This window comes from Streptomyces sp. SID14515 (assembly GCF_010548505.1).
Lineage (GTDB): Bacteria > Actinomycetota > Actinomycetes > Streptomycetales > Streptomycetaceae > Streptomyces > Streptomyces caviscabies.
On sequence record NZ_JAAGMH010000027.1, the window covers coordinates 115,344 to 173,014 of the forward strand.

The 57,671-nt window shown below is 71.5% G+C and carries 33 protein-coding genes (2 of these 33 cut by a window edge); 21 read left to right on the forward strand and 12 right to left on the reverse strand.

The window, feature by feature from the left end; all coding sequences use genetic code 11:
• The 4 genes in view from G3I54_RS04730 to G3I54_RS04745 are tightly spaced (at most 12 nt apart) and all read left to right on the forward strand, a layout consistent with a single transcriptional unit that may run on beyond the window.
• A protein-coding gene (locus G3I54_RS04730; RefSeq protein WP_343240269.1) for a hypothetical protein crosses the window boundary here: on the forward strand, nt 1-654 show its final stretch. 1,023 nt of this gene lie to the left of the window's left edge; the window shows 654 of its 1,677 coding nt (coding positions 1,024-1,677); the start codon falls outside the window, past its left edge; the stop codon is at nt 652-654.
• Nucleotides 655-666: 12 nt separating this feature from the next.
• Entirely contained in the window at nt 667-3,672 is a 3,006-nt protein-coding gene (locus G3I54_RS04735) for an AAA domain-containing protein (RefSeq protein WP_164611400.1), read from the forward strand.
• Entirely contained in the window at nt 3,669-4,886 is a 1,218-nt protein-coding gene (locus tag G3I54_RS04740) for a hypothetical protein (RefSeq protein ID WP_164611403.1), read from the forward strand. The genes G3I54_RS04735 and G3I54_RS04740 overlap by 4 nt, the downstream gene beginning before the upstream one ends.
• Nucleotides 4,883-5,410, forward strand: a complete 528-nt coding sequence (locus tag G3I54_RS04745) for a hypothetical protein (RefSeq protein WP_164611405.1) — start codon at nt 4,883-4,885, stop codon at nt 5,408-5,410. Before G3I54_RS04740 ends, G3I54_RS04745 begins: the two co-directional genes overlap by 4 nt.
• Nucleotides 5,411-5,443: 33 nt before the next feature.
• Here G3I54_RS04745 and G3I54_RS04750 read toward each other — a convergent pair whose 3' ends face one another.
• Both G3I54_RS04750 and G3I54_RS04755 read right to left on the reverse strand, forming a co-directional pair.
• Nucleotides 5,444-6,721 carry a hypothetical protein gene (locus G3I54_RS04750; protein ID WP_164611407.1) on the reverse strand — a complete coding sequence of 426 codons (1,278 nt, stop codon included), beginning with the start codon at nt 6,719-6,721 and terminating at the stop codon, nt 5,444-5,446.
• A gap of 52 nt (nt 6,722-6,773) precedes the next feature.
• The gene (locus G3I54_RS04755; RefSeq protein WP_164611409.1) at nt 6,774-7,184 is read right to left on the reverse strand and encodes a transcriptional repressor; all 411 of its coding nucleotides are present in this window, start codon (nt 7,182-7,184) and stop codon (nt 6,774-6,776) included.
• 393 nt (nt 7,185-7,577) lie between these two features.
• On the opposite strand from G3I54_RS04755, the gene katG reads away from it, so the two are divergent.
• Nucleotides 7,578-9,833 carry a catalase/peroxidase HPI gene (katG, locus tag G3I54_RS04760; protein WP_164611410.1) on the forward strand — a complete coding sequence of 752 codons (2,256 nt, stop codon included), beginning with the start codon at nt 7,578-7,580 and terminating at the stop codon, nt 9,831-9,833.
• A gap of 96 nt (nt 9,834-9,929) precedes the next feature.
• Here katG and G3I54_RS04765 read toward each other — a convergent pair whose 3' ends face one another.
• Nucleotides 9,930-10,925, reverse strand: a complete 996-nt coding sequence (locus G3I54_RS04765; protein ID WP_343240270.1) for an NAD-dependent epimerase/dehydratase family protein — start codon at nt 10,923-10,925, stop codon at nt 9,930-9,932.
• Nucleotides 10,926-12,080: 1,155 nt separating this feature from the next.
• Entirely contained in the window at nt 12,081-13,169 is a 1,089-nt protein-coding gene (locus G3I54_RS04775) for a helix-turn-helix transcriptional regulator (protein WP_164611412.1), read from the reverse strand.
• A gap of 684 nt (nt 13,170-13,853) precedes the next feature.
• Between G3I54_RS04775 and G3I54_RS04780 the strand changes: the two genes are divergently transcribed.
• The 5 genes from G3I54_RS04780 to G3I54_RS40110 are packed head-to-tail and all read left to right on the forward strand — an operon-like array spanning nt 13,854 to nt 18,329.
• Entirely contained in the window at nt 13,854-14,828 is a 975-nt protein-coding gene (locus tag G3I54_RS04780; RefSeq protein WP_203685506.1) for an ATP-binding cassette domain-containing protein, read from the forward strand.
• Nucleotides 14,825-15,637 (forward strand): ABC-2 family transporter protein, encoded by an 813-nt coding sequence (locus tag G3I54_RS04785; protein ID WP_164611417.1) that lies wholly within the window; start codon nt 14,825-14,827, stop codon nt 15,635-15,637. The genes G3I54_RS04780 and G3I54_RS04785 overlap by 4 nt, the downstream gene beginning before the upstream one ends.
• A 5-nt stretch (nt 15,638-15,642) precedes the next feature.
• Nucleotides 15,643-16,431, forward strand: a complete 789-nt coding sequence (locus G3I54_RS04790) for an ABC-2 family transporter protein (protein WP_164611419.1) — start codon at nt 15,643-15,645, stop codon at nt 16,429-16,431.
• A gap of 42 nt (nt 16,432-16,473) precedes the next feature.
• A complete protein-coding gene (gene vioD, locus G3I54_RS04795; RefSeq protein WP_164611422.1) occupies nt 16,474-17,589 on the forward strand; it encodes a capreomycidine synthase in 1,116 nt (371 codons plus the stop codon).
• A gap of 11 nt (nt 17,590-17,600) precedes the next feature.
• The gene (locus tag G3I54_RS40110) at nt 17,601-18,329 is read left to right on the forward strand and encodes a response regulator transcription factor (RefSeq protein WP_164611424.1); all 729 of its coding nucleotides are present in this window, start codon (nt 17,601-17,603) and stop codon (nt 18,327-18,329) included.
• A gap of 25 nt (nt 18,330-18,354) precedes the next feature.
• On the opposite strand, the gene G3I54_RS04805 is transcribed toward G3I54_RS40110, so the two are convergent.
• The 5 genes from G3I54_RS04805 to G3I54_RS40115 form a co-directional block, all read right to left on the reverse strand.
• Complete coding sequence (locus G3I54_RS04805; protein ID WP_164611426.1) at nt 18,355-19,356, reverse strand: hypothetical protein; 1,002 nt, start codon at nt 19,354-19,356, stop codon at nt 18,355-18,357.
• Between the two features lie 4 nt (nt 19,357-19,360).
• On the reverse strand, nt 19,361-20,392 hold the full coding sequence (locus G3I54_RS04810) for a TauD/TfdA family dioxygenase (protein WP_164611428.1): 1,032 nt from the start codon (nt 20,390-20,392) through the stop codon (nt 19,361-19,363).
• 27 nt (nt 20,393-20,419) lie between these two features.
• Nucleotides 20,420-21,367, reverse strand: a complete 948-nt coding sequence (locus G3I54_RS04815) for a D-2-hydroxyacid dehydrogenase (RefSeq protein ID WP_164611430.1) — start codon at nt 21,365-21,367, stop codon at nt 20,420-20,422.
• A complete protein-coding gene (locus G3I54_RS04820; protein WP_164611432.1) occupies nt 21,364-21,570 on the reverse strand; it encodes an MbtH family NRPS accessory protein in 207 nt (68 codons plus the stop codon). The genes G3I54_RS04815 and G3I54_RS04820 overlap by 4 nt, the downstream gene beginning before the upstream one ends.
• An 83-nt stretch (nt 21,571-21,653) precedes the next feature.
• The gene (locus G3I54_RS40115; protein ID WP_164611434.1) at nt 21,654-23,654 is read right to left on the reverse strand and encodes a carbamoyltransferase C-terminal domain-containing protein; all 2,001 of its coding nucleotides are present in this window, start codon (nt 23,652-23,654) and stop codon (nt 21,654-21,656) included.
• Between the two features lie 275 nt (nt 23,655-23,929).
• On the opposite strand from G3I54_RS40115, the gene G3I54_RS04830 reads away from it, so the two are divergent.
• The 9 genes from G3I54_RS04830 (at nt 23,930) to G3I54_RS04870 (ending at nt 37,460) form a co-directional block, all read left to right on the forward strand.
• Nucleotides 23,930-27,430 carry a non-ribosomal peptide synthetase gene (locus G3I54_RS04830; RefSeq protein WP_164611436.1) on the forward strand — a complete coding sequence of 1,167 codons (3,501 nt, stop codon included), beginning with the start codon at nt 23,930-23,932 and terminating at the stop codon, nt 27,428-27,430.
• A gap of 34 nt (nt 27,431-27,464) precedes the next feature.
• Nucleotides 27,465-28,490, forward strand: a complete 1,026-nt coding sequence (gene gntD / locus G3I54_RS04835; RefSeq protein ID WP_164611438.1) for a guanitoxin biosynthesis L-enduracididine beta-hydroxylase GntD — start codon at nt 27,465-27,467, stop codon at nt 28,488-28,490.
• A gap of 14 nt (nt 28,491-28,504) precedes the next feature.
• Entirely contained in the window at nt 28,505-29,668 is a 1,164-nt protein-coding gene (locus G3I54_RS04840) for an alanine--glyoxylate aminotransferase family protein (RefSeq protein ID WP_164611440.1), read from the forward strand.
• Nucleotides 29,665-32,022: a non-ribosomal peptide synthetase gene (locus G3I54_RS04845; RefSeq protein ID WP_239144223.1), complete on the forward strand. Its 2,358-nt coding sequence runs from the start codon at nt 29,665-29,667 to the stop codon at nt 32,020-32,022. The genes G3I54_RS04840 and G3I54_RS04845 overlap by 4 nt, the downstream gene beginning before the upstream one ends.
• A gap of 112 nt (nt 32,023-32,134) precedes the next feature.
• Nucleotides 32,135-33,388 carry a cytochrome P450 gene (locus tag G3I54_RS04850; RefSeq protein WP_164611442.1) on the forward strand — a complete coding sequence of 418 codons (1,254 nt, stop codon included), beginning with the start codon at nt 32,135-32,137 and terminating at the stop codon, nt 33,386-33,388.
• A gap of 27 nt (nt 33,389-33,415) precedes the next feature.
• Nucleotides 33,416-34,165: a thioesterase gene (locus G3I54_RS04855; RefSeq protein WP_164611444.1), complete on the forward strand. Its 750-nt coding sequence runs from the start codon at nt 33,416-33,418 to the stop codon at nt 34,163-34,165.
• Nucleotides 34,162-35,433: a cytochrome P450 gene (locus G3I54_RS04860; protein ID WP_164611446.1), complete on the forward strand. Its 1,272-nt coding sequence runs from the start codon at nt 34,162-34,164 to the stop codon at nt 35,431-35,433. The genes G3I54_RS04855 and G3I54_RS04860 overlap by 4 nt, the downstream gene beginning before the upstream one ends.
• Nucleotides 35,421-36,197: a thioesterase gene (locus G3I54_RS04865; RefSeq protein ID WP_164611448.1), complete on the forward strand. Its 777-nt coding sequence runs from the start codon at nt 35,421-35,423 to the stop codon at nt 36,195-36,197. Before G3I54_RS04860 ends, G3I54_RS04865 begins: the two co-directional genes overlap by 13 nt.
• A gap of 3 nt (nt 36,198-36,200) precedes the next feature.
• Nucleotides 36,201-37,460: a crosslink repair DNA glycosylase YcaQ family protein gene (locus G3I54_RS04870; protein WP_164611450.1), complete on the forward strand. Its 1,260-nt coding sequence runs from the start codon at nt 36,201-36,203 to the stop codon at nt 37,458-37,460.
• A 32-nt stretch (nt 37,461-37,492) separates the two neighbouring features.
• Here the strand turns inward: G3I54_RS04870 and G3I54_RS04875 are convergent, their stop codons facing one another.
• Entirely contained in the window at nt 37,493-39,160 is a 1,668-nt protein-coding gene (locus G3I54_RS04875; protein ID WP_164611452.1) for a DHA2 family efflux MFS transporter permease subunit, read from the reverse strand.
• A gap of 98 nt (nt 39,161-39,258) precedes the next feature.
• Between G3I54_RS04875 and G3I54_RS04880 the strand changes: the two genes are divergently transcribed.
• Complete coding sequence (locus G3I54_RS04880) at nt 39,259-39,750, forward strand: MarR family transcriptional regulator (RefSeq protein WP_343240271.1); 492 nt, start codon at nt 39,259-39,261, stop codon at nt 39,748-39,750.
• A gap of 54 nt (nt 39,751-39,804) precedes the next feature.
• Here the strand turns inward: G3I54_RS04880 and G3I54_RS04885 are convergent, their stop codons facing one another.
• The gene (locus G3I54_RS04885; RefSeq protein ID WP_343240272.1) at nt 39,805-40,233 is read right to left on the reverse strand and encodes a glycosyltransferase; all 429 of its coding nucleotides are present in this window, start codon (nt 40,231-40,233) and stop codon (nt 39,805-39,807) included.
• A gap of 290 nt (nt 40,234-40,523) precedes the next feature.
• On the opposite strand from G3I54_RS04885, the gene G3I54_RS04890 reads away from it, so the two are divergent.
• The gene (locus G3I54_RS04890) at nt 40,524-42,404 is read left to right on the forward strand and encodes an alkyl sulfatase dimerization domain-containing protein (protein ID WP_203685509.1); all 1,881 of its coding nucleotides are present in this window, start codon (nt 40,524-40,526) and stop codon (nt 42,402-42,404) included.
• A gap of 22 nt (nt 42,405-42,426) precedes the next feature.
• On the opposite strand, the gene G3I54_RS04895 is transcribed toward G3I54_RS04890, so the two are convergent.
• On the reverse strand, nt 42,427-57,671 hold the 3' portion of the coding sequence (locus tag G3I54_RS04895; RefSeq protein WP_164611497.1) for a hypothetical protein. It continues 2,272 nt past the right edge of the window; the window shows 15,245 of its 17,517 coding nt (coding positions 2,273-17,517); its start codon lies off the right edge, out of view — the gene reads right to left on this strand; its stop codon occupies nt 42,427-42,429.

Here is a 57,671-nt window from a genome sequence, read left to right on the forward strand (position 1 = left end):
CCCCTGGCCGCACTCGAACGGGAAGCCGAGCTGTGCCGCAGGCTCCATGGCCCCGGTGTCGTACAGCTGACGCGCAGCGGGAAGACCTCCACACTCGCTCTGGCCTGGCCGGACGACCCCAAGCTCGGCAGACCTCCGGGGACCGTCCATGAGCTGCTGCCCGAGTCGCCGACGCCGACGGATCCGCACCACCTGTGGTCCCTCGTGAAGGGGCTCGCCGACATCGCCCAGAGTCTCGAACGGTTGAGCGACGCCGGCTACTCGCACCGTGCGCTCCGACCGACCGCGGTCGTCATGCACCGGCCCCGGATGGTGCTTCGCGACTTCGGCCTGGCCACCGTGCCGCCGCGCCGGGGCGAGAACGCCGGGCCCTACCAGGCGCCCGAGCAGCGACACGGCTCCCGCGTCCGCCCGGGGCCCGCCACCGACGTCTACCAGCTGGGCGCGCTGCTCCACCGCGCGCTGACCGGCCGCATCCCCGACCCCGGGCTGCCCGCCTACCGCGGCTCGGAATCCGTACCGGACCGTCTCGTCCACGCGGTCGCCGGCGCGCTGCGGGAGGATCCGGCGGCCCGCCCCGGGGCGCGTACGTTCCGCCTCGCACTGATCTCCGCCGCACGCGAGCTGGCGTCCGTCCCGCCGCCCCAGCGCTGAGGAGCGCCGCCGATGTCCGTCACCCCCGTCGCCCTGCGCGCTCCGCTGGTCCTCGTCCCGGGTTTCCGTCTCGACGAGCAGCTTCGCGGGAAGGCCGAGACCAGCGCCGGCCTGCCACCGGACGTCTCGCAGATCGTTCACGACCTGAACCGGCTGAAGGCCGGCGTGGCCGTGACCGTCAACCCGGCCGGCGGCAAGTACAAACCGTCCTTGCTGGTTCACACCCGTACGTACCGGATACGCCTCGAAGCCACGAACCGAGGGACCGGCTACCTCGTCAAGCACATCGATCCGCTGCGCCTCGCCGACCATGCGCGCCTCGCCAGGTCCTGCCTCGTGGTGCGCCCGCCGGCCTGGCACATGGTGTTCGAGTTGAAGGCTGTGCCCACGGGCTCGGACGCCCAGTGGCAGGTCCTCGAACAGGCCTGGCAGCGTCTCGGCCAGACACAGCCGGATCGGTCGGACGCCCCTTCCGGCGACGACGCCCAGGCGCGGTTCCTCGACTCCGTGGACCGGCTCATCGACGCCACCGAGGAGATCACCACCCGGGAGGAACGCCAAGCCGCCCCCTTCCTGTATCAGAGCTTCACGGCCACCGGTGGCAAGCGCGGCAAAACCGCTCAGTCCGTCTACGAGTTCCAGCTCGTCGGTTCGGAACCGCCGCCGTCCGGCGCCTTCGTCCGTATTCAGGGCGACACGGACACCCGTGGCAAAGTAAGCCGGGCATCGGACCGGTACGTCACCGTCCGCTTCGATCAGCCCGTGTCATGGGACCGGCTGCCGACGCGCGGCGCTCTGGAGCTCATCCCCAGCAGCGTGATCTTCAACAAGCAGCGGCAGGCCGTGGCGAGCCTCCGCGCGCACGACTCGAAGAACCCCGGGCTCCTGCCCGCGGTGGTCGAGCACCACGTGCGCCCGATTCCGGCGACCGACGCGCAACCGCACCAGCCACTCGATCCCGAACAACTTCGCGCATTCCGCGCGGCGTTGACCACTCAGGACCTGCTGGTGGTGCTCGGTCCGCCCGGCACGGGCAAGACCCGGACGATCACGGAGATCGCCCACACCGCCGCGACGACGTCCGCCGTGGACAGCGGGCGGGTGCTCGTCACCTCCCACACCAACCGTGCCGTGGACAACGTGCTGGCCCGGCTCCCGCAAGATCTCGTCGTGATCCGGGTCGGCGACGAGAGCAAGGTGCACGCCGACGTCAAACCGCTGCTCCTGGAAGAACAGTCGGAGGGCCTCTCCGAAGAGATCCGGCACGCCATGGCCCAGCGTACGCAGGCCTACAAGGAGGCGGCGGACGTAGAGCCCCGGACCGCCGAGCTCGCCGCGCGCGTTCAGCAGGTCGACAGCCATGCCGAGGAGGCACGGACCGCGGACCTGCGCCTGCACGCGGCGGCCCGGGCCGCGGCCGCGCCGGCCCACGAGCGGTTGACGGCGCTCGGGTCGGAGGAACAGATGCTGCGGACGCTCCTGGAGGATCGGACCGAGCGTGCCGATCGGCTCCGGGCGAAGGCCCACTCCGCCCGGCAGCGTTCCGACGCCCTGTTCACCGGTCGCCTGCACCGCTTCCGGGCTCGCCGCCGGGAAGCGGAGCTCACCACCGAGAGCGCCGAGATCGAGAAGCTGAACGCGTCCCTCCACGACGTCCTGCGGCAGACCGAGGCGGCGGGCGCCGAGGCGGAGCGCGCGGCCCGCGAGGACACAGCCGTCATCGCGGCCCGAGCCATGCGACAGACGGCGGGTGACCACCTCGCCAAGAGCGTTCAGTCCGCCTACGAGGAGGCCGACAGGGCCGTACACGCGCTGCGCGCGGTCGTGCCGACGGCGGCACTACCTGCGCGCCTGTCGGATCCGGCCGACGCGGCGACCGCGCTGCGCGAGCTGCACCGGCAGCTGACCGACTGGATCCCGGTGCTTGCACGACGCCAGGAACTGACCGGCCAGTGGCGAGCCGCCATCGCCCAGGACCCGGGGCAGCTGGTGCCCGAGCTCGTCCGCTACGCCCATGTGGTCGGCGCCACCTGCATCGGCGCCGCGTCACGCCCCGAACTGTCGGGCGTGGAATTCGACCTGGGAATCATCGACGAGGCCGGCCAGATCGGCATCGCTGACACGCTGGTGCCGCTGACCCGGGTTCGCCGTGGTGTCCTGGTCGGCGACGACCGGCAGCTGCCACCCTTCCGCGATGCCGACGTGGACGAGTGGGCGCAGAGCATCGGCGATCCCGAACTGGTCCGGCTGATGTCGCAGAGCGCCTTGGAGCGCCTACGTGCCGGACTGCCCTCTTCGCATGTCGTGCAACTGGCCCGCCAGCGCCGTATGCCCGCCGAGATCGCCGACTTCATCTCGGCCGCCTTCTACCGGGGACAGCTGCTCACGGAGAAGGAGCACCGTCACCGCGATCCGCTGTTCACCAGCCCGATGGCCTTCGTCGACACGGCCGCGCTGCCCGACCGCGTACGTCATGAGTCAGGGCGCGGCCGCAAAGAAGGCCGCGGACACAAGGGGCCCTTCAACCCGTGCGAAGCGCGCCTCCTCGCCAGGCTCGCCGCCTTCTACCACCGCCGCGGAGCCGAGTGGACGGTCATCGTCCCCTACCTCGCCCAGCGGCTGGAGGTCGTCCGTCAACTGACCCCGCTGATCGGCGATTCCCAGCTCGCGGACGCCTCGGTCGGCAGCGTCGACTCCTACCAGGGTGGCGAGTGCGACATCGTCCTGTACGGCTTCACCCGCAGCAACCCGGAGGGTCGGATCGGCTTCCTCAAGGAGCTGCGCCGTGCCAACGTCGCCTTCACCCGGGCCAAGAGCCAGCTCGTCATGACCGGCGATCTGAGCACGCTGATGCGTGCGGACGACCCGGGGTTCCGCACGCTCATCGGTGACCTGCATCAGCATCTGCTCGACCGCGGCGATCTGCGGGGCCACCGGGAGGTCATGGCGGCTCTCGACGAAACCGTCCCGGACCTGGGGGATGCCACCGGTCCGGCCCGGGAAGGATTCCGGCCATGACGACCGCACCTCGTCTGATGAAGTTCCCCGAGGAGCGGGTTCTGGAGGACGCCGCCTTCGGGCAGGGCATCGTGCCGTCCCGGCTCCACGCACTGCTGCTGCCGGTGTGGAAGGTGGAGATCCGCGCCGATATCACCGAGGGCGAGGCCTTCTCCCTGATCGACCGCTTCCTGGAGCGCGGGCTGCGCCACGGCGCCCTGGACACCGTGGACGAACTCGCGGCCTTCTTCGCACTGGACCGCGCCCTGGTCGCGCAGGCCGTGCGTTTCCTGACCGCGATCGGCCACACGCAGGAGGGGCCCGGCGGCCTGCTGCGCTTGACGCCGCTGGGACAGCGCTCCGTGGACGACGACATCCGTTACGTGGTCACCCGCCAGGACCGCCGCCATCTGTACTTCGAGGCACTGAGCTGCGGGCCTCTGTCCCGGGCCCACTACGACGACGAGGTCGTGACGCTGCTCTCCGCCGAGGAGATGGACCGGGCGCAACGCAGCAGGCACTACCCGCGCTTCACACCGTTCGCCGTGGCGTCCGGCTTCGACCGCTCGGCTCTCGACCGCCTCAAGAGCCGCACCGACCGCGCCCGGTTCAACCTCCCCGTCGCCCTGGACGCCGTGGAGTGCCTCGGCGAGACACTCGTCTTCCTGCCCGTCTACCTGGTACGCGGCCGGGAGGGGCTTCTGGTCTACGGCCAGGCCGAGGCGGGAACGGCACACGACCCGGAGCTCAGTGCGCTCTGTGCCGGTACGCCGGAACTGATCAGCGTGCTCGACAACGAGGAACTGGACACGGAGGCGGACGAGCGCCTGCTGCGGTCCGCCCGGAAGTGGCTCGACGAGCAGGGCCTCGACGCGGTCGCCCCGGAACAGGACGAGGACGGCACCTGGTCGGTCTCGCTGCCCTCCGCAGCCTTCGGCGAGCAGGGCATCCCGTACACCCGCGTCGGAAGCTATCGCATGGCGGGCAGCCGCTTCTTCCGCGTCTGGTGCCCGGAGGAGACACCACGGAAGCTCAGCCTTCTCCACCGCCTGGACCAGAGGATGGGCTCGCGCCGGCAGGTCACCCGACCGGAAGCGGAAGAGATCATCACTCGCCTGGCCCGCCAACTACGCTTGGACGTACCCGATGTGTCCCGCCTCCGCAGCGGCGCGGAGAAGATCGGACTCAGCGGTCTGGAAGCCCAACTGGCTCGTCTGGAGAAGGAACGCCTGTGATCGGTATCGACCAACTCCTGCTTGCCGAGTACGAGCAGCTCAAGCAGGAGCAGCGAGCGAGGATCGGCTTCCGCGACAACCTCATCTACGCCACCCTCGGCGTCATGGCGGCGGTCGTCGGCTCCACTCTCGCCCGGGGCGGACACCTCGAAATGCTTCTGCTGCTTCCCCCGCTGTCCGTGGTCCTGGGGTGGACCTATCTGGCCAACGACGAGAAGATCTCCGCCGCCGGCCGGTACATACGCGACCATCTGTCCCCTCGCCTCAAGGAGTTGGCATCGCCCCAGGCCGACATCTTCGGCTGGGAGTCCGCGCACCGTCGCGATGTGCACCGCCGCTCCCGGAAGCGGTTCCAGCTCGCCGTGGACCTCATGACGTTCTGCGGAGCACCGATCGCCGCATTGACCGTCTACTGGCTGCTCGGCCCGACGCCCTGGCCGCTGCTGGTGATTTCGCTGGCCGAGGCGGCCATGGTCATCGGCCTGGCCGTCCAGGTCGTCCGCTACGCCGAACTCGGGCACTGATCCCACCCGGCGGCGGACAGGGGCGAGCGCCCGTCAGAAGTCCTCGGCGTACAGCCTCCTCGTCCCGTCCAGGCGGTCGCGGAGGTGGGCGATCGCCTGCTCCGGCTCCCCCGCGCGCACCAGGCGCTCCGCCTCCGCGATCGCGCGACCCACGGTGCCGTACGGGATCAGCTCCGCGGCGGGCGCGCTCCAGGAGGAGGGTCCGGCTTCCGGCTGTCCGGAGCGGTCGCGCGGTTCGAGGATCCGGGCGCGGGCGAGGGCCAGTTCGTCCGGGTGGCCGTCGTGCCGGGTGTAGTAGTCGTCCACGTACGCTAGGGCGTCCGCTGCTCGGCCGGCCTCGACGAAGAGACGGCAGAGCAGATGGATGATCCAGTCGGCGTGCCCGCCGGGTGTCTCCGCGACACGGCGCAGTATCTCCGTCGCCTCGTCGTGGCGGCCGTGCCGTGCGAGGAGTTCGGCCAGTTCGCAGGCCGCGTGGGGGTCTCCCTCGTCGGTGTACCCCCTCAGCAGAGCGACCGCTTCCTCGGTTCGGTCCTGTTCCTCCAGGAGGCGGGCGAGCGCGCCGCGGGCGTATTCGTCCACGTCCTCGGCGAGACACGCGCGCAGCTCCGCTTCGCGTCCGTGCCGGGCCAGGAGAGCGGCGAGTTGCTCGGCGTGGTCGGCGAACACGATGCCGTCGACACTGACGTGGTTCCTGAGCAGTGCGGCGGCCTCGTCGACACGGCCCTGTCGTTCCAGGAGTGTGGCGTGCAGGGGGACGGTGTCCCAGTCGTCGGTCGTCCTCGGCTCGAACGGGGTCGTCGCACCCACGCCGACGGGTGGGAGCAGGGCTGCGATCTCCGCGTCCCTGCCGTGGTCCGCGGTGAGTTCCACCAGCACCTCGGCGAGGGAACTGTCGGCGGTCCGGGGGCCGAGCAGTGCGACGACCTGGTCGATGTGGCCCTGCCGGGCGAGCAGGGGCGCGAACTCGCGCACGGCCTCCCGATGACCGGATGCGGCGTGCGGGCGCAGCAGATCGGCGGCTTCGTCGACCCGGCCCCGGGCTGCGAGCAGTCGGCATACGGCGCGGACGGCCGTCCACCACCCGGTGGAGGCGAACGGCTCCAGGAGCGCCAGCGCCTCGGCCAGCCCGTCGGGGTCGCTGCCGGCGACGGCGGCTTCGGCGAGTACTTGGGCGCAGAACCAGTCTCCGCGTGCCGCGGCTTCGCGGAGCACGCCGTCATGGCCGTGCTCGTGGAGGGCCGTGGCCACGGCGGGCGGTATCCAACCGTCGTACGTGCGGTGGCGGTGGTCCAGGTCGGCTGCGTCCATGATCATGGATTCTAGGCGGCCGGGAACGAACCCGCCCGAGGCGCCGTCGCGCTCAGGCGCAGGCCGGGCACAAGCCGCGGTAGGTGATGTCCACCGAGCCGACGGCGAAGCCGAACCGCTCGGCCTCGGGAAGGTCGCCGATGGCGTTGCCGGAGGGGTGGACGTCGCGGACCGTGCCGCAGCCGGAGCACACCAGGTGCTGGTGGGGGCGGCGCGCGTTCGGGTCGTAGCGCTTGGCGCGGCCCACGGTGGAGACCTCCAGCACCTCGCCGAGCGCGACGAGCTCGCCCAGCGTGTTGTAGACGGTCGCGCGGGAGATCTCGGGCAGTCGCGCGGCGGCCCGCAGATGCACCTCGTCCGCTGTCAGGTGCACATGGTCGCCGTCGAGGACCTCCGCGACGACACGCCGCTGCGAGGTCAATCGCCAGCCACGGGTCCGCAGCCGCTGAAGGAGGTCACTCATCTCGTCTCACCTGCTCCGGTTCGCGGGGGCGTGCGGCCCTCGGAAGATCCGACAGATCCGACGACACGCGCCCTGGCCATTATAGTTTTAGCGCACTTCTTGACTTGGACGAAGTCCATCGTAGGATCGATCCCGGCGACATCCAAGAGACAGGAAGACTCCGGTACGGCAGCAGAGACACGCGGCGGGACTCCGCCGGTCGACCGCGCAGCGCCGCCAGCCGGCCAGGCGCCGTCCTCGCCACACCGCCCGGGACCGTCCGGTCCGGTGGTCCGTGAGGCGTTCGGGCGACCTGCGGCGAGACCCCGGCACACAGCGTGCCCCTTCTGCACGGCCCGAATCCTCCTCCCCCGTTCAGCGCCCCACGACCCGCCGGGTCCGGAAGGATTGCTCATGACCGAGAACCACGAGTCGCACGTCTTCGACCCCGTCACCCCGGATTCGCCCGAGACGGCCGTCCCCGAGGTGCCCGAGGCGCAGGCGGCCGGCTGCCCCGTGGCCCACGGCCGCGCGCCGCACCCCACGCAGGGCGGCGGGAACCGCCAGTGGTGGCCGGACCGCCTCAACCTGAAGATCCTCGCCAAGAACCCCGCCGTGGCGAACCCGCTCGGTGCGGACTTCGACTACGCGGCCGCGTTCGAGGCGCTCGACCTGCCCGCGGTGAAGCGGGACATCGCCGAGGTGCTCACCACCTCGCAGGACTGGTGGCCGGCCGACTTCGGCAACTACGGACCGCTGATGATCCGGATGGCCTGGCACAGCGCCGGCACGTACCGCATCAGCGACGGCCGCGGTGGCGCGGGCGCCGGTCAGCAGCGCTTCGCCCCGCTGAACAGCTGGCCGGACAACGGCAACCTGGACAAGGCCCGCCGACTGCTGTGGCCGGTCAAGAAGAAGTACGGCCAGGCGCTGTCCTGGGCCGACCTGCTGATCCTCACCGGCAACGTCGCCCTGGAGACCATGGGCTTCAAGACCTTCGGCTTCGCCGGTGGCCGCGAGGACGTCTGGGAGTCGGAGGAGGACGTCTACTGGGGCCCGGAGACCACCTGGCTCGACGACGAGCGCTACACGGGCGACCGTGAGCTGGAGAACCCGCTCGGCGCGGTCCAGATGGGCCTGATCTACGTCAACCCCGAGGGCCCCAACGGCAACCCGGACCCGGTCGCGGCCGCCCGCGACATCCGTGAGACCTTCCGCCGGATGGCGATGAACGACGAGGAGACCGTCGCCCTCATCGCCGGTGGCCACACCTTCGGCAAGACGCACGGCGCGGGTCCGGCCGAGAGCGTCGGCGCGGACCCGGAGGGCGCCCCGCTGGAGGAGCAGGGCCTCGGCTGGCGCAGCTCGTACAAGTCGGGCAAGGGCGGGGACGCCATCACCAGTGGTCTGGAGGTGACCTGGACCAGCACGCCGACCAGGTGGGGCAACGAGTTCTTCCACAACCTCTTCGCCTACGAGTACGAGCTGACCGAGTCTCCGGCCGGTGCGAAGCAGTGGGTCGCCAAGGACGCCGAGGCGACCATCCCGGACGCGCACGACGCGTCGAAGAAGCACAGGCCGCAGATGCTCACCACCGACCTGTCGCTGCGCTTCGACCCGGCCTACGAGCAGATCTCGCGCCGCTTCCAGCAGAACCCGGACGAGTTCGCGGACGCCTTCGCCCGCGCCTGGTACAAGCTGACGCACCGTGACATGGGCCCGATCCAGCGCTACCTGGGCTCCGAGGTGCCCTCCGAGGTGCTGCTGTGGCAGGACCCGCTGCCCGCGCGCACCGGTGAGCTGCTGGACGCCGCGGACATCGCCGCGCTCAAGGAGCAGGTGCTCGCCACGGACCTGACGGTGGCGCAGCTGGTCTCGGCCGCCTGGGCCTCGGCCTCTTCCTTCCGCGGCAGCGACAAGCGCGGCGGCGCCAACGGCGCCCGGGTCCGTCTGGAGCCGCAGCGCGGCTGGGAGGCGAACGACCCGGACGAGCTGGCCCAGGTCCTGCGTGCCCTGGAAGGCATCCAGGAGTCCTTCAACGCCAAGGGCGGCAAGCAGGTCTCGCTGGCCGACCTGATCGTCCTCGCGGGCAACGCGGCCGTCGAGCAAGCGGCCGAGGACGCCGGCGTCGAGGTGCAGGTGCCGTTCTCCCCGGGCCGGGTCGACGCCACCCAGGACCAGACGGACGTCGAGTCCTTCGCCGCCCTGGAGCCCGCCTACGACGGCTTCCGCAACTACGTCGGCAAGGCCGCCCGTCTGCCCGCCGAGTACCTGCTTCTCGACCGGGCGAACCTGCTGACGCTGAGCGCTCCGGAGACCACCGTTCTGGTCGGCGGTCTGCGGGTGCTGGGCGCCAACACCGGCGGCTCGAAGCGCGGGGTGCTCACCGACCGCCCGGGCACGCTGACCAACGACTTCTTCGTGAACCTGCTCGACCTGGGCATCACCTGGAAGTCGACGTCGTCGGCGCAGGACGAGTTCGAGGCCCGGGACGCGTCCGGCAAGGTCAAGTGGACCGGTACCCGCGCCGACCTGGTCTTCGGCTCCAACTCCGAGCTCCGTGCCCTCGCCGAGGTGTACGCGAGCGACGACGCGCGGCAGAAGTTCGTGACGGACTTCGTCGCCGCCTGGGCCAAGGTCATGGACCTCGACCGCTTCGACCTGGTCTGACGACCGTGCCCGAGCCGTATCGGCTCGACCGGTAACGCTGTGGGGCCGGTGCGTACGCGCACCGGCCCCACAGCCGTCCGTGCGCCCGCACTCCGCTCAGGCGAGGTCGTGGACGGCCGGCTTCCCGGCGAGCTGCGCCGCGACGACCGGTCGCTGCCGGTCGAACCAGGCCACGGTGCGCGCCAGCCCGTCGTGCAGGGCGGTCCTCGGCTGCCAGCCGAGGAGTTCACCGGCGAGGGTGAGATCGGGGCGGCGTCGTCTCGGATCGTCCTCGGGCAGGCGCCGGTGTTCGATGACCGGGGGCTCCCCGCCCGCGGCCCGCGCGATCTCCGTCGCCAGTTGGAGAACGGTCCGCTCCTCGGCGCCGCCGAGGTTGACCGGACCGGGGGCCGAACTCCGGGCCAGCGCGAGCAGACCGTCCACCAGGTCGTCCACGTAGCACAGGGTCCGGGTCTGCAGTCCGGAGCCGTAGACCGTCAACGGCTCCCCGGCGAGGGCCTGCCGTGCGAAGTTGGGGATGATGCGGCCGTCGTCGGTACGCATGCGGGGGCCGTACGTGTTGAAGATCCTGGCGATTCCGGTGTTCAGCCCGCGGCTGCGGCGGTAGGCCATGGTCAGCGCTTCGGCGTACCGCTTCGCCTCGTCGTAGACGGACCGTTCTCCGACCGGGTTGACGTTCCCCCAGTACGACTCCCGCTGCGGATGCTCGGCCGGGTCGCCGTACACCTCCGAGGTCGACGCGAGGACGAACCGGGCGCCCCAGGCCTGTGCCGCCTCCAGGGCGTGTTCGGTGCCCACGGAACCGGCTCGCAACGTCTCCAGGGGCGCTGTGAGGTAGTCCGCCGGGGACGCGCGGGACGCGAGATGGAACACCATGTCGACCGGCCCGGACGTCTTAATGGGCTGCTCCACGTCGCCCTCGACGAAGGAGAATCCCCGTCGGGCCGTCAGCTCCGCGATGTTCTCCAGCCGTCCCGTGCTGAGATTGTCGACGCAGACGACCTGAATTCCCTCTCTCAGGAGAAGTTCGCAGAGATGGGAGCCGACGAATCCGGCCCCGCCCGTCACCAGTGCTCGCCCGGCTGAACGCACCCAAGACTCCCCTCAATGCCCGAACTTCGACCTTCGACATTCGACCTGATCTTCGACCTCGCGGAATCAATAAATCGGATCCTTGCCAGGAAGGTGTTCTCTGTCAATCACGGCGCAACTAGTTGCCACCGGAACGAAATAGGCAACAAGTTGCCATGGTTTTCGCATTGCACACCCGACCCGCCCCGCATAAATTTCGCAATCCTGACAGGACCGTCTCCCGTGAGGATTTCCGCATGCATGCCGAACGTCACCAGGACCCGTCCCTCGTCGCCGTGCACGTCAACTGGACCGGCCCGCACCGCAAGGGCTGGCGACGTGTCGGGCTCGGGTTCCGGGAGAAGATCCAGCAGCCCTACGAGCTTCCGGCGGAGGAGATCGTCACCACCGTGCACAGCGTCCTGTCGTGGCGGGCCCACCACGGCACGATCCACCTCCTCACGGACGATCTCGGCCGCTCCTACGCCGAGGAACAGCGCCTCGCCGGTCTGTACGACCGGGTCGACACCTCTCTGAACGCACTGGACTCCGCCGGAATCGACCCGATCCTCTACCCGACGGCCGGCAAGATGTTCGCGGCGACGCTGCACTCCGCCCCCTTCGCCGTCATCGACACCGATCTCTACCTCCGTAAGCCACTGGATCTGGGCGGGCGCCATGGCTTCGGCTTCGCCCATTGGGAAACGGTGGACAACGTCGTCTATCCCGACCCGGCGACCCTTCCCGCACCCGAAGGCGTCGATCTCTCCGACTGGAAGTTCGACACCCTGGCCGCGAACATGGCCATATCCCTTTTCTTCGACGACCTTCATCGCGCGGAGTACGCGCGAACTGCAGTCGCTTTCATGAAGGGAAATTCGGCCCCTTATGACGGCCTGTCCATGGCACGTGCCCTGTTCGCCGAGCAGCGCATCGCGCCGGCCGTCGCCCAGGCGCGCGGTATCGAACTCCGGCCGGTCACCGACCGCCTCTGGAAGACCGACGAAGGCCTCTGGGACGGCCCTTCGTACGCCGCCGACTTCCATCACACCTGGCATCAGAAGCATCTCCTGCGGCAATTCCCGGAGTTGTGCGCCGCCTACCTGCGCTACCTGCTGGAAGACCTGCTGTGGCGGTTCCCGGACGCCTTCGAGCTCCTGCTCGGGATCCCGGCCCTCACGCCGCACCACTCTCTGATCCGAGCCACTCGTCACGATCTCCTCGAACACGGCCCGACGACCCAATGGCCGGCAGCAGCCCCCGGGAGCACGCCTCGAAACCGGCCTGGAAGCGGCTGTCGGCACCCAGATCCTGCATGATCTCGGAGATGTGACGCCGGCAGGTCCGCACGGAGAGACCGAGCCGGCGCGCGACGGCTTCGTCCTTGGCGCCGCCGGCCAGGAGCTGGAGGATTCTCTGCCGGAGATGGCCGGCCACCTGGGCGCGGTCCGTTCCGGGCGCCGGCAACGGGGCCCCCTGCGCCCAGGCCGTGCGGCACACGCCGGCGAGCAGGGCGATGATCAGGGGCTGGTGGATCACCAGCGTCGTCGTGCGGCCGGGGAGGGCGGAGCCGTCCGGGGACCGGCCCGGCACCGACACGAGGCAGCAGTCGTCGTCGAAGACGATCACCTGAGCCGGCAGGTCGACGGCGGTACGGAGATCGGCCCCCGCCCCGTTGAGGTGCTCCATCAGTGTGGGCGTGGGCGCGCAGGAGCGAACACCGTGCTGGAGAGCGCCGCGCAGCCGCACCCCGCGCGCCATGGCCTCGGTGAGCAGCGTCGCCGCCGTGTCCCGGAAGGGCCAGGGCTGTTGGTCGTCGGGGTGCAGGACGTACAGGCGTCTGCGGCAGGCCGCGAGTTTCTCGGAGAACAGGGTCGCCAATTTCGCGGGATCGTCGATGATGTCGATGTGCTGGTGGGAACGCGCTCCGGTGACGGTCTGGTGGACCGGTATCAAGGACTGCAACTGGGTGCGCAGTTGCTCGGCCACCACCGCGCTGCGGCGCGCTTCGTCCTCCAGCGGGACGACGAGCCGCACCATGGCCAGCCGCGGTTCCACGGCGCGCCAGGAGTCGGGCCGGCCCGGTTCCTTCTCGACGACGCACAGTTCGGTGAGCAAGCGGTATATCGCGTTCACCCGTTCGGGCTGGATACCGAATCGCCGGCAGAGATAGCGATCATCGCGCCTGCCGTATTCCAGTAGATGCTCATAGGCTGCAATTGCCAGCGTGTCCAACTGGATGGGTCTTCCGGCGGTCTGCAACATTTTACCCTCCGGCCCTGAATCCTCGCACGACATTTCATGGAGGCATCGAATTCATTCGATGTCGCCAGTCGGTCTGGCTTGTCATCGATGCCAGCATTGTCCGGTTTTAGGCTTGACGCCCCGTTCACCGTCGAGATCGTAAGTCGGGGAGATCTCCGACTGCAATACCCCGCTGAAAGTCCCCGCAAGTAGCCTCAGCCACCTCCCCGTGGACGCCTTCGGCGCGGTCCGCGACCGGAATAAACCCCCTATGACGACCTGGCAGGATGTTGCCTGGCAGCTTTTCCTTCTGACCCAGGAGGTGCGCCTCGGAAAACCGGCCGCCGGGCAGCCGCGACCGGCGGACGTATGGCAATGAGGACGGCGGATCAGACCTGCCGCAATGGCGGAACGACACCTTCCGGGCCTTCCGCTCCCCTCCTCGGCGCAACTCGGATCACCTATTACCACCTGCGGAAACAGTGAGGCCGTACGGCATCGGCATGGGCTCTCCCGGCGCTCGCCCGGCTCGGTGATCAGAAGGTTCGAACCGAGCCGCCCGGGTCCGCGGGGCCGCTTTCACCGCGCCTCCGACTGCCTCTCGGAACCCACTCCCGGACGGGATTGCGAGCCGTTCCGCAAAGGTTTTCAGAGGCAGTCTCCTCTGCTACGGTTCAGCCCGTGATCATAGCCGACGACTTGTCCATGGAATTTCGCAAATACCATCGTAAGTCGGGACTGCGCGGAGCACTGACCAATCTGTTCAGCCGGGAGTACGAAACGTTGCGCGCTGTGGATGGCGTTTCGTTTCACATTCCGGCCGGGTCGAGGACCGCGTATATCGGAGCCAATGGCGCCGGCAAGTCCACCACCATCAAACTACTCACCGGCATCATGACCCCTTCCTCCGGGCGATGCCTCGTCAACGGAATAGAGCCGTACCGCGACCGGCGTACCGCCGCACAGGCGATGGGCGTGGTATTCGGACAGCGTTCCCAGCTGTGGTGGGACCTGTCCGTGGCGGATTCGTTCAAAATCCTCCAGAGGATCTACGAGATCCCGGCCCCGGTCTTCGAGCGGAACATGAAGATCTACCGGGAGATGCTGGACATCGACGCCCTCGGCGGCACACCGGTCCGGATGCTGAGCCTCGGTCAGCGCATGCGCGCCGAGGTCGCGGCCTCCCTGCTGCACGACCCGAAGGTGATCTTCTGGGACGAGCCGACCATCGGTCTCGACATCGTGGTGAAGGACGCGGTGCGGGCCCTGGTGAACCGGGCCAACACCGAACTGGGCACCACCGTGCTGCTCACCAGCCACGACATCGGTGACATCAACTCCATCTGCGACCAGGTCCTGGTGGTGGACAAGGGCCGGGTCATCCACCAGGGCACCATCGCCGGCCTGCTGGCCACCGCCGACCGACGCTCCGTGCTGTTCAGCCACAACGGTGCGCAGACGCTTCAGGAGACCGCCCGCGAGGTCGCCGCGATGCTGCCCAAGGCCACGCCCACCGTGACCGACGACCTCCGTATCCGTATCGACTACCCGGCCGACGAGCTGACCTCCCGCGAGGTACTGGCCTGCCTGCTGGAACGGTTCGAGGTCACCGACTGCTACGCGCCGGAGCCCGATCTGCAGTCGGTGATCCAGGAGATCTACCTGCGGAGGCGGGTATGACGAGTGGAACGCTGCGCCGCTACGTCCCGTTCGCCACGAGCAGCCTGCAGGCCTCCATGCAGTACCGCGCCGATCTCCTCGTCTCGCTGCTGACGACCTCCGTGAGTACGGCGGTGGTGGTCTTCCTGTGGCGCGCGGTGATCACCCAGCATCCGGACGGCGCGCTGGGCGGATTCAGCGTCGCCGGCATCACCACCTATCTGCTGGCCGCCCAGCTGCTCACCCTGATGCACAACAGCAAGGCGGGCGAGGACACCTCGCAGGAGATCGTGGGCGGCGACATCGCCGTATCGCTGGTACGGCCGGTGAGCTATCCGGTCTCCCGGGTCTTCATGGCGCTGCCGACGGCCCTCACCAACCTCGTGCTGGTCGGGCTTCCCCTGGTGGCGATCTTCGCTCTGCTGTTCCCGATGAGCGCCCCGTCGCCCCTGGGCCTCGGCCTGTTCGTGCTGGCGGCGGTTCCGTCGGTCGTCATCGCCTTCTCCGTGCAGCTCCTGGTCGGCATGTCCGCGCTGATCACCACGAACACCTGGGGGGTGGGCATGGTGGTCAACAGCCTCATCGTCTTCCTCTCCGGCGCGCTCGTCCCGCTGGACCTGCTGCCCCGGCCGATCGAGGCGATCGCCTCCTTCCTGCCCTTCCAGAGCATGGTGTACGGGCCGGTCCAGCTGCTCCTGGAGCGGTACGACGGGTTCGGGGAGGCGGCGCAGATCATGCTGCGGCAAGGGGTGTGGGCCGTGGTCATGGTTCTGGTGAGCGCCTTCGTGTGGCGTACGGCCCTGCGCAGGATCGAGGTGCTCGGAGGATGAGGGTGATGAAGGTTCTGCGGCTGACCTGGTTCATGTGCGGCGTGTCGCTGCACCGGCTGGCGGAGTACCGCGGCGACTTCGTTCTGGGGGCCTTCGGCTTCCTGGTGATGTTCGGCGTCCAGGCGGCTCTGGTCGGCGCCCTCTTCTCGCTCGTTCCCACGATCGGCGGCTGGGGTTTCGCACAGGTGCTGTTCCTGCTCGGCTTCGCGATGCTGCCGCGCGGGCTGGACAAGATGTTCTCGGACAACATCTGGCTCGTCAGCGCGTTCGAGATCCGCGGCGGCGAGTTCTACCGGTACCTGATCCGTCCGGTGAACCCGCTGCTGATGGTGCTGTCCGAACGGCTGGTGTGGCCCGACGCGTTCGGCGAACTGCTCGTCGGGCTGGCGCTGGTGATCTACGCGAGCAGCCAGCTGAACTTCGCCGTACCGACCTGGGAAGCACTCATCGTGGGCGCGGTGCTGGTGGTGTGCGGTGCGCTGATCCATTTCGCGGTCAAGCTGCTGCTCGCGTCGCTGGCGTTCTGGACGACACGGAGCTTCTCGACGATGCGGGCCGTGACCGAGCTGTCGATGTTCTCCGGCTACCCGCTGGATCTCTACCATCCGGCGCTGCGGGCGATGCTCACCTGGATGGTGCCGTTCGCGTTCACCGCCTACTTCCCGGCCACATATCTGCTGTTCGGTGAGACGGGCCTGGTGATGCTGACGCCGCTCATCGCCCTGGTGTCGGTCGCACTGGCGCTGACCGTGTGGCGGATGGGGCTGCGCCGCTACGAGGCGACCGGAAGCTAGGCATGTCCGCACGGTCCACCTACGGAAGGAATGTCAATGAGAGTGGGACGGGCACCGCTTGAGGACTGGATGCGCGAGTTCTACTTCGCGACCACGATCGACCTGGGCAACAGCGGCGTTCAGTGCTGGCCGGTCGGCGAGTTCATGAGACTGCTGGACATCCCCCAGGAGGAGGTGAACCGGCTGACCTTCGACGACAGCGAGACCTACGGAAGCCCGGGACTGCGCGCCGCGCTGGCCGGCAGATTCACCGGCGGAGACGTCGACCGGGTGTTCACCACGCATGGTTCGAGCGAGGCGATCTTCCTGGCCGTGAGCTCGCTCCTGGAACCCGGGGACGAGATCGTGGTCGTCAGTCCCGGGTACCACTCGCTCAGTTCGGTCGCCGCCTCGATGGGGTGCCGGACCGTGCCGTGGCGGCTCAGGGAGGAGGACGGCTTCGTTCCCGATCTCGACGCACTGCGTTCGCTGATCAGCGGCCGTACCCGGATGGTCGCCGTCAACTTCCCGCACAACCCGACCGGTGCGAGCCTGACGCTTTCCCAGTACGACGAGTTCCTCGACATCGTGGCGGAGAGCGGCGCCTACCTCCTGTGGGACGGCGCGCTCACCGAGCTGACCCATGGGTCGAAGCCACTGCCGGAACCTTCGCTGCGCTACGACCGCTGCCTTTCGACCGGAACCATGTCCAAGGCGTACGGCCTTCCCGGCACCCGGGTGGGCTGGTGCCTGGCCGCCCCCGAACTGCTGGAGACGTTCCTGCCGTTGCGCGACGTACTCACCATCTGCCTGTCACCTCTTACGCAGTTCTTCGCGCAGCACGCGATCGAGCAGGCCGACTTCCTGGTGGAGGCGCGGCTCCAGCAGGCCCGGACGAACCTCGGCATCCTGGAGGAGTGGACGGCCGAGCACCCGGAACTGATCGACTGGGTCGCGCCGCTCGGCGGCTGCACGGTCTTCCCCCGGTTCACCGGCGTACCCGACGCCGACGAGCTCTGCCGCGAGCTGGGCCGGGACGGATCGGTTCTCCTCGTTCCCGGGTCCTGCTTCGAGCACCCGGACCGGGTGCGGCTCGGTTTCGGCGGGGCGACCGGCGATTTCCGTACCGGCCTGGACAGGATCTTCAGGACCCTGGAGAAGACGGGTGCGACGTCGTGACCCGGGCCACGGTGTCCGCGAGAGGAGCGGAGCCGCCGTCCGTGGAGCCGGACGCCGACGGCGAGTCGATCCGGGTGGTCGTGCTGGAGCGGGACCCGCTGCTGAGGGCGGGGCTGCGGTCGCTGCTGCGGCCGGACCCGCGGATCGACGTCGTCGCCGACCTCGCCTCCCGGTGGGAGAACGCGGCCTCGCTGCCCGTGGCCGAGCCGGATCTGCTGCTGATGAGCGGCGGGTGGCTGCGCGAGGATCTGTCGGCGTCGGGGAACACCCCGTCGGACAGGGGCTTCTGGCACCGGCTGCCGACGGTGGTGGTCCTGGACGTCGCGGACTGGTCGACGCTGAGCCGTGCCGTGTCGACGAAGCGGGTACGCGGCTTCGTCGACCGGGACACCAGTCAGCAGGATCTCCGGACGGCCGTGCTCGAAGCCGCGGCCGGCCGGACCTTCCTGTCGTCCACCGTCGCGGAGTCGGTGGTGGAGTGGATGGCGACCAGGATGAATCGTGAGCCGGCCTCCCCCACTCCTGTCGAGACGGTTCTCACCGGACGTGAGATGGAGATATTCGAGGCGATGGGCCAGGGCGTCACCAACACGGTGATCGCCCGGCAATTGGGGATACGGGAGACGACCGTGCGCAGCCACGTCTACCGCATCCTCACCAAACTGAATCTGCGTACGCGTACCGAAGCCGCCCTCGCCGCCTACAAGTACGCCGACCGGGTCTCGACGCGCATCGGCTGATCGCCGGTCGTCGGCCGATCCACGGTCATCGCCGGGCGCCCAGCCGGGCCACCGCCTGTTCGAGCAGGCGTCGTTCCGTGCTCCGCATGTGGCCGAGCTGTTCGATCTCCGCCCCGCCGAACTCGGACGCCCTGCCCGTGGCCTCCCGGAAGAACATCTTGTTGCGGAGCCGGAGCGCCTGCTTCTCCAGGCCGCGGGCCTCGTCGGCGAGGGCGGCGAAGTCGCCGTCGAGCAGCTCCGCCATGCGCTCCGTGCGGAGGGTCATCAGCCGCTTGTGCTCCCACAGGATGTGGAGGTACCGGATGTCGCCCTCGGTGTTTCCCTCGGCGTAGTCCGTGAGGTAGCTCTGCAACGGTGGGTAGCAGTCGATGCCGTAGGAGCGTTTCCAGGGTTCCCGGAACATGTCGAACTGCTCGGACACGTTCGCCCCGTCGAGGTACTCCTCGAAGGAGCGCCGCACCAGCCGGAAGTTGAACGGGTACTCCGCGTCCTGCTTGGGGCGGTAGAGGTAGACCTGCGGGCAGTCGTTGGGGATGGTGTCCAGGCTCCGGTAGCCCTGTCCGAACTCCTCGAAGGTGAGGTCGGACCGGCGCATGACGTCGTCCTTGGTGTAGCCGAAGGACGTGAAGAGCGAACGGTCGTCGTCCGCACCGCAGATGAGCAGATCGTGCGAACCGTGCCGGACCTGGTGGCCGGGGCGGCTCGGAATGAAGTAGTCGTCGAGGTTCAGATAGACGTAGTAGCCGGCGTGGACGGCCGCCCGGCAGAACGCGACCGGGTCGGTCCCCGACTCCCCCAGCCAGGCACGGGTGTTGCGGATGACGTCCAGCCAGGGGCTGATGGCGTAGTCGTACAGGTAGAAGCAGAAGGGCACCGATGTCCCGGGGTCCGGGTCGTGGGCGAGATGGATGTAGTTGCTGAGTATCCAGTCCTTCGCCCGTTCGACGGTGCCGGCGACAGCCAGCGGGAACGCGTAGAAGTGGTAGCCGCCTGCCAGCGGTTCCACGACGGGCAGTTGCGTCCTCATCGGCTCACTCCTGCTCTCCGGACGCGGGCCGCGTCCATCCGGTCTGCCGTTGTCCGAAGCCCTGCTCGTGGCGTTCGGACGGGGGCCGGTTGCGGCCGCTGCGGACCAGCACCCGCTTGAGCCACCGGTCGGTCCCGTCGTAGCGGGCGCGGAACGAACCACGGCCGTGGACGGCCGCGTCGTTGTCGACGATCAGCAGGTCGCCCGGCTCCAGCGCCACCATGCGGCTGCGCTCCTCCAGTTGGCGGCCCAGCTCCTCGTAGGCTTCCAGGAACGCGGGGTCGTCGGTGAGCAGCCGGGTGTACGTGGGGTCGTAGCGCAGGAGCATCCGGCCGCTCCGGTACGAGAGGGTCGCCATCCCGTCCGGTGCCCGGTGGGCTGCCGACCCGTCCCGAGGGCTGTCGCCGAGGTCGCTGCCGTCCGGCTGATAGCTGTCGTCGGGGTGGATGACCAGCCGGGGTTCGGACAGCTGGGCGATCCGGTCGGGCCCCAGGTCGAGCGAGCCGACCGTGGCGATACGGCTGCCGATGCCGTCCGGGTTGCGTACGCAGACCAGCAGCAGGAAATCGGCGCGGTCCGGGTGGAAGGCGTCCTCCGTGTGCCAGGAGAGCGGGGTGGTGCTGCTGCCGCCGACCTGCATGTGCGCGTACCGCGGGCTGGGCAGGATGTTGTGCACGAGGTGGCCGTCCTGCTGGTTCTCCCAGCCGAACACCTCTCCGTGCAGGGCGGCCACCAGCACGATGCCGAGGTCGAGGGCCGCCGTGCGCACGCGGTCGGCGTCCTTCCAGTGGGTGGCGGTCGGCCCCTGGTCGCCGAAGGCGGAGAAGAGGCCCTTGACGACCCGGTAGCCGGCGCCCGGCGCGGGGGGCCGGGTCAGCCGCGCGAGCCGGGCGCGGGTGGCCGGGGGGAGCGCGGTGCCGGGGCGCACCGGCGGGGAGTCCGCCGTACTGCCCGACGCCGCCAGGGTCCTGGCCGCTTCGGCGAGGTCCCGGGAGAGTCTCGCCGGCGCCGGTTCGGTGGTCGGCAGGGTGGTCATCGCAGCTGCATCTCCTTGTACCGATGGTCAGTAGCCTCGGGCGAGGTCCACGACGTTGTGGGGGCGGCGGCCCGATCCGTACCGCCGGATCTGCTCCAGCAGCAGGTCGAGGCAGCGCTGATCGGTCTCTTCCGTGCTGTCGGCGCAGTGGGGGGTGATGACAATCCCCGGCAGCGACCACAGGCGTGAGGTGGAGGGCAGCGGCTCCTGGGCGAACACGTCCAGTGCCGCTCCCGCGAGGTGGCCCGACTCCAGGGCGCCGACGAGCGCGTCCTCCCGCACGATCGGGCCGCGGCCCACGTTGACCAGGTAGGCGCCGGCCGGCAGCAGGGCGAGTTCGCGTTCGCCGATCATCGACCGGGTCTCTGCGGTGAGCGGCGCGGCGATCACCAGGGCGTCCAGCTGTCCGAGGAACTCGGCCAGCCGGTCCGCCCGGTACGTACGCTCCACCTCGGGCACCTCACCGTGGCCGCGGCGCAGCCCCACGACGACGGCTCCCAGCGCGGTGAGCAGCCGGGCGGTGGACCGGCCCAGGTCCCCGAGGCCGATGACGCCGACGGTCCTCCCCCGTATCTCCCGCGCCACCAGCGGCTGCCAGCGCCCCGCACGCTGTGCGTCCAGCAGGGCGGGCAGCCTCCGGTAGTGGGCGAGGAGCAGGCCCGCCACATGCTCGGCGACGGCGAGACCGTGCGTTCCCGCGCCGTTGGTCACCAGCGTGTCCCGGTCGCGCAGGACGGACGCGAGCTGTACGGGTATCCCCGACGCCCTGGTGTGGAGCCAGCGGAGGCCGGTCTGGCGGGCCGCGAAGCGCGTCGTCTCCGCCTCGTCGGCGTCCCACACCAGGGCCGCGTCGAAGCCGTCGTCGTCACCGGAGACCTGGACCTCCGCGGCCGGCCAGACCTGGCGGACCCGCGCGGGAAGATGCTTGGCGTCGCCCGGGAACAGTCGTACGCGAACGGGTCCGGCGGCCGTCATCCGTGGCCCTGCGCGTACTGGCGCAGGCTGCGCGGCCGCATGTCCGTCCAGACCTCGGTGATGTGCTCCAGGCAGGCGCTGTGCGGGCCCTCGAACCCGGCGCCCGCCCAGCCGGCCGGGAGAGGGCGTGTCACCGGCCACACGGAGTACTGCTCCTCGTCGTTGACGACGACCTGGTACCGCTGCTCCGGGGACTCGTTCATGGGACGACCTCTCTGTGCGGGCGTTCGCCGGGAAACGGGAGTACGGGGGTACGGGGCGGGTTCGGCGGTGGGCGCCGCCGGGCTCACTCGACGATGACCGGCTCGGGCAGGTCGTCGCCGTCCTTGACGAAGAAGGCGCCGGGCCCTCCGTCGCGCCGGAAGGTGGCGGCGAGCGCGGCGAAGCTCTCGTCGTTCGCCATGTAGTAGTCGGCCAGCTTGTTGATCGTCGAAGGCGGTGTGTCGCCGATGCCGGCGCGGAGGTCGGGCGACCACGACAGCAGGAAGATGCCCGCCTCGGTGTAGCCGCGCTCCAGCCAGATCCGCCAGAGCGCGTCGCGGTCCTCCTCCTGGCCGGCGAAGTGGTGCACGGCTCGCCTGCGCGGCCGGCCGGGCGGTTCGACGGCGGGCACGGGTTCGCTGCGCAGCGACACCCGGCGGCCTGCCAGGTAGAGGAGCGTGATGCCCTTGTTGACGCAGAACGTCAGCGCTTCGGCGGCGGTGTCGACGTTCGGTTCGCCCTTGTCGTTGAGCGAGGTGTTGCAGAGGATCGGTACGCCCGTGGCCGCGCGGAACGCGTCGATGGCCCGGTGCAGGAGGGGGTTCACCTCCCGGGTGACGGTCTGGTGCCGGGCGGTGCCGTCCAGGTGGACGATCGCGGGCACTTCGTGGGCCACCTCCGGCCGCACCCGGACGGCCTCCAGCATGTACGGCGAGAGCCGTTCCTGTGCGAAGTGGGCGTCGGCCCGCTCGGCGAGGACGATCGGCGCGACGGGACGCCACCACTGGCGCTGCTTGTACTGGTTGAGCAGGTCCTTGACCTTCGCCGAACGCGGGTCGCCGAGCAGGCTCCGGTTGCCGAGCGCGCGGGGGCCGATCTCGGCCGGGCCGTCCACCCAGGCCAGCACACCGTCGCTGATGTCGGCCACGAACGTGTCCGGTGCGAAGTCGCTGACCTCCGCGATCCAGGGCGCGAACTCCTCCAGCGCCGCGTCCACATCACGCAGCGGCGTGCCCTGGTACGGGGAGTCGATCCGGAGGTCGGCCCGGTCGAGCAGGCCGGAGCCGTGGAGGCCGAGCAGCCCGAGGCCGAGTGCCTGGCCGGAGTCGTTGGCACAGGGCGGTGTCAGGAGGCCGCGGAAGCCGAAGCGGTCCAGCAACATGGTGTTGGTGGGGCAGTTGAGCGCGAAGCCGCCGCTCAGCGAGAGGTACGCGTCCTCGGTGCGTATCGCGCCCAGTGAGCGGAGCAGTTCGACATTGCGTACGGCGACGATGTCGCAGGCCTTCTGCACCTGCTTCATGACCGCGCTGCGCAGGTTCTCCTCGCGGCTGAACGCGCTGTCCAGCGGGCGGCCGGCGAGCTGTGCACGGGCCTCTTCCACCAGGGCGTCCACCAGGCCGAAGGCCGCCTTCCACGGGGTGACCCGGCCGCCGTGCAGACGGATCGAAGCGGTGGCCGCCTCGATGTCGAAGGTGATGGCCGTGCGGCAGGCGGTGGCGAGCGCCATCAGCGAACCGGGTTCGAGCCCGAACCTGGTCGAGGCCGCGGTGTACAGCGGGCCCGGGGACTCGACGGGGGCGAAGGCCATCTCGCCGCGGCGGGACAGGCAGCCGGCGTACCAGTGGTTCGGGCTCCGGGCGTCGAGGACGGTGTCCGGAGCCCCGTCCACCGCCATGGCGACAACGGTCTCGTTCCGGAAGATCTCGGTGTCCGCGAGCAGTCCGCCGTAGAGGTGCGCGAGGCTGTGCACCGGGAATTCCCCGGCCCCCGCCGGCAAAGTGATGTCGGCATGCCCGGGCAGTCCCGGAGTTCCCCAGACCGTCTTGACGTCACTGAGGCTCAGCCCTTCCGGGGCGAGCAGCGAATCGAGGAAGTCCACGGCCCTTTCGGGCGTGTACAGCGGCCAGGCGTGGTGCTTCTGGCCGCTGATTCTTTCCACCTCCCACATCCTGACCAGTTCGACACGGCGACCGTCGCTCTTCCAGAGCGCGACACAGTGGTCGTGGCGGGCGGAGAGAATCGAGATTTCTCCCGGCGGGGTCAGGTAACACGAGAGGAAATATTCGGCGCCGTCACTGCCTGCCACGTTTTCTCCCCGGTCTCGACTTGGCTATGCGTGCTGACTTCCGCGCTCCACTGCTGAGTTTCGCGGTGCAGCATAGGCGGCCGAAGGCGGCCGGGGCGACAGCGTCCCGAGCAGGGCTCTTCGGCGGAAAGTTGATGTCGTGTCATCACTGTGTCGAGGGAACTCCCCTCATTTTTGCCGATGGGCCGCCCAGAACGTCTGCTGTAGCATTCGGGAAGCAAATGATCTCGGCCATATGTCCGGTCCAGCCGATCGAGCGGGGATGGAACGAGGGAATGCAGACTGTGCAGCAGAAACAATCAGAATCCCGCGTGCTGAACGCACGGGAAAGCGTGCACGGCGCCTTCGAGAAATGCGTTCTCGAATATCCGGATTCCGTTTCCGTCGAATCGGTGGACGGCCGGCTGACATATCGGGAGCTGAACGAGCGCGCCGATCGTCTCGCCCGTCGGCTGGCCCGCCTGGGTGTCGGTCCCGAAGCTCCGGTCGCCGTCTGCGCCGAGCCGTCGGTCTCCTTGGTGGTGGCGATCCTCGGCGTGCTCAAGGCGGGGGCGGCCTTCGTTCCGCTGGACCCCGGCTACCCGCCCGCGCGGCTGGCCGGTCTGCTGGCGGATTCCGGCGCCGCCGTCGCCGTGGTGCAGAGCGAGTTGGCCCAGGTGCTTTCCGGGACCGAGGTGCGCCTGATTCCCCTGGACGCGGAAGGTCCGGACGCCGGGGAGGAATCCGGTGGGCGGCCCTCGGCCGACGTACCGGCCGACGCGGTGGCCTGCGTCTACTACACCTCGGGTTCGACGGGCTCCCCCAAGGGTGTGCTGGTCACCCACCGGGGTCTGCTCAATCTGGCCTCGGCCGCCACGCGGGAGTTCGGTCTCGCACCGGGCGACCGCTTCCTGCAACTGGCCTCGATCGGCTTCTCCGCCGCGTTGGAGGAGATCTTCCCGTCGCTGTTGTGCGGGTCGACGCTCGTCCTCGCCGGCTACCGGCGCGCTCTCCCGGACGTCGGGCATTTCCTGGGTGCCCTGGAGGAGCAGCGGATCACCGGCTTCGAGATCACCACGGCGTACTGGCACCAGCTGATGGACGAGCTGCACACCACCGGCGCGGCCCTCCCGGACCGGGTCCGATTCGTGGTCGTCGGCGGCGACCGCGCCCGTGCGGAGCATGTGCTCGCCTGGCGCACGACCGGCATACCGCTCATCAACGTCTACGGTCCCACCGAGGCGACCGCCACCGCGAGTTACCACCACACCGCCAAGGAGCGCCCGGACCCGGAGGGGCTGCTGCCGATCGGCCGGGCCATCACCGGTGCCCGTATGCATCTGCTGGACGCGGCAGGACACCCGGTGGGCCCCGGTGAGCAGGGCGAGATCCATGTGGGCGGTGACTGTCTGGCACGCGGCTACCTCGGCGATCCGGCCCAGACGGCCCAGGCCTTCGTGCCCGATCCGTTCGGCGCCGCAGGGGGGCGGCTGTACCGCACCGGAGACCTCGGCCGTGCCCTGCCCGACGGAACGGTCGAGTTCCTCGGCCGCCGGGACAACCAGATCAAGATCCGCGGGGTCCGGATCGAGCCGGCCGAGGTCGAGGCCGCTCTCCAGCGGTATCCCGGGATAGCCCAGGCACTGGTGTCGGCCTCGGCCGACGAGCCGGAGGACCGGCATCTGGTCGCGTATCTGACCGCTGGAGAGGCCGGACCGCCCGACGAGGGGGAACTGCGCGCGTATCTCTCCACCGTCCTGCCCTCGCAACTGGTGCCGAGCGTCTACGTGGTGCTCGACGCGATGCCGCTGACCGCGCACGGGAAGGTGGACCGCGCCGGGCTCCCGCCCGTGACCGGGCACAGGCCGCGACCGGCCACGCCCTACGTCGAGCCCCGGAACGCCACCGAGACAGCGCTCACCGCGCTCTGGGCCGATGTGCTCGACCGCGAACTCATCGGCGTCCAGGACGACTTCTTCGCGCTGGGCGGCAACTCGCTGCAGGCGGTACGGATCGTGGCGAAGGCCCGCCGCAGGTTCGACGTAGAGCTCCGCGCGGCCGATCTCCTGGCGGAGCCCACGGTGGCGGCGTTCGCGGCGAGGATCGACGGCCTGCTGCGGGAAGCCGTTCCGCACGGCTCCGACGACGAGGCCTGGTGGAAGCACTGGCGCGAGGAGCTGCGTTCGTTCGAGGAGCGGACCGCCGCGCAGACCGGGCAGCGGGGCGCCGGACCGCTGGGCATGTCGCAGCAGGGCCTGTGGATGCTGAGCAAGTTCCAGCCCGGGATCCCGCTCTACAACGAGGCCTGGCAGTGCCGGCTGCACGGTCCGCTCGACAGAGCGGCCCTCGGGAACGCGCTGTCGCGGATCGCGGAGCGCCACGAGGTGTTGCGTACCCGGTTCGCCCTGGCCGGCCCGCAGCCCGTCCAGATCGTCGACGCGTCGGCAGCACCACGCCTGGAGCTCTGCGATCTCGACGGCGTGGAGCCGTCCGGGCGTCTCGACGCGGCCCTCGCCCTGCGCGACGAGGTCATCATGGCGCCGCTGGACCCGTCCGTGGCGCCTTTGGCGAAAGCCTGGCTGTTCCCGCTCGCCGACGACGAGCACCTGGTGGTGTTCACCATGCATCACATCGTGTGGGACGGGATCTCCAAGGAGGTGTTCCTCGACGAACTGGTGGCCCTGTACGAGGCGTTCCGCAACGGCGAGAATCCCGCGCTCCGGCCCCTCCCGCTCACCTACCGCGCCTACGCGCTCTGGCAGCGCTCGCATCTGACCGGCACCACCTTCGACCGGCTCCTCGACTACTGGCGCACCCAACTCGCCGATCCGCCGGAGCCGCTCCCCCTGCCGTCGGGCCGGCCGGCGCCCCCCGTTCAGGACTACGCCGGCGGGAAGGTCGTCCTGCCGCTGGCCCCCGCCCTGCGCGAGCGGGTGATCGAGGTCGCGCGTCGCGAGAACGTGACCCCGTTCATGCTGCTGTTCACCGCCCTCTGCGCCCAACTGCACCACAGCACCGGCCAGGACGACCTGTGCGTCGGCACACCGCTGGCCAACCGGACGCTCCCGGGAACCGAGTCGCTGATCGGCTGCTTCATCAACTCGGTGGCCCTGCGCGTGAAGCTCGACGACGGTATGACCCGCCGACAGGCCCTGGCCCGGGTCCGCGCGACGTGCCTCGACGCGATCGAGCACCAGGAGCTGCCGTTCGACAAGCTGGTGGAGGAACTGCGGCCCCGGCGCCATCCGGGGCGCAGCCCGTACTTCCAGGTCTGGTTCGCCATGGGTGACGACACCCTGCTGCCCCGGAAGTCGCCGGGCCTGTCGATCGACGGCTTCGAGGACCTGTCGACGGGTGTGTCGACCGGCATGGCCAAGCTCGACCTCAACTGGATCGTGGTGGACCGCGGCGATCACTACGCGCTCTCGCTGACCTATCGCACCGCCCTGTTCGACGAGGACACCGCCCGGTCGATGGTGGAAGCGTTCCAGGAGCGGCTGGGCGAACTCCTCCAGGACCCCGAAGCACCGTTCCGCCTGCCCGCGCCACCGGCCGGCGAGGAGCAGAACGGCCCTGGCGTCGAGGAGCAACTCCTTGCCCAGTGGCGGGAGATGTTCAACAACGACGACATCGGCCCGGAGGACGACTTCTTCGAGCTCGGCGGCTATTCGATGCTCGCGGTGGAGGTGGTCACGCGCGTCCAGGAGGAGTTCGGCGTCGAGATCTCCTTCGCCGACTTCTTCGAGGTCCCCACCGTCGCGGAACTCGCCAGGAAGATCACGTCACCGGGTTCCTGAAGGGACCCCGCAGAGACCGGAAGGAGGTACCACGATGTTCGTCATCGAGGTGTCCGAAGAGGACCGCCGGCGGACGGAAAGTCTGGTGGACGAGCTCGCGGGGAGGTTCACATCGGTCGAGGACCCCGCGCTGCTCGACGAACTCACACTCTACGCACAGGAGTTGCCGCGCTCCATCAGGGAACAGGTGAACCGGTTCAGGCTGCACGAGCCCTCCGGCTGTGTGCTCTTCGCCGGCTTCCGGGTGCGGGAGGACCGTATCGGTCCGACCCCGTCCGCCTGGGACGCCGCCGGCCCCGGCGCCGCCCTGCGGGAGGACCTTCACCTGCTCCTGTGCGGCTCCCTGCTCGGCGACCCCATCGCCTGGGCCACCCAGCAGGACGGCCGGCTGGTGCACGATGTGATCCCCATCGAGGGCCACGAGCACGAGCAGATCAACTCCTCGACGGCGGCCCCGCTGTGGTGGCACACCGAGGACGCCTTCCACCCGTACCGCGCTGACTACGTCGGCCTGATGTGCCTGCGCAACCCCGACCGCGCGGAGACGACGCTCACCTACTTCGACGACCTCGCCCTGGACCCGGCATCGGCCGGCGCCCTGGCCGAGGCGCACTACGTGATCCGGCCCGACGAGTCCCACCTGCCCAAGAACCGGGACGGCTCCGGGCGGCTGGACGCGCCCGCCGAGCTGATCGAACGCAGCCTCGCCCGGATCGAGCGGATGAGCACGGCGCCGGAACCGACGGCGGTGCTGTTCGGCGACCCGCGGCGCCCGTACGGCCGGCTCGACCCGTACTTCATGGACCTCGACGACATCGCGCCGGAGGCGGCGCGGGCCTTCGACGAACTGGTCAAGGCCATCGACGACCGGCTCACCGGTGTCGTCCTGAGCCCCGGCGACGTGCTCTTCGTCGACAACTACAAGGCGGTGCACGGGCGTAAGCCCTACACGGCCCGCTACGACGGCGCCGATCGGTGGCTCCGGCGGATCAATATCGCTCGTGACCTGCGGAAGTCACGGGACGCGCGCAACGGCCCGGCCGCGCGGGTCATTTTCTGAGCGGGAGGAAACCCATGAGGAAGTACCGGCTCGCGGTCCCTGGTCCGACACCGCTGCCCCCCGAGGTCGCCGCGGTCGCCACCCTCCCCATAGAGGACGAGCGGACGGAGCGCTACTCCGCCGTGTTCATGAGGGTGATCGACGGTCTGAGAGAGGTGCTGCGCACCCGCAACGAGCTCCTTCTGTTCACCTCGAGCATGACCGGCGCCTTCGAGGGCGCGGTGCAGAACCTGTTCTCCCCGGGCGACCGGGTGCTGGTGGTCAACAACGGTGCCTTCGCCGGCCGTTGGGTGGAGCTGACCAGGAGGTTCGGCCTCGATGTGGTGGAGGTCGCGGGAGAGTGGGGGCGCCCGGTCGACATGGAGCACGTCGCCCGCGTCGTCGCCGCCACACCGGACCTGGTGGCAGCCGTCGCCGTCCACTGCGAGACCTCCACCGGCGTGGTGAACGACATGCGGGCCTTCGGCGAGGCGACCCGCTCCGTCGTGTCCATCGTCGACTCGGCCTCCGGGGTGGGCGCCTGCGAACTGCGCACCGACGAGTGGGGCCTGGACGTCGTGGTCGCCGGTTGCCAGAAAGCGCTGATGACGCCGCCGGGGCTGGCCTTCGTGAGCCTGAGCCCGGACGCGTGGCTCCTGCACCGGCGCGCCGCTCTGCCGCGGTACTACTTCGACTGGGACAAGGCCCGCGACGCGATGCTCGCCGATATTCCGGGCACACCCTGGACGCCGGCCATCTCGCTGATCAGCCAGTTGGACGTCGCGCTGCGCGGACTGCTCGACGAGGGCGTCGACGAGACCCTCGCGCGGCACGTACGCCTCGGGCGGATGGCCAGAGCGGGCGTGCTGGGCATGGGGCTGGAGCTCTTCTCGCCCGACGACGACCGCGGTGCCGCCGTCACCGCGGTGCGGCTGCCGGACGGTATCGACTCGCACGCCCTGGTCGACCATCTGCTGGAGGAGTACGGCGTACAACTCGCCGATTCGGCAGGACCGTTGGCCGGTCGGGTGGTGCGCATCGGCCACTGCGGCCATGTGGACGTGTTCGACGTGATCACCGTTCTGAGCGCCTTCGGGATCGCTCTTCAGGATCTGGGGCACCCGCTCGACGTGGGGAACGGGGTCGCCGCCGCGCTGCGCGTCACGTCAGGTCACACACTCGTGAGAGGACTCCGATGACCGCGCCGGATCTCGCCGCCACGGCCGCCCCGCGCCCCCGTCCGGCCCCGTCGGGCCTGAACGCCCCGGACGCCTCGGGCATCGAGCCGCACGTGGTCGCCGCCTTCGTGGCCACGCTCCACCGGTTCACCGCCGAGGAGACCATCGAGGTGGTCTGTCGGTCCGCCGATGCCGACTCCACGACCGTCACCGCGTGCTTCGCGGACGCCCCGACCTTCGCCGCGCTCGTCGACAGGGTCGGGGAGGCGCTGGCCCCGGACGGCCCGGAAGGCGCCGAGCCCGTCTCCGTAACCGCCGTAACCTCCGTAACCGCGGTGGCCGCCGGTCCGGAGCCGGGAGGCGTGATGCTCGTACGCGACGACGAGACGGCCGCTCCGCCGCGCCGGTGGCCGTACCGCGTCCTCGCGACCGGGTCGGCCGGGGCGCTGCCCGCGGCCGCCCTCGACGACGCGCTACGGGTCGCCGCCGACGACGGGGCGAGGGAGCCCGGCCGTCCGGCCGCCGAGCTCGCGCTCACCGACGACGAGCAGCGCCGGCACGCCCACGGAACCGGTGCGGCGACGCCGTCGGCGGCGCGGTGCGTCCACGAACTCGTCGCGGAACAGGCCGCCCGGTCGCCGCGGACGGTCGCGGTCAGCCAGGGCGACGAGGCCCTGACGTACTCCGAACTGGAGACGCGGGCGGATTCCCTGGCCCACCGGCTGCGCGCGCAGGGCGTCGCGGAGGGGGACGTGGTCGCGGTGCTGCAACGGCGCTCGCCGTCGATCGTCGTCACGCTGCTGGCGGTCCTGAAGGCGGGCGCCGCCTATCTGGCGATCGACGCACAGGACACCCCCGCCCGGCACGCGCGGCTGATCGGGGAATCCGGGGCCCGGCTGGTCGTCACCGAACACGCCCTGCGGGATCGCGTACCGGACGGCGTCCGGGCGCTCGACCTGGACGACGGCGGTACGGGCCCCGACGCGGACGCCGAGAAGCGGCGTGCGACCACGGCTCCGGCCACGCTCCCGGCTCCGGCCCGGCAGAGCCCGGACACCCTGGCGTACGTCGGTTTCACGTCCGGGACCACCGGAGAGCCACGGGGCGTCGGAGTGCCCCACCGGGCGGTCGCCAGGCTGGTGCGCGAACCGAACTGGATCGACATCCGGGACGACGACGTCTTCCTGCAGCTCGCGCCGATCGCGTTCGACGCCTCCACCCTGGAGATCTGGGCCCCGCTGGTCAACGGCTGTCGCCTGGCGATGGCCCCGGACGGTGCGCTCGACCTCGATCAGCTGGCCGCCGTGCTGAAGCGGGAGGCGGTCACCGTCCTGTGGCTCACCGCCGGACTCTTCCACCGGATGGCCGGGAACTGCCCGGACGCGCTCGAAGGGGTCCGGCACCTGGTGGCCGGTGGCGACGTCATCCTCCCCGGTCATCTGGAACGGCTTCTGGAGGCCCGTCCGGACCTGCTCTTCACCAACGGCTACGGGCCGACCGAGAACACCACGTTCACCACCTGCTGGACCGCCTCCGCCGGGTGGTCCGGTGAAACCGTGCCCATCGGACGCCCCGTCACAGGCACCCGCGTCGCCGTGCTCGATCCGGCGTTGCGGCCCGTTCCCGCGGGCTTCTGGGGGGAGCTGTACGCGTCCGGCGACGGGCTGGCCCGTGGCTATGTGAACTCCGCCGCCGCGACGGCGGAACACTTCCTCCCCGATGTCTTCTCGGGAGTGCCGGGCGCGCGTATGTACCGGACCGGTGATCTGGCCCGGTGGTCCCCGGACGGGGTTCTGGAGTTCCTCGGCCGAGCGGATCATCAGCTCAAGATCCAGGGCTACCGCGTCGAACCGAGCCACGTGGAGGCGGAGTTGACCCGTCTCCCCGCCGTACGGGACGCCGTGGTGGTCGCGCAGAGCGACGACGCTGGCGGCAAACGGCTCCTGGCCTACGTCGTCATGACGGACGAGGCCGGCGCCGACCCGGACGTACGGCTACGGGAACAGCTCCGCCCGACGCTGCCGCCGTACGCCGTGCCGTGGGCGATCGTCGTCGTCGGCGCGCTGCCGCTCAAGGCCAACGGGAAGGTCGACCGCCGGGCGCTCCCTTCCGCCTCGCGCGTCCCGCGCAACGTGGGCGACGCGTTCGTCGAACCCCGGGACGCGGTGGAGCGGCGGCTGGCGGCCCTGTGGGGCGAGGTCCTGGGGGTCGAGCCCATCGGCGTCGAGGACGACTTCTTCGACCTCGGCGGGCACTCGCTGCTGGCGGCGGAGCTCCTCGGAACGCTCAAGGAGGGCTACGGGGTCGAGGTGCCCGCGCGGGTGCTCTACCTCCAGCCGACGATCGCCGAGCTCGCCCGGTACCTCCGGGACTGATCCGTGTCCGCGGCGCCCGCCCGGCCCGCGTACGCCTCCGGGAGCACGCACAGAGCTTCCGGGAACACCCACAGAGCGCCGGGAACACTCACAGAGCAAGGAAGGCGAAGCCATGACCGCAGCCATGCGCGGATGTCCTGTGTCGGCCGCCGTGCCCGACCTGACCGACCCGGTCCTGTACAGCGACGGCGATCCGCACCGGATCTTCGCGCGTCTGCGACGACAGGAGCCGGTCAGCTGGACGGCGAACGGCGAGGGGCCCGGCTTCTGGTCGGTGACGAAGTACCGCGATGCCGACGTCGTCCTGCGGGACCACTCGCTGTTCACCTCGGAGCGCGGCACACTGCTGAACATCCTCGGCACGGACGATCCGGCCGGGGGCAAGCAGATGGCCGTGACCGATCCGCCCAAGCACACACGTCTGCGCGAACCGCTCCAGCGCGCGCTGTCCATGAAGTCGGTGGAACGGCACCGCGAGACCATCCGCGGCACGGTCGTCCGGCTGATCGAACCCCTCGCGGAGGGCGGGGTGTTCGACTTCGCCGAGGCGATGGTGGCGATGCCCATGGCGGTCACCGGGACGCTGATGGGGCTGCCCTCGGCCGACTGGCCGCGCCTGGCCGACCTCACCACGGCGGCCATCGCGCCCGACGATCCGGAGTACACCCTGCCGCTCGGTCCCCAGGCCACTCTGGAGACCGCCCACCGGGAGCTGTTCGCGTACTTCCAGGACGTCGTGCACCAGCGTCGCAAGGCGCCCGGTGACGATCTGATCAGCTTCCTCATGGGCATCGAGCCGGGCGGCCGCCGGATGACGCCGGGCGAGATCATGTCCAACTGCTACAGCCTGCTGCTCGGCGCCAACGTCACCACCCCGCACGTGGCCAGCGCCGCGATGGCGACCCAGACCGGGACCGGCGTCCTGGAGGACTGGGCGGCTCATCCGGAACTCACCGTCGGCGGTACCGAGGAGGCGCTGCGCTGGGCCTCGCCCGCCAACCACTTCATGCGCTACGCGGTCCGGGACGTGGTGCTGGCGGAGCGCGAGATCGCGGCCGGCGAGGCGGTCGTGGTCTGGCTGGGCTCCGCCAACCGGGACGAGGAGGTCTTCGCGGACCCCTTCGTGTTCGACATCCGCCGCAAGCCCAACCGGCACATCGCCTTCGGTATCGGGCCGCACTACTGCGTGGGCCACACCGTGGCCAAGGTGACGCTCCGGCTGCTCTTCGGCGAACTGCTCAGCAGATTCGAGGGGTTCGAGCTCGTGGGCGAACCGGAACGGCTGCGGTCGAACTTCGTGGCCGGCTACAAGCACCTGCCGATCGTCGCCCGGGTCAGGCATGTGCCCGGGCCCGTCTCCTACTGACCCTTCCCCCGCCCCTGGAGTCAGACCATGTCGAGCACCACGAGAAGGAGCAGCAGCGCATGGCTGCTGCGTGACCCCAGCCCCGAATCGGACGCCCGGCTCTTCTGCATCCCCTATTCCGGCTGCGGCGCCAGCATGTACCGCCAGTGGCCCCGGTTCGTCGGCGGCATCGAGATCTGCCCGGTGCAGCTGCCCGGCCGGGAGAACCGGCTCCGGGAGACCCCGCACGCCACCTACCAGGCGATGGCGGACGACCTGGCCGAGGGGCTGCGGCCGTACCTGGCGGACCGGCCCTACGCGCTGTTCGGGCACTGCGGGTCGGCGCTCGGGGCGTACGAGACCGCCGTACGGATCACCGAGCGCGGATATCCGGGCCCCGCCCGGCTGTTCGTCTCCTCGCAGGTGGCTCCGCACGAGGGGCCCTGTGGACGGTTCCTCGGCATGACCGACGCCGAACTCCTGGACGAGCTGCGCCGGTTGACGATCAAGCTGGGCGGCACGCCCGTCGACAGTCTGCTGGAGCTGTCGCTCGGTGTGCTGCGCGCCGACATCGACGCCAACAAGCTCTACCACGTGGCCGAACCGCCCAGGCTGCCGGTCCCGTTGACGGCCATCGGCTGGGCCTCGGACGTCGAGGTGCCGTACCCGACGATGACGGGCTGGCCGGTCTGCGGCGAGACGGCCTTCGAGCTGCTGGAAGGCGAGCACTACACCTTCACGGAGGCCCCGCCCGCACTGCTCGACGTCTTCGCGCGGGGTCTGGGGGCGACACCATGACGGCGGGACGGGACGTCGCCGCGGAACCGGGCAGCACCGCGGTCACGGACTTCGACAGTCACGACCCGGCGTTCGCGCAGGACCCCTTCTCCGCCCTCGACCGGCTGCGCGGCGCCTGCCCGGTGTCCTGGAGCGGCGCCTGGGACGGGTTCTGGGTGGTGGCCGGGCACCGTGAGGTCGCCGGGGCGACCCGTGACCGGCGGTTGCGCACCGCGCATCCGAGGCCGGACGGGCAGCTTCAGGGCGTCAGCATCCCGCCCATCGGCCAGACCGGGCGGATGATCCCCCTGGAGCTCGACGCCCCCGAGTCCCTGCCGTTCCGCCGGCTCCTGGCGGGGTTCTACACGCCGAGCCGGGTCGCCGCCCGCGTGCCGGAGTTCCGGCGGCTCGCGGCCGCGTACGTGGACGAGTTCGTCCGGGCCGGCCGGGGCGACCTCGTACAGGCCCTCACCGAGCGGCTGCCCAGCGTCCTCACACTGCGGGACATCGGCCTGCCGGAGGGCCGCTGGGCCGAGGTCAACGCCGTACTGGAGACGGCCCTGAGCAGTGCCCCGCACGATCCGGAGGGCGCCAGGAACGCCGCGCAGGAACTGTGCCTGATGATCGTCGAGGCGATGGAGGAGTGCCGGGACGGCGGGGGAAGCGGGCTGATCACACAGTTGCTCGGCTCCACCGTCGGGGGCGAGCCGGTGCCCGACGAGGCGATCGTCTCCATGATGTACGTCCTGCTGCTCGGCATCCATCCGGTCTCCAGCCTCACGGCGACCTCCCTGTGGCACCTGGCAGGACAGCCGGCGCTCAGGCGGCGGCTGGTGGCCGATCCCGGGCTGATCCCCCGTGCCGCGGACGAGTTCCTGCGCTGGGTCTCGCCCATCCAGTCGACGGTCCGCACCGCGGTCGAGGACGTCCGGCTCGGCGGTCGCGACCTCCGCGCGGGCGAGCGGACGCTGCTCTCCTGGGCCGGGGCCAACCGGGACGAGTCCGTCTTCCCCGACGCCGGCCGGCTGGACCTGGACCGCGATGCGACCGCCCATCTCTCCTTCGGCGGCGGACCGCACTACTGCGTCGGAGCGGGCACGGTACGCGCGATGTTCAGCGCGATGCTGGAGGCGGTGCTGACGCGCATGCCCGACTACGAGCTGGAACACGGCGCCGAGGTCACGTGGTTCCCGGACGTCAGCTTCTTCTACGGGGTCACGTCGCTCCCCGTCGTGACCGGCCCGACCGCCGCCCGATCGGCCACGGGAGGAGCGCCGTGGAGTCCGTGACGCGCGGGAACGCGGCGCCGTGGCTGCGCGCGTACAGCCGGGGCGGCACCGCACGGGTACGACTCTTCTGCGTCCCGTTCGCCGGAGGCAGCTCCTCCATGTTCCGGGGCTGGCCCGCCCTGCTGCCCGGGCACATGGCGGTCGAGGCGGTCGCGCTGCCCGGAAGGGAGAAGCGGCTGGCGGAGCCGCCCATCGACCGGATGGATGTTCTGGTCGACGCCCTCGTCGATGCCCTGCGGCCCCAACTCGACCTGCCGTATGCTCTTTTCGGCTACAGCTTCGGCGCCCAGGTGTCGTTCCACCTGGCGCACGCGTTGCGCGACGCGGGCCTGCCCGGGCCCCTGGTCCTCTTCGTCGCGGCGAGCGCCGGACCGAGTGAGCTCCGCGATGTGCCCGGCCTGAACGAGACCGACGAGGAGTTGATCGCCTACATGCAGGCGCTCGGCGGCACCTCCGCGGATGTGCTCGGCCACCCCGATCTGCTGGAACTCATGCTGCCCGCCCTGCGGGCGGACCTCACGACGGTGGCCGCCCTGCCGCCCTACGCGGCGCGCCCGGCGCTGGACACCCCGATCCACGCCTTCTCCGGCGAGGCGGACCCGACGTCCGCCCGCCCGCCCCTGATGACGGCCTGGAACCGCGAGACGGCCGCCGGCTTCACCCAGACCGTCTTTCCCGGCGGCCACTTCTTCATCGACGACGCCCTCTCCGACCTCGTTCTCACCATCCGCCACGACCTGGACCGGCTCACGGCCGAGGAATGAGCCATGCGACCGATCGAGCTGCGCCCCGAACACGTCCGTCGACTGGCGGTCAGTTGCCAGCACCTGGAGGGTCCTTGTCCACCCACGGGTGACAACGGCCGTATGTGGGAGGTCCTTCGGACCCTGCGCTGTCTGCAACTCGATCCGATCGACGTCGTCGCCCGCAGCCATCTCCTGGTCCTCTGGAGCCGGTTGGGGATCTACGACCAGCAGGAGCTGGAGAACCTCCTCTGGAAGGAGCGCCGGCTCTTCGAGTACTGGGCGCACGCGGCCTCGATCGTCCTGACCGAGGACTACCAACTGCACCAGGGCATGATGCGCGGCTACCTGGTCGACGAGCGGTCGGCGCCCCGGCAGAAGATCGCCGACTGGCTCCGGTCCAACACCGCACTGCGCGACTCCGTGCTGGAACGCCTCCGTGAAGCCGGTCCGCAGCGGACGGACGACTTCGACGACCACGCCGGGGTCGCCTGGCAGTCGAGCGGCTGGTCCTCCGGCCGCAACGTCGACCGGATGCTCGACATCCTCTGGACCCAGGGCACGATCATGGTCTCCGGCCGCTCCGGAAAACGCCGCCTGTGGGACCTGTCCGAACGCTGCCTGCCCTCATGGGTGGACCGCACCCCGCTGCCGGAAGCGGACATCGTCGCCCGCGCCGCAGAGCACTCCCTGCGAGCTCTGGGCGCAGGCCGCAAGAAGGACATCGAGCAGTACTTCGTCCGCTCCCGCTACCCGGGCCTCACCGACGTCATCGCCCGACTGGTCGACGAGGGCCGCTTCGTCCCCGTCACCCTGGCGGACGCCCCGGCCCGCGAACGCTGGTACGTCCACGCCGACCGCCTGCCCCTGGTCGACCGGATCCTCGACGGCGACTGGACGCCGCGCACCACGCTGCTCTCGCCGTTCGACAACCTGATCTGCCATCGCGAACGCACCGACCGCCTCTGGGACTTCGACTTCCGCTCGGAGATCTACGTACCCAAGGCCAAGCGCCGCTACGGCTACTACGTGCTGCCGATCCTGCACGGAGACGCCCTGATCGGCCGGGTGGCCCCACGTCTGGACCGTACGAGCGGCACGCTCACCCTCGAAGGCGTCTTCGCGGAACCGACCGCGCCCACCGGAAAGGACACGGCGGAAGCGGTGGGCAAGGCCGTCACCGCCCTCGCCGCCTTCCTCGGCGCACGCCGGATCGAACACGAGGGCCGGATTCCCGAGGCTTGGCGCGAGACTCTGCTTCCGGTGCTCGCCGGGCACGGCTGAGGGCTTCGACCCCCTGGACCACTACCGCGGCATCATCCCGATCGCCCATGTCCCGCCGCCTGCGGGACCGCGGGGCGCCCGTCCTCGGCCGAGTCGGAACGTGCCTCCTCGCCGGTCGGTGTGGCGGGGATGAGGAAGGAGGCGATGAGGCCGAGCAGGACGAAGCCCGCGGCGATGTATCCGCCCAGCACGACGCCGTCGGTCATGGCGGCACGGGCCGCGTCGGCGACGGCACTGGTCCGGGGGTCCGCGGCCAGGGGGCCGATGGCTGCCCCGGCGCTGTCGGTGACGGCGCCGCTGAGCTGGTCGGCCTGTCCGGTCGGCAGGCCCATGCCGGTGAGCCGGTCGTGCAGCTTGGCGCTGAGGGAGCTGAAGAACACCGTGGTCAGGACGGCGATGCCGAGTGCGGAGCCGAGCTGGCGGAAGGCGCTCTGGACGCCGGACGCCTGGCCGGAGCTCTGCTCGGGGACATCGTCGAGGACGACGTTGGTGACCTGGGCGGTCGCGAAGCCGACGCCGATGCCGTACAGGAAGAGCACCAGCGAGACCGACCACCAGGAGCTGTCCGGGGTGGCGATCAGCGCGATTCCGGCGAGCCCGACGACCTCCAGGGCCAGGCCCACGCGGAGCTGGCCGAGCGGGGCCACCTTGGCCGCCAGGCCGAAGCTCGCACCGCTGGCCACGAAGCTGCCGATGGCCACGGGCACGAGGGCCAGTCCGGCCTGCAGGGCGCTGTAGCCGAGGGTGAACTGCAGCCAGAGCGGCAGGACCGCGACGATGCCGAACTCGCCGATACCGATGATCATCGTGGCGATGTTGCCGCTCCGGAAGGAGGGGATGGAGAAGAGACCGACGTCCATGAGGACCCTGGACCCGCCGCCGCTCCGACCGAGGGCGATCTGACGGCGTACGAACGCGAAGAGGGCGCCGGCGGACAGGACAAGGGCCACCAGGACGGGCGAGGGACCGCTGTCCCAGGTGAGCCCCAGGCCGTGCAGGGGATGCACGGTGGTGATCCAGCCGTAGGTGCGGCCTTCGACCAGCCCGAAGGCGAGCAGGCCGAGACCGGTGACGGACAGCAGCGCGCCCGGCACGTCGATGCGGCCACCGGCGCGGGGGGACGGGGCGATCCAGAGGAGCACGCCGACGCCGACCAGGACGGACAGCGGCACGTTGATGCCGAAGGCCCAGCGCCAGGAGACGTGCTCGGCGAGCCAGCCGCCCAGCAGCGGACCGAGCGCGGCTGCCGCGCCGATGGTGGAGCCCCATACGGCGAACGCCTGGCCGCGCGCCTTCCCGGTGAAGGTCGCCTTCAGCAGCGACAGCGAGGTCGGCAGCAGCATCGCCGCACCCGCGCCCTGCAGGAAGCGGGCCAGGATGAGCAGACCGCTGCCGGGTGCCAGACCGGCCAGCACGCTGGTCGCACCGAAGACGACGACGCCCCAGAGGAAGATCCTGCGCGCGCCGAAGATGTCGGCCAGGCGGCCGGTGAGGAGCAGCAGAGCCGCGAAGACGATGGCGTAGGACTCCTGGATCCACTGCGCCTGCGCGGAGGTGGCATCCAGGTCCTCGATCACCGAGGGGACGATCACGTTCACGATCGTGGTGTCCACCACGATCAGCGCCACGCCCAGCGCGATCGCGATCAGGCCGAGCCACCGTCGGGTGGCGGACGGTTCACGCACAACAACACCTTCCATCATGGAACAATTCCACGGTGGACATTAAAGTGGTGAGGGTAGGTTGTCAAAAGGCGTCACGGGTGCGGTTCCCGGGCCACAGGAGAAGGGCGGCGTTGGTGGCGAAGGAATCGGCACACAGCCAGGTGTCGGAGCAGCGCGAACGGCTGATCGAAGGGCTGCGGTCCTACGGCGGCCGCTACACCGAGCTGGGCCGCCTGTTCGCCGACTGGCTGGGCCTGCACTCCACCGACGCGGTGGCCCTGCTGGAGATCACCGCGGCGGACGAACGAGGCACTCCGCTGTCCCCGGCCCGGCTCGGCGAGCGCATCCTGCTGTCCCCGAGCGCGACGACCGCACTGCTGAACCGCCTCGAAGCCGCGGGCCACATCATCCGCAGCCGAGAGCACGCGGACCGCCGGCTCGTGACCCTGCGCAGCAGCCCGCACGTACAGGAGCGCGCCGACGAGTTCTTCCGCCCCCTGGGCGCCCGGATGGACGCGGTCATGGCGGCATGTCCGCCCGAGATGCTGACCGGCTTCGAGAACCTGCTGGCCGATCTGTGCGCCACCATGGACGCCCACATCGCCGAGCGGACCCGCGACAGCTGACGTCCGATCAGCTCCGACGCCCGACCAGCTCCGGCACCTGGAGGGTTCAGCCGCTCAAGCCCGCGGTGGACAGCGCTTCCGGACAGGCGGGGCGGTCATGACGGGCTGCTGCGGGGCAGGTTCCACACCACTCGCCGCTCCCGGGGCCCTTGCAGCAGTCCGCGCGTCTGGGCGGTCAGGGCGGCGAACGCGTTGATGGTCCAGTACGCGAGAGGGTAGAGGGGCAGCAGGAGGCAGGCGTAGGAGAGCTTCGTCGAGGACGGTGATCCGCGGGTCCGCGGCGGCGGTGTGCCGGGCCGTGCTGACGGTGGCGTCCTGGGAGCCGTCGTTGAGGACGAGGATCTGCATGGCGGGGTAGTCGACCTGGCGCAGCGCGTTCACGCACCGGCGATGACGGCTTCCTCGTTGTAGGCGGGGTACGAGGACGGTGACCCCGGGCCACTCGCCTGTCGACTCGCCGAAGCGCGGGCGTTCTTCCAGCACCGGAAGATGACCCCGCCGACCATCCAGGCCGCACCGGTCACGACATGCGGCTTCGGCGCCGCGGTGAACGGTATGCGGGCTTCGGGGCTCCGGCCTCTGAGCCGGATCGTCGTCGAGGCCAGGAGGCTTTGCGCTCCTCGGTGCGCTCGGTCGCGGGAAGGCGCCTGGTCCGTTCGGAGTACTCCCGTTGGCAAGGGGGTGACGCCGCGGCAAGGGTGACGGGCAGGGCCGCCGGCGGGCTGCCGCAGTCCGACGCGAGGGAGCGCACCATGTCCGGTCACCCGCAGTCCATGTCAGCTCGGCCTGCGATCCGTCAGGCCAACGAAGCGGTGCTGAGCCGGTTCCCGTTCGATGACACCCAGGACATGGACGACGCGCGGCACGGCTTCATGGGAACGGCTCCGCGCAGCGAGATCAGCACGGCCGACGGCCGGGTGGTCTGGGATCTCGACGCCTACGGCTTCCTCTCGCAGGACTGCCCGCCCACGGCGAACCCGAGCCTGTGGCGGCAGAGCCGCCTGGTCGCCGACCACGGGCTGTTCGAGGTCGTGGAGGGCATCTACCAGATCCGCGGGTTCGACCTGTCGAACATGACGGTCGTCGAGGGCGAACGCGGCGTCCTGCTGATCGATCCGCTCATCTCCGCCGAGACCGCCGCGGCCGGCCTCGCTCTCTACCGCAGCCACCGCGGTGACCGACCGGTGACGGGCGTGCTGTACACGCACAGCCATGTCGACCACTTCGGCGGGGTGAAGGGCGTGGTCAGCGACGAGGACGTCGCCGCCGGGGTTCCGGTGATCGCGCCGGAGGGCTTCCTGGAGCACGCGGTGAGCGAGAACGTGTACGCGGGCACGGCGATGGCCCGCCGCGCCGCCTACATGTACGGGGCCGCCCTGCCGAAGGGCCCCCAGGGTCAGATCGGCGCGGGCCTGGGGCAGACCACGTCGACGGGCTCGGTCGGGCTGATCCCGCCGACGCTCGACATCACCCGCACCGGGCAGACCGAGACGGTCGACGGCATCCGGATGGTCTTCCAGCTCACCCCCGGTACGGAGGCCCCCTCCGAGCTGAACATCCACTTCCCCGACCACGCGGCACTGTGCCTCGCCGAGAACGCCACGCACAATCTGCACAACCTGTTGACCCTGCGCGGTGCGGAGGTCCGCGACCCGCGGGTCTGGGCCCGGTACCTGACCGAGGCCATCACCCTGTTCGGCGATGCCACGGACGTCGCGTTCGCCTCCCACCACTGGCCGGTACGGGGACGCGAAAGGGCGCTGGGGTTCCTCTCGGAACAGCGCGACCTGTACGCGTATCTGCACGACCAGACGCTGCGGATGATCAACCAGGGAATGACGCCGCTGGAGATCGCCGAGACGATCGAGATGCCTCCGGCGCTGGAGAAGGCCTGGCACACCCACGGCTACTACGGCTCCGTCAGCCACAACACCAAGGCCGTCTACCAGCGTTACATGGGCTGGTTCGACGGAAACCCCGCGCACCTGTGGGAGCACCCTCCCGTCGAAGCGGCGAAACGATACGTGGACTACATGGGCGGCGCCGACGAAGTGGTGCGCCGGGCGCGTGACGCGTTCGCCGAGGGCGACTTCCGCTGGGTGGTCCAGGTCGTCAACCACGTCGTCTTCTCGGACCCGGACCACGCGGAGGCGGTCGCTCTGCAGGCGGACGCCCTGGAGCAGTTGGGGTACGGCAGCGAGAACGGGACCTGGCGCAACTTCTTCCTGACAGGCGCTCTGGAGCTGCGCCGGGGTTCTGTCGGATCTCCGACCGTCACCACGTCCTCCGACTTCCTCAGCGCGCTCACGCTGGATCAGCTCTTCGACGCGCTGTGCATCCGGGTCGACGGCCCTCGCAGCTGGGACGCGGACATCACCGTGCGCTGGAACGTGAACGGCGCGGATCCCGTCACGCTACGGCTGTACAACGGCGTCCTGACCCACACCACCGGCGGCGGCCCGGCGGCGGCCGCACCGGACGTCGAGGTGACACTCGACGAGACGGACCTGCGGGCCGTCCTGCTGGGCCGACTCGCCCCGGGCGACCTCGCCGGACGCGCCACCGTCACCGTGACCGGCGACCTCGGCAGGATCACCGAACTCCTCGGCCATCTCAGCGACCCCGACCCGGACTTCGCCATCGTCACCCCCTGATCCGCCGGGCCGGTGACGGGCGTCACGGAGTTGACCGCCGGGAGCGGGGGTGGCCCGGGTCACGGGCGTCGAGCAGGGCCCGGGCGTGCTCGTCGGGGAAGAGGCCGTCCCGGGCGACGTGGTCGCGCAGCTCCTGCTCGGTGAGCGGGTGGACGTTCCAGTACCGGCCCCAGTTGTCCTGGTAGTCCAGTGCCGGGTCGTGGCCGGGAACGCCGTCGAGCGCCAACTGGGCGCCGCGCATCACCTCGTGGAACGAGTGGTGGCCCGCCGACAGCGAGGTGGCGATCATGCCGGCCCGGATCAGGCCGAGGTCCAGGTCGATCCCCCACCGGTCCCGCATCCGGGCGGCGTGTACCAGGAAACGGTAGGTCGAGCCCGCGGTGCCGGTCGCGACGAGGCCGCCCGAGTCCTCGGACAGCCCCTGGAAGACGGAGCTCATCGCGAGGTCGTACACCGAGGTGGCCGGCATCCAGGTGAGTCCGTGCGCGTTGACGGCGAACGGGCGCTCCGCCCGGCTCAACGGCGGGCGTACGTCGTCGGGGTGGGCCTGGACCGCCACGGCTCTCGTGGCCCGGGCGAGCGCTGCCTGCTTCTCCTGCGGGGAGAGGCCGTCGTCCAGCCTGAGCTCCTCGGCGAGGCGCTCCAGTTCGGCGCGGGCCTCCGCCTGTCGGCGGCTGGGCCGTTCCGCCTCGATCTCCGGGTTCGGGTCCTCGCGGCCGCCGAGCATCTCCGGCACCAGGTCGCTGGAGATGCCCTGGAACAGGAAGGTCACGAGCTCCCGCAGATGTCCGGTCCGCAGCACCTGCTGAAGTGCCGGCCTATCGGTGCCGACGGAGCCCGCCAGGCTCGGGTTCTCGCTGCCGAACGTGGCCAGGTGGCGCGGGAACTGCTGCCGCGCCCGCTCCCACGCGGCGCGGGCCATCTTCCGGAACTCCTCGGTCACCGCCGCGTTCTCGGCGAGGTGCTCGGCCAGTCGCCGTTCGAAGGCGGCGGACTCCTCGGCGTAGCGGATGCGGGCCTGGACCCACGCGGGCACCTCGACACCACGGTCGGGGCTCGTCGCCATGGACCGGCGAGACGTCCGGGATCCGCTCCGGCCGGGGAAGGTCGCGGGCTCCGCGGATTCGGCGGACCTGGCGGACCCGACGCGGCCGGTGCTCCCGGGCCGCTCGGACAGGGGGCCGGTGGCCGGGGCTGGGCCGGAGGTGGGGTGGGAGGCAGGGTCGGAGGTGGGGCGGGGCGGTGCGGGTGTCTCGGGCGCGGGCTCGGGCTCCGCTCCGAAGGGCTCCGGCACCGCTCCGAAGGGCTCGGGACGGCGGTCCAGGCGCGGGTTCGCAGCCTGGCGGTGGTCGTCGATGTCGACCGTCACCGTCCGCCCCCGGTCCGGGTCGGTGGCGCCGCGGACCCGCTTCGCGTCCTGGACGAGCCGGAAGTCGGCGAGCCTGACGTGCGGTCCTGGGGCGCCTTCCTGGAACGTCCTGAGCAGTCGGCCGAGCCGGTCGCCCAGCGCCTTGGCGACCGCCTCGGCCCGCTTGCCGCCGCTTGCCCGCGAACGGTTGCCGTGCCCGGTGACGGTGACCGTCGGCAGCGGCAGCCCGTTCGCCCGGTTCCACAGGCCCGCGCGGGCCAGCGACAGCGCCAGGGCGTTCAGGTTCTCGTCCGCGTCGGGCGACGGGGTGTGCTGCTGCTCCGCGAACCGTACGGTCCGCTGGTGCGGGCGCGGCACGTGGCCGTGCAGGACCACCGTGGTCAGCGGGTTGGAGACGGCGGGCGAACTCTCCGACAGCAGCGCCGCGTTGACCGCGTGCGCCGACTCCCCCGGGCGCTTGCTGTAGGCCCGGAAGAACCACCGGTCCTTGTCCTCCGCGACCGGTGCCGCCACCCGGACCGCGTCCCGGGCGCGGGCGCGGGCCCGGTCCACCTCGCGCTGTGCCGTCGCGTGCTCGGGGCGGTCCTCGGCGAAGTACCAGCGGACCTGCTCCGCCTCGTGGACGTCGGCCAGTGCCCGGGCGGCGCGCGCGAAGCCCTCCAGCCGGGCGATGTCCGACGCGTCCGCGCCGTCGCGCCGCGCCGCCTCGGCACGCCGGTCGGTCTCCTCGGCCAGCCGGCCGAGTTCGTCGGCGTCGTAGCGGTCGAGGTTGTCGTCGACGATGTCGTCGAGCCGGTCCGCCGGGATTGCGGTACGGGAGTGGGTCTCGTTCTCCAGAGTGATCTGGTGGGTGCCGTCCTCACTGGCCAGCACCACCTGGGCGAAGTGGTACGGGGCGTGCGGGCCGACCCGGTCGCCGGGCTTGGCGTGGTTGTGGGTGAACAACTGGGCGCCGCCATTGTTCGTGGTGCTGACCGACTGGATCAGATAGCCCTCGCCGACCTCCGCCCAGGCGAACTGGTTGACCCCGGTGTGCGCCGCTGCCGTGTTCAGCGGCCCGCGCAGCGTGTTGTCCGGTGTGTGGCTCAGGGCCCGGCCATAGGTCTCGCCCGGGGTGGGCGCGCCCACCACGCCACCGGTGAAGCGTGGGTCCGAGCCCGCCCGGCGGGCCGCCCAGTCAGGGGTGACGCCGGTGGCGGGACGGGTACCGCGGGCGACCTCCGTCAGCGCCTGGGCCAGGTGGTGGGTGCCGGTGACCTCCCTGCCGTGCAGTCCGTTGACCGGTGCCGTGGCGACGGCGCCGTCCGGGCCGCGGAAGGCGATGTGGGAGAGCGGCGCGGCCTCGACCCCGGCGACCATCCGGGCGAAGTCCCGGGTGAAGGCGTGCTCGGAGGCACCGGACGCGGTCAGGAACCGTGGCTCCACCCGGAACAGCGGCTCGCCCGTCGAGCCGTCCTCCCGGGTCAGCAGCACGCTGACCGAGGTGTCGGCCACCAGCCTCACCCCGGCGCCGGTCGCGGCCAGTCGCGCGGAGGACCGCTCGATCGCCGCCCGGGTCGCGTACACCTGCCTGCTCCGGCCGGTGGTGTCGTCGCCGGCCGAGTGCAGGGCGAGCGTCCGGTCCGCGGAGATGTGCAGCGGCGGCCGGTCGGCGGCGCGGACGGTGTCCTGATCCTGGTGCGGCAGGACCAGGGCGGGCCCGTCGGCCCCGTCCTCGGCCCGGACCTCGCCGACCGCCGGGGGCCGCGGCCGGGTGAACAGCACCCCGGCGCCGTCCTCGTCGACCACCCGGTAGTCGCGGGTGATCAGGGGCCGGGCGCGCAGGGCGTCGATCCGGCGTTCCCACTGGGCCTGATCGGCGAGCCGGTCGAACTCCGCGTCCCCGTCACTGGTGGAGCCGCTGTCGCTCTCGGAGTCGGTGTCGGTCTCGCCGTCGCTGCTGTCGTCGCGGGCACCGGTCAGGCCGCGGTCCTGCGGGGGCGGCGGGGAGGCCCAGGCCGGACCGGTGTCCCCCGGGCTCCGGTGCACCACCAGGCGGCGGTCTCCCGTGGTGGGGTCGGTGGCCGCCTCGGCCGCGCCCAGCGGGTACCAGACGGGGCGGGCCGTCGTACCGGAGACCAGGTCCGCGACCCGTGCGGCGAACGCCTCGGGAAGCACCAGGACGATGTCCGCGCCGCGCGGTCGCCGGGAGTCGTACGAGATGATCCGGGCCAGCTCCACGGCGTCGCGGACCACGAAGGTCCGCCACGGCGTGACGATCTCGACGCCCCCGCCGTCGGCCTCCTCGGCCACGATCACGTACGGGCCGGTCCACGGCGCGGGCTGTCGGGCGACGCCGCCGGAGCGCTCGGCGAGGTAGGAGTCCAGCTCCGGCGGGCGGGTGCCCGTCCCGGTGAAGTCCCGTCCGGCCGGGCTGCTTTCGGCGGTGCGCAGCAGGGTGTCCTCGGCCAGGGCGTCCCGCCGGGTCTCGATCTGGCGGTCGATGAAGTACGCGGCGAGGTCCTCGGCGCTCTCCAGGTCGTCCGAGGACGCCTCCAGCGCCAACGCCCCGAGATCCAGCACGTCCTGGGCGCCCACCCGGGCCCGGTCCGGCAGATGCAGGACGTCGTGGGTGAGGTCGGCCAGTCCGGCGCGCGGTGGACGGTCGCCCGCCGCCTGCTCGACCAGCGCGTACAGCGCCTCGGAGGTCTCCTGGAGCCGGGCGCGCGGAGCCCTGCTCCACTGCGGGCCGAACACCGTGCTCAGCCACCGCGGGTCGGCCCAGGCCGGAGGGCCGTCCTCGTCCTCGGAGTCGGTGTCGGTGTCGCCGTCGGTGTCGTCCCCGGAGGCCGGGCCCCCGTAGGGCCGGGGCTCCGCTCCGGAGAACGTGCTCAGTTCGTACGCCTCTTCCTCGCCCGGCAGCCCGGGGTGGTCGCTGCTGGGCGGGGGCTTCTGCTCGGAGCCGTTCGCGTCCGGTGTCTTGCTCTCCGCCGCCCTCGTGTCCGGTGTCTTCGTGTCCGGTGTCTTCGTCTCCGTCGTCTTCGGCGCGGGCGCCGGGGAACGGAGCAGCAGCGGTACGAAGTCCCCGCCCCGGCGGCGGAGTCGGAGGGTGGGGCCGTCGGCGGCGGGGCCCGCGTACGTGTGCGGGGTGCCGTTCTCCTCGACCAGGATGACGTTCGCGCCGGTCGCGGCCGCGGCCCACTCGGCCACCGCGCGGTCGGCGTCCGGGCCCCACGGCGCCTCGGCCAGGTGGCGGCGCAGGTGGCCGTCCCGGGCTTCCCGGCTCGGCGCGGGCGCGCCCTGCCGGACGTGGAGGGGCGGGGGCGTGAAGAGCGTGTCGCGCTCCGCCTGGTTGCCGGGCAGTCCGTTCAGGCGCATCAGCTGGGCGGGCGACGCTCCGGCGCGGGTGCGCAGCCGCGCGGCCTCCTGGCGGTCCAGGCCGGGCTGCGCGGCGGCCTGGTTCAAGGCCGCGGAGAGCGCGCCGAAGAAGCCGTTGCCCCGGCCGACGGGGGCGCCTTGGGTGTAGGTCGCGCCGTCGGGGGCGGTGAGCACGCCGTCCCGGTCCAGGCTGAAGCGCGGGCCGGTGGCGTCGGCGGGCGGCAGCCAGGGGGCGGTGGCGTGGCTGCGGTGCGTGGCGGGCTTCGCGGACGTCGTCGCCGTGGACGCGCTCGTGGTGCCCACCGTCGCCTCGGCCGTGGTCGTCGTGCCCGTCGTTGAAGTCGTCGTACTTGTCGTCGTGCTTGTCGTCGTGGGCGTCGGTAGCGGCGTCGTGACCGGGGGCGTGGTCCCGGGCGGAAGCGTGGCGTGGAAGAAGCCCTCCTCGGCGAGGAGCACCGGGTCGGTGGCCGCGTCGACCGCCGCCGGATCCGCGCCGTGCGGGAGGAAGAGCTGCTGCCGGCCCTCCCCCGTCACCACCGTCAGCGGGGTGCCCAGGACCCGGGCGGCGAGCGCGGGCAGCAGGTCGGCGCCGCCGTGGTCGCCCGCGCGGCGCTCGGGCGGGGCCGGTTCTCCGGCGTCCCGGTCCGTCGTGTCCGCTGCCGACGGCTCGGCCGCGAACGGGCGGGACAGGGCGGCGGTGGCCAGCGCGACCCGCTGTTCGGGCGTCGGCCAGAACGTCTGCGGGAGGCGGCCGAGTGCGTCGAACTCCGCCTGCTGCGCGGCCGTCAACACCACACCCGCGTAGTCGAGTTCGGCCTGCGTGAAGGTGTCCGCGGCGTCCAGGGCGAGGGCGTCGAGCAGGTCCTCGTTGCCGTCGTCGGCCAGTGCCCAGGCGAGGCGGTCGCGCGCGGCGGCGATGGCCTCGGCCGTGACCGCCGGATCACCGGGGCCGGCCGCGAACCGGTCGGCGAGGCCGGTGCCGAGGAGGTGGGGAAGGCGTCCGCGGTCCTGGGCGACGGCGAGCAGCGCGTGGAAGAAGGAGGCTCCGTCGTGCGGCACGGCGTGCACCTCGCGCACCGTGGCGCCGTCCGGCGAGGTGAGGGTACGGGGCGCTGTCCCGGTGGACTCAGCGCTCTCGGCGGTCCCGGTGATCTTGTACGGTTCCGGCGCCTCGGAGCGCCAGTCGGGGGCCGTGTACGCCTGCGGCAGATCCTTCACCGAGGCGGAGGCCGAACCCTGGTGATGGGCGGTGAGGCGGGTCGCGGCGAGGTGCAGGCGGTGGTGGTCCGCGGCTGCCGCGTCGGTGCGCCGCCCCCAGCCGCGTACCTCTTCACGGGCCGCCTGCCAGGCGGTGACGGCCGGGGACTGCGCCACGGCCCGGGGCAGGACGGTCGCCCGGTCGGGGTCGCCGTCGCCGAGCGCGGCCTGTTCGTCGGCGCTCAGGTCGAGCCAGGTCTCGCGGGCCTTCGCGCGGGCGTCGTAGTAGTTCTTCTCGGCGGCGGCGAGATCGGCCGCCGCCTTGGCCTGGTCGTCCCAGGCCGTGCGGGCCTCGTCGGGGAACGTGGTGTCGTCCAGGAGGCCGTGGTCGCGGGCGATGTCCTCGCGCAGCCAGACCAGGGCGGTGGTCTCGGCCTCGGCGGCGCGCGGGCCCCGCCGGGGCTTGCCGAGCGCCTGCAGTGGGCGGCTGTCGGTGACCCGGTGGTCCACCTCGGCGACCGACAGCCAGCTGACCGGCACCGCGAAGAGCATGCTGCGGTCGGTGACGACCTTGAGGTGGGTGCCGAGGGTGGTATCCGTGGCGCCCTTGAGCGTGGTGCCGTCGTTCGCGCCGCCGATCGGGACCGTGACCCCGGGGTTGATCACACCCGCGTTGCTGTTGCCCGCCAGCGGTGATGTGCTCGCCGCCGCCTCGGTGTTGTCGGTGATGCCGGCCTCCAGCGTGTCGGAGGTCTTGTTCCGTTGCATGGCCTCCATGCGCGGCTTGTTCTCCACCGCGAGGAGGCGGGCGCCCCGGCGGTGCATCTTGGCGTAGAGGCGGGAGTCGGCGGTGTGGGACTGGCCGAGGAGGCGGGCGGAGGACTGGGTGGGCAGCGGCGAGCCGTTCGCACCGAGCGCCTCGCGGAAACCCGCGGTCAGGCCGACCTGGCTGGTGGCCTCCTGCTGGGCCTGGGCGGGCGCGGTGCCGAGGCCGGTGAGCGGGGTGTGGCGGGCCATCCGTACGCGTTCGGCGAGCGACGTTCCCGTATGCCGCTCGCCGAGGTCGCTGTCACCGGGGAAGCCGTCCGCGCGGGCGGTGGCGAGGGTCAGGGCGTCCTGCACATTGGCCGCGCCCACGATGTCCACGGCGAGGATGCCGGAGCCGATCAGATCGTCGAAGGGCAGGATGTCCGGGTCGGGGGCGCCCGTGCCCCTGTCCGTCGTGCGCCACTCCGCGATGCCCTCCGGGCGTGCCTGATGTGCCGTCAACACCCGTACCGCACGCTCCGGTTCGGGTACGTCCTGTTCGGTGATCGCACCGTCGGCGCCGTCGCCCTCCGGGGTGAGCAGGCTCGTCGGGAGCATCTCGTTCAGGCTGCCGACGGGGGCGGTGGCGCCGAGGCCGAGCGGTCGGCCGGTCGCGTCCGTCATGGTGACGGTCAGGGTGTACGTGGTGACGATCTCGGTGTGCGTCTGGGTGGTGGCGATGTTCGGCATCGCGGTGCTGCCGGTCGCCTCGGTCCGGGTGCTCGACCGCTGCCCGGCCGCGGTGCCCTGGAGGGCGGGGTTGGCGAGGAGGACGCCGCTGTCCGCCGCGCGCTGGCCCACGCTGAGCGTCGCATCGCCGCCCCGGTCCTGGGAGGCGCCGTCGGCGTCGTCGCGGGCGGTGTTGCGGTAGTCCTCCAGCTCGAAGCCGGTACGCAGCCGCTCCACGGTGGTCGTGACCGGGGTCAGCGTGAACCGGAGCTGCCCGGGGCTGCCGCCGACCGGCAGGTGGTGCGGGCTCGACCAGGCCCGGTAGCGGACCGGCAGGCTCATCCCGTCGGTCGTCAGCTCGTGCACATGGGAGCGGAGGAAGTCCGGGGAGAGGCGCTGGAGGGCCTGCTCCCGGTCGTGCGAGGGGACGCCTATCCGCTCCAGCCGCCCCATCAGCTGCTGCGCCGCCCCACTCGCGTCGAGCCGGCCGCTGGGGTGCGTGGGGAAGCGGCGGCCCCGCAGGAAGGGCGGCAGCCGGTAGCCGCCGCCGAGGTTGCGCGGCGTGGTGGCGCCCAGTCCGTCCGGGGCGAGCCCGGCCTCGATGGCGTCCTGCATCGGCAGGTGGAACATCACCGCGTCCCGGATGCGCTGGAGCGCGGCGGCGGCCCGGCGCGGGGCGAGGCCGCGCCCGAGCCGCCCGGACATCCGCCCGGCCAGGGCGCTGATCCCGGCCCCGGCGCGGGTGCCGACCGCGCCCATCGCGGCCGTCCAGCGGTCCCGTACGGCGACGGTCTCGGCGGCGTCCGCGACGACCAGATACATCCGCCCGGCGTAGGTGAGGGTGGTGTTACGCCCCCGGGTGAGGGTCTGCGAGACGCTGCGGCCCTTGCCCCAGGCGTACTGGAGGGCGGTCGCGTACGAGCCGATCACCGCCGGCCGGCCGGGCGCCTGCTGCAACGGCATGGCGGCGCCCTGGAGTCCGAGGGTGGTACGGGAGCCGCTGCCGGAACTCCCGGCGATGCGGTGCTCGTTGCCGATCGTGGCTTCCAGGGTGCCCGGCTTCGGGTCGCTCCTGACCCGCAGGTTGCTGAGTTCGCCCCGAACGGCGGCCTTCAGATAGTGGGTGGAGAGCGGGCCCGCACCGGTGAGCCCGGTGATGCGGGAGCCGAACGGGCCGAGGTACTGGCCGAGTTGTCCGGCGATGCTGAGGTTCACCATCGCCCGGCGCAGGGCGGTGCGCACCGGAGCTCCGGGGGCGGCGACGTGCCAGGAGTCGCCCGTCGCACGGTCGGCGGTGTCCTGGACGAGCTGCTGGCGCTCCCGGCCGCCCTCGGTGCTGAGCACCACGTGCGGGGCGCTGAGCAGCCTGCCGACGAGCTGCCGGTCGGCCGCGCTCGTCCGGGGCAACGGACGGGTTCCGTCGAGGAGTTGGTCCGCCTCGGTGGAGGAGAGCGGCCGGGGTGCGGGGGCCGGGGGCGGCGGCGGTGTCGGGCCGGTGGCCGGAGGGTCGGCGGGGGCATGGCGTTCGGAGCCGTGGGACGCGGGCACGGCCAGCTCCACGCGGCCGACGGTCTCGCTCCCCCGGCTGAACAGCGGACGTTCCGCGACCTTGCTGACGAAGACGCCCGCACCCAGCACGCCCACCGAGAGGAGCCGGGTCCAGCCGCGCGGGCGGCGGTGGCCTTCGAAGGTGGCGCCCAGCTCCACCTGGTAGCTGTAGAGATCGGCGCCGTTCTGGAAGGCCAGCTGGTCGTGGGCGACCGCGACAGTGTTCCGGGTGGCCTTCGTGTCGGTCTTCGCGTAGCGGGCGCCGAGGGCCACGTTGCCGGTCTGGCGCGGCACCCCGGCCTCCGGCGCCTTGTCGTGGTCGCGCGGCGAGATGCCCAGCTCCACACCGGCGGAGAGGGTGGTGGAGTCCTGCTGCCCCTGGCCGGAGACCTCGGTGCCGATCACCCCGTTGCGCAGCGAGCGTTCGCTCAGGGTGGTCTCGAACCGCCGGTCGGTGAGCCGGGCCCGCAGGATGAGGGTGTGGTGGCCGCGGCGCACCTTGCCGTCCTCGGTGAGGGTGACCGGGATCCCGGTGGTGGTGAGGTCGTCCAGGCTCTGCGCGAGGGTGGGCCGGTTCAGCGCCTCGCGCACCTGCCGGTCGTTGTGCAGGGCGGTCCGCATCCGCCCGTCCCCGTACCAGAGCTTGGCCAGCCGCGGGTGCCGCAGCATCAGCGGCGGGACGAAGAGCGAGGGGTACGCGCGGTGGAGCGTGTCCAGGACCGTGTCGGCGAAGGCCCGCAGGGGGTCCTGGGGAGGAGGCGCGGGGGCGAGTGCGGGCGCGGGCACCGGGGCGGGCGGCTGCTGGTTCTGGCTCGGCGGGGCAGGGGGCTGCTGATTCTGGTTCGGCGGGGCGGGCGGCTGCTGGGTCTGGTTCTGGTTCGGCGGGGCAGGGGGCTGCTGGTTCTGCTGGGCGGGGGGTCGCTGGTCGGGGCGGAAGCCCTCCGCGCGGACCTGGCCGCTCAGGTGCACCGGGTCCTCCCGGGTGAGGTACCACGGCACCGGCGGCTCGGCGTCCGGGTTCGGTCCCGCCGCACCGGGCGTACGGCTGTCCCAGCCCGCGAGCCGGCGCGCGTCCTGGGTGGAGATCCAGTCCAGGCTGACCACCCGGACCGGGCGGGCGGCGGACGCGGGTTCGCCGGCCGCCCGCACCATCAGGGTCCGCTCCACGCGGTAGAGCGCGAGCGGGTGGTTGCGGACGCGGCCGGTGGTCTTGCGGGCCGCGTCGACGCCGAGGTAGTGGCCCCGTCCGGTGCTGAGGTCGGTGCGGACCATCGGGCCGCCCTGGAGGCGTACGTCGGTCTCCGGGCCGATGAGGGTGTAGTTCGGCCCGGCGGTGACCTGGACGCCGAGGCGGGTGTCACGGAGGTGGGCGCGCTGGTTCTGGTAGGTGGTCTGGGTGAGGTCGCGCACCTCCGACTTGACCGACTCCGTGACCAGGGTGGCCCGGTGCGGGACCGACCGCTCGACGATCAGGTGCCCGAGCGGGTGCTGACCGCTGCCCCGGGTCAGCTCGGGCCCGCTGACCGGTCCGGCGAACCGCCCGAACAGGCCGAGCAGCCGTCCGGGCCGGACGTAGGAGACCAGTGTGCGGTGGGCCGAACTTCCGGGCCGGGCACCGGAGATGGCGAGCGCCACGTCCTCCGGCGGGTCCGTCAGGTGCAGGGCGGTGGTGTCGGTGATCCGCGGCTCGACACCGTCCGGGAAGGTGAGCGTCTCCGGTGCCCGGCGGGGCCCGTTGAAGGGCACCGTCAGATCGTCCGGCAGCCGCCAGCTCAGCCCGTCCCGCAGGGCGAACCCCGCCGTGTGCACAGGGCTGCGCAGCCAACGAGGGGCGGTGGCGGGCGCGGTGGCGCCCCGGCCGGTGGTGCCGGTCGCCTCGGTGACGCGCTCCACCCGCACCCGGTAGTGGACGTCGTCCAGGTGCAGATGCGAACCGTCCAGGCCCCGGTACTCGGACTGGTGGTACGCCTGGGTGCCCAGGGTGTAGTCGGTCCGGCGGCTCCAGCCCAGCGAAACCCCTATCTTCAGCAGCCAGTTGAGCGGCGGGCCCATGCCCAGCGCACCGGCGATCCGCCGCCCGACGCCGACGCTGCGCCCACCGCCCGTACCGGCCTGGCCGCGTCGCATGGTGTCCACCCGGACCGTGGAGCCGTTGACGTCGGAGAACCTTTCCCAACGGTGGTACGGAACGGCCTCGACGGTCATCTCGTGGCCGACCCCGGACTTCTCCCGGCCCACGAAACGGGCGCCCCGCGGGGCGGTGAAGGCGCCGGGCTGGTCGGTCAGCAGGCGCAGCAGCTCCGCCTCGTCGAACTGGGCGCGCAGCTTCTTCGGCAGCGTGCCGAGGATCTCCTGGGCCACCTGTTCGGGCGAGCGCAGGGTGAGGACGCCGACGCCGTTCAGGAGCCCGGGCCGCGGGGTCCGGCGCGTACGGGCACCCGGCCCGTCGCCCCTCGGGTCGGCGTCCGGGTTGATCAGGACGGCGGGCAGCCGGCTGCCGTCCTCGAAGGTGACGGTGCGCGGCGCCGGGCCCGGCGGCCGGGCGTCCTCGCCGGTCAGCAGGCGTGCCGGACGGTGCCGTTCGAGCTGGGTCTCCAGCGGTACGGGATCGCCCCGGTCCGGGCTCTCGGGGCCGGGCGCGTCCAGGTCGGTGATGCCGCCCATGCTCCGCAGCCACTGTCCGAAGACGTCGGATCCGGCTGGGTCCTGGGTGGCCGGCACCGGCGGGGCGGTCGGGGCGGAGGTGGGGGCGGGGATGGGGGTGGGCAGGGCCGTGGCCGGGACCAGGGCGTCGTAGTGGTCGGTGCCGTTGTAGGCCAGGCGCAGAATGCCGCCCCGGCCGCCCGGATTGAGGGGGGTGACGAAGGCGGGCGCCGGTGGCTGGGTGCTCCCCGGTACCGCCGGATCGGGCTGCACGAGCCGCAGATCGAGGTCGAGGGTGTGCGCCAGGGCCTGCGGGAGGACGTCGGCGAAGGGAGAGGCCCACAGCGCGGGCAGTTCGGCCGCCGCGAGGATCAGCCCCTCGGTGCCGAGCCGCCGCGCGTCGGCGGGGGTGGGCGCCACATCGGCGAGGTGCGGGTACCCGCTGTCCCGGAGCATCCGCCGCCAACGCCGCCCGTCGCCGCCGGTGACGACCGCCTGCGCGATCGCGTCCCAGCGCTGACCGATCCGGCTCTGCGCGCCCGGGTCCCGTACCCCGGCGAGGGCGGTCATCCGCAGGTCGTCGACGACGGCGAGCACCGGGTCCGGGGTCGCCTCGGCCGCCGTGGTGAGCAGTTCGGACCCGGTGAGCCGGTCGCGCAGCAGCTCGCGCAGCCGGGTGATGTCCCGCGCGGCCCACGCGGGCGGCACGTCCTGGCCGCGCGCGGTGTCGAGCAGCGCCCGGAAGAGGCAGTTCCCGCCGCCGGGAGTGTGCAGCCGCCGGAAAGTCAGGCCGTCCGCGCGCACGGTGTCGGCGGGGCCGGGCGTCGCGGCCTCCTTGCTGAGCAGGGTCAGATCCTCGGCGATGCTCTCCGGGCGGCTCGGCGCGGGCGCCAGGTCGGGCCTGCGGCGGGCCAGTTCGGCGGTGTCCTCGGGGTTGAGCGCCAGGTCGGACAGGGGCAGCGGGGTGTCGGAGAGCGACCAGGTGATCCGTGCGGCGGGCGCGTAGGCGAGGCCGCGTACATCGTCCGGCGAGACCAGGGCGTTCGGCGGGAGCTCGACGGGCGGCGGAGGCGGCGGGGGCAGCAGCGCGTCGAGGGTGGTGTCGGGCCCGGCGTCGGCCCGCAACTCGGCTGCCGCGCGCAGGAATGCGCGGTACTCGTCGGGGGTGGGGTCGGCTGTGCTGGCGGCGGTGTCGGCACCTGCGGGATCTGCCGTCGAACTGTCGACGGAGGCGCCGGGCGAACTGCCGACGGTGGCGGAGCCCGTCGAACTGCCGACCGTGGCGGCGCCTGTCGAACTGCCGACCGTGGCACCTGTCGCACCCGTCACGCCGCGCCGGTCGATGACCATGCGGCGCAGGAGATCCGGGGTCATCCGGCCGTCGCCGTAGCGGGCCGCGGTGCCCTGGTCGAGCCAGCGCAGACCGTCCACGTACGCGAGCCCCGCCAGCAACTCCTTGTTCCCCGGCTGCTGTTCGGCGTCCGTACCGAGGACGTCGCGCAGGGTACGGATCTGCTGGAGCGTACGGGCCCGGGCGAAGGCGTCGGCCGGGTCCGGTCCCGCGTGCAGGCCCGCGTCGCGTGCCAGCGCGTCCAGGTCCGCCCCGCCCGGCTCCGGGGTGAAGAGCCGCCACCGGCCCGGCCCGTCCGGGCCCTCGGTGAGCACCGCGCGTACGTTGCCGTCCCGGTCCTTGGCGGTGCCCGCCTCGGTGGTCGGCGCGTACACCTGGCGCCCGGTCCGGTTCGCCACGTGCTGGGCCACCGGCAGCCCGGCGATCTGCGGCTGCTGCCCGGTCTCGCAGGAGAACAGCACCAGCGGACGGTCCTGATCGCCGTCCTGCGCCCAGGACTTGAGGACCTCACCCAGCTGCACCCCGCTGACCTTCACCGTGGGGTGCGCGGCGTCGTTCGTGCCGAGCGTGACGGTACGAGGGGTGCCGTGGCCCGCGAAGTAGTCGGCGCCCCGCGCGGTGCCGGAGCCGGGGAGCGCGGTCGGCGGTCCGGTGAACACCGTACGAGGGGCGGGCGGCGCATCGGTGGGCCCCGGGGCTTCGGAGGAGGTGGTGCGGATGCCGCGGAAGGTGTCCTGGCCGAGCAGCGCCCGGCGGCCCGCGCTCAGCCCCGTACCGTCCTCGGCAGAGCTCTGCGAGATGGTCAACGTCTGCACCGCACGCCCGGGTCGGGGAGTGTTCGGCCCCTCCGGCACCCAGCGTCGCAGCTGCGCGAAGGGCACCGCGTGGCCGCTCAGCGTGGTGACGACGGGCCCGCCCTCGGGAGGCGTGGGGGTGGTGGTGTCTCCTCCGGTGGTGTCTCCTCCGGTGGTGTCGATGTCGCCGCGGCCCGACTCCAGGTGCGGGTCCGTGGCGGTCCGCTCCGGGGCCGGGCGGGGCCTGGCGGTGTCCAGGGCGCCGTTGCGGACCAGGGAGTCGACCATCTGCGGTACGGAGTGACCGCCTTGAAACAGGCTGTACATGTTGTCGGGCACGACGGGCCGGAAGCCCTGCTCCAGAAGGAGTTTGGGCAGCAGGACCTGGACGTTGGAGCGGAGGTTGCCGTCCTGGAATGGGTGGACGACGTGCAGCGCCCGGATGGTGCGGGCGATGGAGGCGAGCTTGGCGGCGTCGTCGGCGTCGGGCCGGCCGACCCGCGCGTAGTGCTGCTGGAACAGCGTGTCGACGAGGCCGGGGGCCGCGCCCTTCCGGTAGTTGGTCGCCAGCGAGGGGTTGCTGTGCATGAAGCGGGTCAGGATGGTGACCGGCCTGGGCGAGGGCAGCGGGTTGGCCCAGTTGTGCGTGGTCATGTCGTAGACCAGGGCCTGTTCCCCGATGCGCTCGTCGAACATGTCGCCGGCGAGCGCGTCACCCCGCAGCGGGAACTGGGTGGCCCCGCCTCCGGACCAGCCGATCGTCCGGCCGAGATGCCCGGTCGCCAGGCCGTGCATGGCCAGGTAGGCGGAGGAGTCCATGGGGGCCGCGACCGTGCCGGGGTCGCCCAGGAACTGGGTGTACGCCGCGACCATGCCCGCCTGGAAGCCCGGGGACCGGTCGTGGTCGTAGTAGGAGCCGGGGTCGTCGGGGAAGGCGGCCAGCGCGGCTTCGTGGTTCTTGGGGTCGATGTAGAACTTCCACCACTCGTTCTCCGGCAGGAAGTCCCGCAACGTCTCAGGCTGCCCCGGGCCCGCCTGATCCGTGGCGGGCCCGCCGGTGGCGGGGGCGGTGCTGGTGCCGAGGTCGGTGCCGGGGGCGGTGCTTTCGTTGTCGCGCCCCGACTCCAGGTGCAGATCGGTGGCCGTCTCGGTCCAGGGGCGGGACAGGGTGGCGAGCTTGGACGCGGCGGGGGTGTCGGTGGTCGTGGTGACGGGCAACGGCTTGGCGTCCGGGGCAACCTCGTTGCTGGTTACGGGAGTCGGCTCGCCCGAGAGCACCTTCACGGGGAGCGGGTCCGTGTCCGTTTCCGTGTCCCTCGCGGCGGGCTCGGTACCGACCGGTTCCGCGGTCGACGTCTCCCCGGCCGCGTCGTCGGTGTCGGGGGCAGCGGCGCTCTGTGTGGCGGGGCGCGAGGCCGGGGTGGTGGCAGCGCCGGGCGGTGAGGTGGCGGACGTGACGGGGGGCGGAGTCGTCGACGTGGCAGGCGGCGTGCCGGCGGACGTGACGGATGGCTGTGTCGCCGACGTGACGG

Excerpts from the sequence above, each read along its gene's own strand:
- G3I54_RS04735 (WP_164611400.1), top strand. The coding sequence starts at position 667 with ATGTCCGTCACCCCCGTCGCCCTGCGCGCTCCGCTGGTCCTCGTCCCG.
- G3I54_RS04740 (WP_164611403.1), top strand. The coding sequence starts at position 3,669 with ATGACGACCGCACCTCGTCTGATGAAGTTCCCCGAGGAGCGGGTTCTG.
- G3I54_RS04750 (WP_164611407.1), bottom strand. The coding sequence starts at position 6,721 with ATGGACGCAGCCGACCTGGACCACCGCCACCGCACGTACGACGGTTGG.
- G3I54_RS04755 (WP_164611409.1), bottom strand. The coding sequence starts at position 7,184 with ATGAGTGACCTCCTTCAGCGGCTGCGGACCCGTGGCTGGCGATTGACC.
- katG (WP_164611410.1), top strand. The coding sequence starts at position 7,578 with ATGACCGAGAACCACGAGTCGCACGTCTTCGACCCCGTCACCCCGGAT.
- G3I54_RS04775 (WP_164611412.1), bottom strand. The coding sequence starts at position 13,169 with ATGTTGCAGACCGCCGGAAGACCCATCCAGTTGGACACGCTGGCAATT.
- G3I54_RS04780 (WP_203685506.1), top strand. The coding sequence starts at position 13,854 with ATGGAATTTCGCAAATACCATCGTAAGTCGGGACTGCGCGGAGCACTG.
- G3I54_RS04785 (WP_164611417.1), top strand. The coding sequence starts at position 14,825 with ATGACGAGTGGAACGCTGCGCCGCTACGTCCCGTTCGCCACGAGCAGC.
- G3I54_RS04790 (WP_164611419.1), top strand. The coding sequence starts at position 15,643 with ATGAAGGTTCTGCGGCTGACCTGGTTCATGTGCGGCGTGTCGCTGCAC.
- G3I54_RS04805 (WP_164611426.1), bottom strand. The coding sequence starts at position 19,356 with ATGAGGACGCAACTGCCCGTCGTGGAACCGCTGGCAGGCGGCTACCAC.
- G3I54_RS04810 (WP_164611428.1), bottom strand. The coding sequence starts at position 20,392 with ATGACCACCCTGCCGACCACCGAACCGGCGCCGGCGAGACTCTCCCGG.
- G3I54_RS04815 (WP_164611430.1), bottom strand. The coding sequence starts at position 21,367 with ATGACGGCCGCCGGACCCGTTCGCGTACGACTGTTCCCGGGCGACGCC.
- G3I54_RS04820 (WP_164611432.1), bottom strand. The coding sequence starts at position 21,570 with ATGAACGAGTCCCCGGAGCAGCGGTACCAGGTCGTCGTCAACGACGAG.
- G3I54_RS04830 (WP_164611436.1), top strand. The coding sequence starts at position 23,930 with ATGCAGACTGTGCAGCAGAAACAATCAGAATCCCGCGTGCTGAACGCA.
- gntD (WP_164611438.1), top strand. The coding sequence starts at position 27,465 with ATGTTCGTCATCGAGGTGTCCGAAGAGGACCGCCGGCGGACGGAAAGT.
- G3I54_RS04840 (WP_164611440.1), top strand. The coding sequence starts at position 28,505 with ATGAGGAAGTACCGGCTCGCGGTCCCTGGTCCGACACCGCTGCCCCCC.
- G3I54_RS04845 (WP_239144223.1), top strand. The coding sequence starts at position 29,665 with ATGACCGCGCCGGATCTCGCCGCCACGGCCGCCCCGCGCCCCCGTCCG.
- G3I54_RS04850 (WP_164611442.1), top strand. The coding sequence starts at position 32,135 with ATGACCGCAGCCATGCGCGGATGTCCTGTGTCGGCCGCCGTGCCCGAC.
- G3I54_RS04855 (WP_164611444.1), top strand. The coding sequence starts at position 33,416 with ATGTCGAGCACCACGAGAAGGAGCAGCAGCGCATGGCTGCTGCGTGAC.
- G3I54_RS04860 (WP_164611446.1), top strand. The coding sequence starts at position 34,162 with ATGACGGCGGGACGGGACGTCGCCGCGGAACCGGGCAGCACCGCGGTC.
- G3I54_RS04870 (WP_164611450.1), top strand. The coding sequence starts at position 36,201 with ATGCGACCGATCGAGCTGCGCCCCGAACACGTCCGTCGACTGGCGGTC.
- G3I54_RS04875 (WP_164611452.1), bottom strand. The coding sequence starts at position 39,160 with ATGGAAGGTGTTGTTGTGCGTGAACCGTCCGCCACCCGACGGTGGCTC.
- G3I54_RS04890 (WP_203685509.1), top strand. The coding sequence starts at position 40,524 with ATGTCAGCTCGGCCTGCGATCCGTCAGGCCAACGAAGCGGTGCTGAGC.